The organism is Kitasatospora sp. GAS204B, from assembly GCF_029892155.1.
In the GTDB taxonomy this organism is placed as follows: domain Bacteria; phylum Actinomycetota; class Actinomycetes; order Streptomycetales; family Streptomycetaceae; genus Kitasatospora.
Window position 1 is genome coordinate 1 of the sequence record NZ_JARZAG010000042.1, and the last position, 52,104, is coordinate 52,104.

52 protein-coding genes and 1 riboswitch are annotated in these 52,104 nt (G+C 72.3%); of the genes, 43 read left to right on the forward strand and 9 right to left on the reverse strand.

The annotated features are described in order from the left end of the window. From P3T41_RS34330 to P3T41_RS34350, 5 genes are all read left to right on the forward strand, one after another. Window positions 1-237 (forward strand): DHHA1 domain-containing protein (locus tag P3T41_RS34330; RefSeq protein WP_280694562.1); only part of this gene is annotated, 237 nt, incomplete at its 5' end. Then, on the forward strand, window positions 237-743 hold the full coding sequence (ruvX, locus tag P3T41_RS34335; protein ID WP_280694563.1) for a Holliday junction resolvase RuvX: 507 nt from the start codon (window positions 237-239) through the stop codon (window positions 741-743). The genes P3T41_RS34330 and ruvX, both read left to right, overlap by 1 nt. Before the next feature lie 93 nt (window positions 744-836). Then, the gene (mltG, locus tag P3T41_RS34340; RefSeq protein ID WP_280694564.1) at window positions 837-2,102 is read left to right on the forward strand and encodes an endolytic transglycosylase MltG; all 1,266 of its coding nucleotides are present in this window, start codon (window positions 837-839) and stop codon (window positions 2,100-2,102) included. A gap of 173 nt (window positions 2,103-2,275) precedes the next feature. Beyond that, window positions 2,276-4,195 carry an endolytic transglycosylase MltG gene (gene mltG / locus P3T41_RS34345; protein ID WP_280694565.1) on the forward strand — a complete coding sequence of 640 codons (1,920 nt, stop codon included), beginning with the start codon at window positions 2,276-2,278 and terminating at the stop codon, window positions 4,193-4,195. Window positions 4,196-4,259: 64 nt separating this feature from the next. Continuing rightward, window positions 4,260-5,099, forward strand: coding sequence for a shikimate dehydrogenase (locus P3T41_RS34350; protein WP_280694566.1), 840 nt, complete (start codon window positions 4,260-4,262; stop codon window positions 5,097-5,099). A gap of 49 nt (window positions 5,100-5,148) precedes the next feature. Here the strand turns inward: P3T41_RS34350 and P3T41_RS34355 are convergent, their stop codons facing one another. Continuing rightward, window positions 5,149-5,400 carry a hypothetical protein gene (locus tag P3T41_RS34355; protein ID WP_280694567.1) on the reverse strand — a complete coding sequence of 84 codons (252 nt, stop codon included), beginning with the start codon at window positions 5,398-5,400 and terminating at the stop codon, window positions 5,149-5,151. 19 nt (window positions 5,401-5,419) lie between these two features. After that, a riboswitch (guanidine-III (ykkC-III) riboswitch) is annotated at window positions 5,420-5,484 on the reverse strand. 218 nt (window positions 5,485-5,702) lie between these two features. Between P3T41_RS34355 and aroC the strand changes: the two genes are divergently transcribed. The 6 genes from aroC to P3T41_RS34385 all read left to right on the forward strand — a co-directional run bounded on the left by aroC (window position 5,703) and on the right by P3T41_RS34385 (window position 10,681). After that, complete coding sequence (gene aroC / locus P3T41_RS34360; RefSeq protein WP_280694568.1) at window positions 5,703-6,887, forward strand: chorismate synthase; 1,185 nt, start codon at window positions 5,703-5,705, stop codon at window positions 6,885-6,887. Beyond that, entirely contained in the window at window positions 6,884-7,417 is a 534-nt protein-coding gene (locus P3T41_RS34365) for a shikimate kinase (protein ID WP_280694569.1), read from the forward strand. Before aroC ends, P3T41_RS34365 begins: the two co-directional genes overlap by 4 nt. Then, window positions 7,414-8,505 carry a 3-dehydroquinate synthase gene (aroB, locus tag P3T41_RS34370; protein ID WP_280694570.1) on the forward strand — a complete coding sequence of 364 codons (1,092 nt, stop codon included), beginning with the start codon at window positions 7,414-7,416 and terminating at the stop codon, window positions 8,503-8,505. The genes P3T41_RS34365 and aroB overlap by 4 nt, the downstream gene beginning before the upstream one ends. Further along, window positions 8,502-8,942, forward strand: coding sequence for a type II 3-dehydroquinate dehydratase (aroQ, locus tag P3T41_RS34375; RefSeq protein WP_280694571.1), 441 nt, complete (start codon window positions 8,502-8,504; stop codon window positions 8,940-8,942). Before aroB ends, aroQ begins: the two co-directional genes overlap by 4 nt. 108 nt (window positions 8,943-9,050) lie before the next feature. Next, on the forward strand, window positions 9,051-9,824 hold the full coding sequence (locus tag P3T41_RS34380; protein ID WP_280694609.1) for an AAA family ATPase: 774 nt from the start codon (window positions 9,051-9,053) through the stop codon (window positions 9,822-9,824). Window positions 9,825-9,874: 50 nt separating this feature from the next. Beyond that, on the forward strand, window positions 9,875-10,681 hold the full coding sequence (locus P3T41_RS34385; protein ID WP_280694572.1) for a DNA-formamidopyrimidine glycosylase family protein: 807 nt from the start codon (window positions 9,875-9,877) through the stop codon (window positions 10,679-10,681). A 7-nt stretch (window positions 10,682-10,688) separates the two neighbouring features. Here the strand turns inward: P3T41_RS34385 and P3T41_RS34390 are convergent, their stop codons facing one another. Together P3T41_RS34390 and P3T41_RS34395 are read right to left on the reverse strand one after the other, a co-directional pair. Beyond that, window positions 10,689-11,981, reverse strand: a complete 1,293-nt coding sequence (locus tag P3T41_RS34390) for an MFS transporter (RefSeq protein ID WP_280694610.1) — start codon at window positions 11,979-11,981, stop codon at window positions 10,689-10,691. 132 nt (window positions 11,982-12,113) lie between these two features. After that, the gene (locus P3T41_RS34395; RefSeq protein WP_280694573.1) at window positions 12,114-13,517 is read right to left on the reverse strand and encodes a lipase maturation factor family protein; all 1,404 of its coding nucleotides are present in this window, start codon (window positions 13,515-13,517) and stop codon (window positions 12,114-12,116) included. Window positions 13,518-13,645: 128 nt separating this feature from the next. Here P3T41_RS34395 and P3T41_RS34400 point away from each other — a divergent pair, with 128 nt between their 5' ends. From P3T41_RS34400 to P3T41_RS34415, 4 genes are all read left to right on the forward strand, one after another. After that, complete coding sequence (locus P3T41_RS34400) at window positions 13,646-14,752, forward strand: aminopeptidase P family protein (protein WP_280694574.1); 1,107 nt, start codon at window positions 13,646-13,648, stop codon at window positions 14,750-14,752. A gap of 71 nt (window positions 14,753-14,823) precedes the next feature. After that, window positions 14,824-15,390 (forward strand): elongation factor P, encoded by a 567-nt coding sequence (gene efp / locus P3T41_RS34405; protein ID WP_280694575.1) that lies wholly within the window; start codon window positions 14,824-14,826, stop codon window positions 15,388-15,390. Window positions 15,391-15,392: 2 nt separating this feature from the next. Continuing rightward, window positions 15,393-15,836: a transcription antitermination factor NusB gene (gene nusB / locus P3T41_RS34410; protein WP_280694576.1), complete on the forward strand. Its 444-nt coding sequence runs from the start codon at window positions 15,393-15,395 to the stop codon at window positions 15,834-15,836. Window positions 15,837-15,939: 103 nt separating this feature from the next. After that, window positions 15,940-16,809, forward strand: coding sequence for a thioesterase family protein (locus tag P3T41_RS34415; protein ID WP_280694577.1), 870 nt, complete (start codon window positions 15,940-15,942; stop codon window positions 16,807-16,809). 104 nt (window positions 16,810-16,913) lie between these two features. On the opposite strand, the gene P3T41_RS34420 is transcribed toward P3T41_RS34415, so the two are convergent. Next, window positions 16,914-17,417: a transcriptional regulator gene (locus tag P3T41_RS34420; RefSeq protein ID WP_035840801.1), complete on the reverse strand. Its 504-nt coding sequence runs from the start codon at window positions 17,415-17,417 to the stop codon at window positions 16,914-16,916. 328 nt (window positions 17,418-17,745) lie between these two features. On the opposite strand from P3T41_RS34420, the gene pyrR reads away from it, so the two are divergent. The 16 genes from pyrR to P3T41_RS34500 all read left to right on the forward strand — a co-directional run bounded on the left by pyrR (window position 17,746) and on the right by P3T41_RS34500 (window position 36,130). Beyond that, window positions 17,746-18,354: a bifunctional pyr operon transcriptional regulator/uracil phosphoribosyltransferase PyrR gene (pyrR, locus tag P3T41_RS34425; protein WP_280694578.1), complete on the forward strand. Its 609-nt coding sequence runs from the start codon at window positions 17,746-17,748 to the stop codon at window positions 18,352-18,354. Window positions 18,355-18,361: 7 nt separating this feature from the next. Next, window positions 18,362-19,363, forward strand: a complete 1,002-nt coding sequence (locus P3T41_RS34430) for an aspartate carbamoyltransferase catalytic subunit (RefSeq protein ID WP_280694579.1) — start codon at window positions 18,362-18,364, stop codon at window positions 19,361-19,363. After that, the gene (locus P3T41_RS34435; RefSeq protein WP_280694580.1) at window positions 19,360-20,664 is read left to right on the forward strand and encodes a dihydroorotase; all 1,305 of its coding nucleotides are present in this window, start codon (window positions 19,360-19,362) and stop codon (window positions 20,662-20,664) included. Before P3T41_RS34430 ends, P3T41_RS34435 begins: the two co-directional genes overlap by 4 nt. Before the next feature lie 20 nt (window positions 20,665-20,684). After that, entirely contained in the window at window positions 20,685-21,224 is a 540-nt protein-coding gene (locus P3T41_RS34440; protein WP_280694611.1) for a hypothetical protein, read from the forward strand. Next, the gene (gene carA / locus P3T41_RS34445; RefSeq protein WP_280694581.1) at window positions 21,221-22,384 is read left to right on the forward strand and encodes a glutamine-hydrolyzing carbamoyl-phosphate synthase small subunit; all 1,164 of its coding nucleotides are present in this window, start codon (window positions 21,221-21,223) and stop codon (window positions 22,382-22,384) included. Before P3T41_RS34440 ends, carA begins: the two co-directional genes overlap by 4 nt. A 3-nt stretch (window positions 22,385-22,387) precedes the next feature. Then, window positions 22,388-25,696, forward strand: a complete 3,309-nt coding sequence (gene carB / locus P3T41_RS34450; protein ID WP_280694582.1) for a carbamoyl-phosphate synthase large subunit — start codon at window positions 22,388-22,390, stop codon at window positions 25,694-25,696. Between the two features lie 68 nt (window positions 25,697-25,764). Beyond that, window positions 25,765-26,859 (forward strand): quinone-dependent dihydroorotate dehydrogenase, encoded by a 1,095-nt coding sequence (locus tag P3T41_RS34455; RefSeq protein ID WP_280694583.1) that lies wholly within the window; start codon window positions 25,765-25,767, stop codon window positions 26,857-26,859. Between the two features lie 131 nt (window positions 26,860-26,990). Beyond that, window positions 26,991-27,857: a dihydroorotate dehydrogenase electron transfer subunit gene (locus P3T41_RS34460; RefSeq protein ID WP_280694584.1), complete on the forward strand. Its 867-nt coding sequence runs from the start codon at window positions 26,991-26,993 to the stop codon at window positions 27,855-27,857. Next, a complete protein-coding gene (locus tag P3T41_RS34465) occupies window positions 27,857-28,816 on the forward strand; it encodes a dihydroorotate dehydrogenase (protein ID WP_280694585.1) in 960 nt (319 codons plus the stop codon). The genes P3T41_RS34460 and P3T41_RS34465 overlap by 1 nt, the downstream gene beginning before the upstream one ends. Before the next feature lie 9 nt (window positions 28,817-28,825). Next, window positions 28,826-29,662: an orotidine-5'-phosphate decarboxylase gene (gene pyrF / locus P3T41_RS34470; RefSeq protein WP_280694586.1), complete on the forward strand. Its 837-nt coding sequence runs from the start codon at window positions 28,826-28,828 to the stop codon at window positions 29,660-29,662. A gap of 267 nt (window positions 29,663-29,929) precedes the next feature. Continuing rightward, window positions 29,930-30,256 carry an integration host factor, actinobacterial type gene (mihF, locus tag P3T41_RS34475; RefSeq protein WP_280694587.1) on the forward strand — a complete coding sequence of 109 codons (327 nt, stop codon included), beginning with the start codon at window positions 29,930-29,932 and terminating at the stop codon, window positions 30,254-30,256. Between the two features lie 84 nt (window positions 30,257-30,340). After that, complete coding sequence (gmk, locus tag P3T41_RS34480) at window positions 30,341-30,898, forward strand: guanylate kinase (RefSeq protein ID WP_280694588.1); 558 nt, start codon at window positions 30,341-30,343, stop codon at window positions 30,896-30,898. 33 nt (window positions 30,899-30,931) lie between these two features. Continuing rightward, complete coding sequence (rpoZ, locus tag P3T41_RS34485; protein ID WP_035795751.1) at window positions 30,932-31,198, forward strand: DNA-directed RNA polymerase subunit omega; 267 nt, start codon at window positions 30,932-30,934, stop codon at window positions 31,196-31,198. Window positions 31,199-31,304: 106 nt separating this feature from the next. After that, entirely contained in the window at window positions 31,305-32,537 is a 1,233-nt protein-coding gene (coaBC, locus tag P3T41_RS34490; RefSeq protein WP_280694589.1) for a bifunctional phosphopantothenoylcysteine decarboxylase/phosphopantothenate--cysteine ligase CoaBC, read from the forward strand. A 138-nt stretch (window positions 32,538-32,675) separates the two neighbouring features. Beyond that, window positions 32,676-33,869, forward strand: coding sequence for a methionine adenosyltransferase (gene metK / locus P3T41_RS34495; RefSeq protein WP_280694590.1), 1,194 nt, complete (start codon window positions 32,676-32,678; stop codon window positions 33,867-33,869). A gap of 170 nt (window positions 33,870-34,039) precedes the next feature. Then, window positions 34,040-36,130 (forward strand): primosomal protein N', encoded by a 2,091-nt coding sequence (locus P3T41_RS34500; protein ID WP_280694591.1) that lies wholly within the window; start codon window positions 34,040-34,042, stop codon window positions 36,128-36,130. 109 nt (window positions 36,131-36,239) lie between these two features. On the opposite strand, the gene P3T41_RS34505 is transcribed toward P3T41_RS34500, so the two are convergent. Continuing rightward, entirely contained in the window at window positions 36,240-36,797 is a 558-nt protein-coding gene (locus tag P3T41_RS34505; protein WP_280694592.1) for a hypothetical protein, read from the reverse strand. A 301-nt stretch (window positions 36,798-37,098) separates the two neighbouring features. Between P3T41_RS34505 and def the strand changes: the two genes are divergently transcribed. From def to P3T41_RS34525, 4 genes are all read left to right on the forward strand, one after another. Next, entirely contained in the window at window positions 37,099-37,644 is a 546-nt protein-coding gene (gene def, locus P3T41_RS34510) for a peptide deformylase (protein WP_280694593.1), read from the forward strand. Window positions 37,645-37,712: 68 nt separating this feature from the next. Then, entirely contained in the window at window positions 37,713-38,651 is a 939-nt protein-coding gene (gene fmt / locus P3T41_RS34515) for a methionyl-tRNA formyltransferase (protein WP_280694594.1), read from the forward strand. Between the two features lie 80 nt (window positions 38,652-38,731). Next, window positions 38,732-40,180, forward strand: a complete 1,449-nt coding sequence (locus P3T41_RS34520) for a transcription antitermination factor NusB (RefSeq protein ID WP_280694595.1) — start codon at window positions 38,732-38,734, stop codon at window positions 40,178-40,180. Between the two features lie 66 nt (window positions 40,181-40,246). Continuing rightward, entirely contained in the window at window positions 40,247-40,675 is a 429-nt protein-coding gene (locus tag P3T41_RS34525; RefSeq protein WP_280694596.1) for a GNAT family N-acetyltransferase, read from the forward strand. 182 nt (window positions 40,676-40,857) lie between these two features. Here the strand turns inward: P3T41_RS34525 and P3T41_RS34530 are convergent, their stop codons facing one another. After that, on the reverse strand, window positions 40,858-41,058 hold the full coding sequence (locus P3T41_RS34530; RefSeq protein WP_280694597.1) for a DUF1272 domain-containing protein: 201 nt from the start codon (window positions 41,056-41,058) through the stop codon (window positions 40,858-40,860). A gap of 247 nt (window positions 41,059-41,305) precedes the next feature. Here P3T41_RS34530 and P3T41_RS34535 point away from each other — a divergent pair, with 247 nt between their 5' ends. Continuing rightward, complete coding sequence (locus P3T41_RS34535; protein ID WP_280694598.1) at window positions 41,306-42,523, forward strand: cytochrome P450; 1,218 nt, start codon at window positions 41,306-41,308, stop codon at window positions 42,521-42,523. 134 nt (window positions 42,524-42,657) lie between these two features. Here P3T41_RS34535 and P3T41_RS34540 read toward each other — a convergent pair whose 3' ends face one another. After that, window positions 42,658-43,398: a TetR/AcrR family transcriptional regulator gene (locus P3T41_RS34540; protein ID WP_280694599.1), complete on the reverse strand. Its 741-nt coding sequence runs from the start codon at window positions 43,396-43,398 to the stop codon at window positions 42,658-42,660. A gap of 158 nt (window positions 43,399-43,556) precedes the next feature. On the opposite strand from P3T41_RS34540, the gene P3T41_RS34545 reads away from it, so the two are divergent. From P3T41_RS34545 to P3T41_RS34555, 3 genes are all read left to right on the forward strand, one after another. Next, the gene (locus P3T41_RS34545; RefSeq protein WP_280694600.1) at window positions 43,557-44,597 is read left to right on the forward strand and encodes an ATP-binding cassette domain-containing protein; all 1,041 of its coding nucleotides are present in this window, start codon (window positions 43,557-43,559) and stop codon (window positions 44,595-44,597) included. Next, a complete protein-coding gene (locus tag P3T41_RS34550) occupies window positions 44,597-45,436 on the forward strand; it encodes an ABC transporter permease (RefSeq protein WP_280694601.1) in 840 nt (279 codons plus the stop codon). The genes P3T41_RS34545 and P3T41_RS34550 overlap by 1 nt, the downstream gene beginning before the upstream one ends. A 97-nt stretch (window positions 45,437-45,533) precedes the next feature. Continuing rightward, window positions 45,534-46,505: an aldo/keto reductase gene (locus tag P3T41_RS34555; RefSeq protein ID WP_280694602.1), complete on the forward strand. Its 972-nt coding sequence runs from the start codon at window positions 45,534-45,536 to the stop codon at window positions 46,503-46,505. Between the two features lie 21 nt (window positions 46,506-46,526). On the opposite strand, the gene P3T41_RS34560 is transcribed toward P3T41_RS34555, so the two are convergent. Beyond that, on the reverse strand, window positions 46,527-47,375 hold the full coding sequence (locus tag P3T41_RS34560; RefSeq protein WP_280694603.1) for an SDR family NAD(P)-dependent oxidoreductase: 849 nt from the start codon (window positions 47,373-47,375) through the stop codon (window positions 46,527-46,529). 149 nt (window positions 47,376-47,524) lie between these two features. On the opposite strand from P3T41_RS34560, the gene P3T41_RS34565 reads away from it, so the two are divergent. The 4 genes from P3T41_RS34565 to P3T41_RS34580 all read left to right on the forward strand — a co-directional run bounded on the left by P3T41_RS34565 (window position 47,525) and on the right by P3T41_RS34580 (window position 50,921). Further along, window positions 47,525-48,364 (forward strand): class I SAM-dependent methyltransferase, encoded by an 840-nt coding sequence (locus P3T41_RS34565; protein ID WP_280694604.1) that lies wholly within the window; start codon window positions 47,525-47,527, stop codon window positions 48,362-48,364. Window positions 48,365-48,440: 76 nt separating this feature from the next. Then, window positions 48,441-49,124 (forward strand): ribulose-phosphate 3-epimerase, encoded by a 684-nt coding sequence (gene rpe / locus P3T41_RS34570; protein ID WP_280694605.1) that lies wholly within the window; start codon window positions 48,441-48,443, stop codon window positions 49,122-49,124. Next, entirely contained in the window at window positions 49,112-49,888 is a 777-nt protein-coding gene (locus tag P3T41_RS34575; RefSeq protein WP_280694606.1) for an RDD family protein, read from the forward strand. Before rpe ends, P3T41_RS34575 begins: the two co-directional genes overlap by 13 nt. A gap of 73 nt (window positions 49,889-49,961) precedes the next feature. Further along, window positions 49,962-50,921, forward strand: a complete 960-nt coding sequence (locus P3T41_RS34580) for a pirin family protein (RefSeq protein WP_280694607.1) — start codon at window positions 49,962-49,964, stop codon at window positions 50,919-50,921. Window positions 50,922-51,341: 420 nt separating this feature from the next. Here P3T41_RS34580 and P3T41_RS34585 read toward each other — a convergent pair whose 3' ends face one another. Continuing rightward, window positions 51,342-51,713 carry a hypothetical protein gene (locus P3T41_RS34585; RefSeq protein ID WP_280694608.1) on the reverse strand — a complete coding sequence of 124 codons (372 nt, stop codon included), beginning with the start codon at window positions 51,711-51,713 and terminating at the stop codon, window positions 51,342-51,344. Window positions 51,714-52,104: the final 391 nt, after the last annotated feature.

A 52,104-nucleotide genomic window follows, 5' to 3' on the forward strand; every position in this document is an offset into this window, starting at 1 on the left:
GCCGTGGTCGCGGCCTTCACGGTGGTGAACGACCGTCCGTTGACCGTGATCGCCACCAACGAGGAGGCCCGCGCGCGCGGCGTCAAGGCCGGTGAGCTGGTCCGCACCGCCGCCAAGACGCTCGGCGGTGGCGGTGGCGGCAAGGACGACGTGGCCCAGGGCGGCGGCAGCAACCCGGCCGCCGTCGGCGAGGCCATCGAGGCCGTCCGCGCCCTGGTCGCGGAGCGCACCGCCTGATGGAGCCTCAGCTGCCGCACTCCTCGCAGGCCGAGGAGCCGAAGCCCTGGCGCCGGGGTCGGCGGATCGCCGTCGACGTCGGTGACGCGCGGATCGGGGTCGCCTCCTGCGACCCCGACGGGCTGATCGCCACGCCCGTGGAGACGGTCCCCGCCGGGGGCCGCTCCCAGGCGCGGCTCAAGGCGATCGTCGAGGAGTACGAGGCGATCGAGGTGGTGGTCGGCCTGCCGCGCTCGCTCAGCGGCAAGGAGGGCCCGGCGGCCGAGAAGGTCCGCGGCTACGCGGGCCGGCTCGCCGCGCTGCTCGCCCCGGTGCCGGTCCGGCTGGTGGACGAGCGGATGACCACGGTCACCGCGGCCCAGGGCATGCGTGCCTCCGGCGTGAAGGCCAAGAAGGGCCGGGCGGCGATCGACCAGGCCGCCGCCGTGGTGATCCTGCAGAGCGCCCTGGAGGCCGAACGAGTGAGCGGTCGGGCGCCCGGCGAGAGTGTCGTGCCGGTCGGCTGATCAGCCGGTCCTACCGTGTGATCAGGGGCTCGTCCGGACGCGTCCGGACGAGCCCCCATCGCATGTGGGTAGGCCGACACCAGGGGCGACGCGATGGACCAGGACGCGCTGCCCGGCCTGACGCCGGGCCATCTCGGAGCTCCGGCACAGGAGCCGCCGCCGCAACCGCTGCCGCCGCAGGCCGTGAGCCCGGCGGACCACCACGAGGGTGAGCCGGTCACCGGCGCGTTCGGCTGGACCTTCGACACCGCGGACCAGCCGCCGCCCACCGGGCCCGACCGCACCGGCCTGGCCCTCGGGCTGAGCCTGCTGCTGCTCGGGCTGCTGGCCGGGGGTGCGCTGCTGGTCGCCGGCGCGCTCCTCGATCGGACCGCCCCCACCAGGCCGGCCGACTACGCGGGCGGCGGCACCGGCACCGTGCTGGAGGTCTCCGTCCCGCAGGGCGCCAGCCTCACCCAGATCGGCAGGCTGCTGCAGCAGAACGGCGTGGTGGCCAGCGTGCAGGCGTTCATCTCGACCGCCGGTGACAACGCCGGCCGGATCCAGCCCGGCACCTACGCGCTGCGCCACCGGATGTCCTCCTACGCCGCGTTCGGGGTGCTCGACGACCCGGCCAACGCCAATGCGCTGACCATCCCGGAGGGCTTCCGGGCCGGCCAGGTCTACGCCGCGATCGATCAGCGGCTCAGCTTGCCGGCCGGCACGGCGCAGCAGACCGCCGCGCAGCACCTGAGCGAGCTGAACCTGCCCGACTACGCGGGCGGCAACATCGAGGGCCTGCTCTTCCCCTCCACCTACAGCGTGACCAAGGACACCACCGCGCTCGGCCTGCTCCAGGAGATGATCAAGCGCGGCACCGGCGAGTACATGGCCGAGGGCCTGGACCACCCGGTGGTCGGCGGGCTGACGCCCTATCAGGCGCTGGTGCTGGCCAGCCTGGTGCAGGGGGAGTCGGACAACCCGGACGACATGGCGAAGGTGGCCCGGGTGATCTACAACCGGCTGGCCCGTTCGATGCCACTGCAACTGGACTCCACCATCAACTACGCGCTGGGCCGCAGCACGCTGCACACCTCGGTCACCGACACCCAGCTGGACTCGCCGTTCAACACCTACCGGGCGCCCGGTCTGCCGCCCACCCCGATCGACAACCCCGGGCACGACGCGCTGCACGCGGCCCTGCAGCCCTCGCCCGGGGACTGGATCTACTTCGTCACAGTCCGCCCGGGGGACACCAGGTTCACTGACAGTGAGCAGCAGCACCGCAAGAACGTCGACGAGTTCAACGCCTACCAGGCCAAGCACGGTGGCTCACCCAGTGGTTCTCCCGGCGACTCACTCGGCGTGAGCGGTCGCTGACCACGCCGATCGGGCACGCAGCGCGAGGATGAGGGGCGGGGGGAGTACCGTGCGGTACGGTAACGTCTCCCCCCAGGCGCTGCGCTTAGCACGCCGGTTCGAGATACTGCCGGGACGCCGTCCCGGACGGTCGGTCCGATCAACCGTCCGTCTCCGTCGGCCTAAGGGAATCGATGACTGAACTGGGTCGGGGCTACGGCTCCCAGCCGTGGCACCCCGCCGAGCCCGGCTACGGTGAGCAGCCGCAGCGGGCCGCCTCCCCGGGCGACCAGGAGTACCTCCCGCAGGATCCGTACGGGCAGGGGCACCAGTACCCGGTGCAGGGCCAGGAGCAGTACGGCCAGCAGCAGACGTACGTGCCGATGGATCCGTACGCGCAGCAGCAGTGGCAGCAGCAACAGCCGCAGTTGCCGCAGCAGCAGGGCTACCAGCAGTACCCGCAGCAGGGCGGCTATCCGCAGCAGAACGGGTACGCCCAGCCGCAGGGGTATCCGCAGCAGGGCGGCGGCTACCAGCAGCAGGTCCCGCAGCAGCAGGTTCCCCAGCAGCAGTTCCAGCAGCAGGCTCCGCAGCAGCAGTTCCCGCAGCAACAGGGCGCTCAGCAACAGCAGTTCCCGCAGCAACAGGGCGCTCAGCAACAGCAGGCCGCTCAGCAGCAGTTCGGGCAGCCGCGATTCGTCCAGCAGCAGGCTCCGCAGCAGCAGGCTGGCCAGCAGCAGTTCCCGCAGCAGCAGGTCCGGCAGCAGCAGCCGGCCGGTCCCGGTCCCGACGGTATCGACTGGGAGGCCGCGGCCGCCGCCCTGGACGCGCCCGCCGAGCCGGGCGCCGAGGAGCACTACGCCGAGGACGGCGAGTACGACGAGGCCGAGTACGCCGAAGGCGAGTTCGCCGAGGACGGCGAGTACCCGGAGCACGCCGAGGACGACTACGCCGACGGCGAGGAGCAGCACGACTCCTTCCTCGGCGCGGAGGACACCAGCGACGAGGCCCTGGCCAAGCGCAAGGCGAAGGGCAAGAAGACCGGCCGCCGCAACGGCGGCGCCTGCCTGCTGGTGGCCCTGGTACTGCTCGGCGGCATGGGCGGTGCCGGCTGGTGGGGCTACGGCTTCTACCAGCGCACCTTCGGGCCGCCGGCGGACTTCAAGGGCGCCGGCACCGGCAAGGTGCAGATCCAGATCCCGGACGGAGCCTCGGCCAGCCAGATGGCGCAGGTGCTGAAGGACGCGGACGTGGTGAAGAGCACCGGCGCCTTCAACAACGCCTACACCAAGGCGAACAAGCCGATCCAGCCGGGCTACTACGACATGCAGAAGGAGATGTCCGGCGACTCGGCCGTGGCGCTGATGATCAGCGAGGCCGGTGGCGATTCGCTGATCATCCCCGAGGGCAAGAAGGCCTCGGACATCTACGCGATGATCGACACCAAGCTGAAGCTCGCCCCGGGCAGCACCGCCGCCGCGGAGAAGGCGAACGCGGCCAACCTGGGTCTGCCCGCCTACACGGGCAACAACCCCGAGGGCTTCCTGTGGCCGACCAAGTACTCGGTCGCCCCGGGCATGAAGCCGGAGGACCTGCTGAAGCAGATGGTCAGCAACGCGCTCAGCCAGTACTCCCAGCTCAACCTGGACAGCGCGGCCGCGTCGATCGGCCTGAAGAACGCGTACGACGTGATCACCGAGGCGAGCATCCTGCAGGCCGAGGGCAACAACGTCGCCGACTTCGGCAAGATGGCCCGGGTGATCCAGAACCGCCTGGCCAACCAGCCCGACGTGCACCACACGCTGGGCATGGACACCACGCTGCAGTACGCGGTCGGTTCCAAGACGCTGACCGAGGCGCAGATCAACGACGGCTCGAACAAGTACAACACCTACATCAACCCGGGCCTGCCGCCGACCCCGATCTCCAACCCGGGCGCGGACGCGATCCAGGCGGTGCTCAACCCGACTCCGGGCAACTGGCTGTTCTTCCTCGCGGTCAGCCCGACCGAGACGATCTTCTCCGCCTCGGGGGACGACTTCAAGAAGAACGTCAAGGACTACTGCACCCAGCACGGTCAGACCTACAACGCGTCGCGTCAGACCTGTAATTGACCGGTCGCGCCCGATCGGCCGTGCCTGATCACCGAAACTGCACCTGCCCTGAAGAGGCCCCGTGATGACCAACCGGCCACGCCGTGCCGCCGTGCTCGGCTCGCCGATCGCCCACTCGCTCTCGCCGGTGCTGCACAACGCGGCCTACCGGGCGCTGGGCCTGGACGGCTGGGAGTACGGCCGCTTCGAGGTGGACGAGGCCGGCCTGCCCGGCTTCCTCGCCGACCTGGAACCGGGCGGCTGGGCGGGGTTCTCGCTGACCATGCCGCTGAAGCGGGCGGTGATCCCGCTGCTGGACGAGGTGAGCGCGACGGCGCTGGCGGTGGACGCGGTGAACACCCTGGTGTTCGAGGCGGACGGGCGGCGCACCGGGGACAACACCGATGTGCCGGGCCTGGTCGCGGCGTTGCGCGAGCGCGGCATCGAGCGGGTGCCGGCGGCGGCCGTGCTGGGGGCGGGCGCCACCGCCGCCTCCGCGCTGGCCGCGCTCGGCCGGCTGGGGGCGGGCGAGGTGACCGTGTACGTCCGCGGTCCGCAGCGCGCGCGGGAGATGAGCGAACTCGGCGAGCGGCTCGGGGTGGCGGTGCGCACCGCCGACTGGGAGTACGGCGCCGAGGCGCTGGCCGGCCCGCTGACCATCGCCACCACGCCGGTCGGCGCCACCGATGCCTTCGCGGCGCGGCTGACCGCCACCCCCGGTGCCCTGTTCGACGTGCTCTACCACCCCTGGCCGACGCCGCTGGCGGCCGCCTGCGCCGAGCGCGGGGCGACCGTGCTCGGCGGTCTCGACCTGCTGGTCCACCAGGCGGTGCTGCAGTGCGAGCGGTTCACCGGCGTCACCCCGGGCCCGCTGGCCGCGATGCGGGCGGCGGGCGAGGCGGCGCTGGCGCAGACCCGGGCCTGACCGTCCCGGCCGGTCGACGGTCCGTCAGGACAGCGGGGTTGACGGACCGTCAGTGCGCCGAGCGCGGCGCGCGGCCGCGCAGTACGGCTATCAGCCCGGTCAGTGAGACCACCGCCCAGACGCCTTCGAGCAGCAGGAACCCCCACTGGGCGGTGAGCGCGGCCTGGGTGGCCAGGATCGCCGAGCCGCAGAGGTTGAGCAGCAGGTAGCTGCGGGCCCGGGCGTCCAGCCGGCCCCACTGGGCCAGCGCGAACGGGATCAGGATGAGAATCGAACCGAGGACCTGGACGAGCTGCTCCATGGCGGCACCCTCCTACCGGGTTGCGTCGTCTTGTCGGTCCGGGTACGGCGCGTCTCGTCCGGTGGCCGCGGTGCCGCGGTCGCCTTCCATTGTGCCCCAGCCGGTCAAGGGTTCGAAAGCCTGGGTGGAACAGGCCAGGTCAGCGATGGGACGCGACTGTCCGCTCCCCGGACCGCGGCCCGTTCGCGTTCGCGAACGTGAAAGGATCGGAGCAGGGCTCGACAGGTGCGGGCCCGCAGACCGAACCCTGGCCGGGAGCGCGGTGCGAGTGCCGCGACCGGACCGCTGACGAAGGAGCACCGTTGGGTACGTTGCGCTGGCTCACGGCGGGGGAGTCGCACGGCCCCGCCCTGGTCGCCACCCTGGAGGGCCTGCCCGCCGGCGTGCCCGTGACCACCGCCGCCGTCGCGCAGGCGCTGGCCCGCCGCCGGCTCGGCTACGGGCGCGGCGCCCGGATGAAGTTCGAGCAGGACGAGGTCACCTTCCTCGGCGGGGTGCGGCACGGCGAGACCATGGGCAGCCCGGTGGCGATCATGGTCGGCAACACCGAGTGGCCCAAGTGGGAGCAGGTGATGTCGGCCGACCCGGTCGACCCCGAGATCCTCGCCGGCCTGGCCCGCAACGAGGCGCTCACCCGCCCCCGGCCCGGCCACGCCGACCTGGCCGGCATGCAGAAGTACTCGATCGACGAGGCCCGCCCGATCCTGGAGCGCGCCAGCGCCCGGGAGACCGCCGCCCGGGTCGCGCTCGGCGTGGTGGCCCGCTCCTTCCTGAAGGAGACCTGCGGCATCGAGATCGTCTCGCACGTGGTGGAGCTGGGCGCCGCCAAGGCTCCGGGCGGCGTCCTGCCGCTGCCCGCCGACGAGGCCCGGCTCGACGAGGACCCGGTGCGCTGCCTGGACGCGGACGCCGCCAAGCGGATGGTCGCCGAGATCGACCAGGCCCACAAGGACGGCGACACGCTCGGCGGTGTGGTCGAGGTGCTCGCCTACGGCGTGCCGGTGGGCCTGGGCTCGCACGTGCACTGGGACCGTCGCCTCGACGCGCGACTGGCCGCCGCGCTGATGGGCATCCAGGCGATCAAGGGCGTCGAGGTCGGCGACGGCTTCGAGCTGGCCCGGATCCCCGGCTCGCAGGCGCACGACGAGATCGTGCCGACCCCGGACGGTGTCAGGCGCGCCTCGGGCCGCTCCGGCGGCACCGAGGGCGGGCTGTCCACCGGTGAACTGCTGCGGGTGCGGGCCGCGATGAAGCCGATCGCCACCGTGCCGCGCGCGCTGCGCACCATCGACGTGCGCACCGGCGAGGAGGCCAAGGCGCACCACCAGCGCTCCGACGTCTGCGCGGTGCCGGCCGCCGGCATCGTCGCCGAGGCGATGGTCGCGCTGGTGCTGGCCGACGCGGTGAGCGAGAAGTTCGGCGGCGACCACGTGAGCGAGACCCGGCGCAACGTCCAGGGCTACCTCGACCACCTGATCGTCCGATGAGCGGTCCCAAGGTCGTCCTGGTCGGCCCGCCCGGTGCGGGCAAGAGCACGGTGGGCCGGCTGCTCGCCGAGCGGCTCGGCTGCGCCTTCCGGGACACCGACGCCGACATCGAGCAGCGTGCGGGCAAGCCGATCCCGGAGATCTTCATCGAGGACGGCGAGCCGCACTTCCGCGCGCTGGAGGCCGCGGCGGTCGCCACCGCGCTGGCCGACCACGACGGCGTGCTCGCGCTCGGCGGCGGTGCGGTCATGGCCGACGCCACCCGGGCGCTGCTGGCCGGACGCCCGGTGGTCTACCTGGAGGTGGCGTTGCACGACGCCGTCAAGCGGGTCGGCCTGGACGCCCCGCGCCCGCTGCTCGCGGTCAACCCGCGCCAGCAGTGGCGCGAGCTGATGGAGCGTCGCCGCCCGCTCTACCTGGAGGTGGCCGCCGCCGCGGTCGCCACCGAGGGGCTCACCCCCGAGCAGGTCGCGGACGCGGTACTGACCTCCCTGAATCCGACATCCGGTCTGGAAACGAAGGACGCATGAGCACCGACACCGTCACCATCCACGTCGGCGGCGCGGCCGGCCACGCCCCGTACGACGTGCTGATCGGGCATCAACTGCTGGGCGAGCTCAGCGGGTTGATCGGCAATCAGGCCAAGCGGGTGGCGATCATCCACCCCGAGGCGCTGGAAGCCACCGGCGAGGCGATCCGCGAGGACCTGGCCGGCGAGGGCTACGAGGCGATCGCGCTCCAGGTGCCGAACGCCGAGGACGCCAAGAGCGCCGAGGTGGCCGCCTACTGCTGGTCGGTGCTCGGGCAGACCGGCTTCACCCGCTCCGATGTGATCATCGGTCTGGGCGGTGGCGCGACCACCGACCTGGCCGGTTTCGTCGCCGCGAGCTGGCTGCGCGGCGTGCGCTGGATCGCGATGCCCACCACGCTGCTCGGCATGGTCGACGCGGCGGTCGGCGGCAAGACCGGCATCAACATCGCCGAGGGCAAGAACCTGGTCGGCGCCTTCCACCCGCCGGCCGGCGTGCTGGCCGACCTGGCGACCCTGGAGACCGTGCCCAAGCACGACTACGTCTCCGGCCTGGCCGAGGTGATCAAGTGCGGTTTCATCGCCGATCCGGTCATCCTCGACCTGGTGGAGGCCGACCCGGAGGGTGCCAGGACCCCGGCGGGCCCGCACACCGTGGAGCTGATCCGGCGGGCCATCCAGGTCAAGGCCGACGTGGTCTCCGGCGACCTCAAGGAGTCGGGCCTGCGGGAGATCCTCAACTACGGCCACACCCTGGCCCACGCGATCGAGCGCAACGAGCGGTACAAGTGGCGGCACGGCGCGGCGGTCTCGGTCGGCATGGTCTTCGCCGCCGAACTCGGCCGGCTCGCGGGCCGGTTGGACGACGAGACGGCCGACCGGCACCGCGCCGTGCTGGCCTCGGTCGGCCTGCCGCTGAGCTACCGGGCGGACGCCTGGCCGAAGTTGCTCGACGCCATGAAGGTCGACAAGAAGTCGCGTGGTGACCTGCTGCGCTTCATCGTGCTCGACGGCCTGGCCAAGACCTCGGTGCTGGAGGGCCCGGACCCGTCGTTGCTGGTCGCGGCCTACGCGGAGGTCTCCTCGTGAGCCGCGTCCTGGTGCTGAACGGCCCCAACCTCGGCCGGCTCGGCAGCCGCGAGCCGGACGTCTACGGTGCCACCTCGTACGCGGGCCTGGTCGAGCGCTGCACCACGCTCGGCAAGGAGCTCGGCTTCGAGGTCGAGGTCAAGGAGACCAACTCCGAGCAGCAGATGATCGAGTGGCTGCACTGGGCGGCCGACGAGCAGACGCCCGTGGTGATCAACCCGGGCGCGTTCACCCACTACTCGTACGCGCTGCGCGACGCGGCGGCCCAGCGCACCGCGCCGCTGATCGAGGTGCACATCTCGAACCCGTACGCGCGCGAGGAGTTCCGGCACAACTCGGTGATCGCCGCGATCGCCTCCGGCACCATCGCGGGCTTCGGCCTGGGCTCCTACGAGCTGGCCCTGCGCGCCCTGGCCGAGCAGCTCACCACCCGCTGACCTGGCCGGTGAGAAGGCGCGCAGTAAAGCTGAGCTGGGCTCTCGGCCGGGCCGCCGTGTAATCTCCCCGGCGGGAGGTGTGTCGTGACGCAGCAGTACGCCGGGGGGATGCCCCCGCGCCCGGCAGTGCCGCCACCGGTGCCGGGCGCGGCGCCGGCTCCCGCCCACCCCCTGACGGCAAGTCAGCCACCGCCGCCCGGCACGGTCCCGCTCAGGGCGCCGGTCGGCGCCCCGAGCGCGGCGGTCCCGCCCAGCGCGACCGGGCACTTCGTGATGCCCACCGGCGCCCCGGTCCAGCGGCCGACCGTCGCCGCCCAGCAGCAGACCGGTCCGCTCGCGGTGCTGCTGATCGGACCGGCCGGAGCCGGGAAGACCACGGTCGCCCGGCACTGGGCCGAGCGCCGCCCCACCCCCACCGCGCACATCAGCCTGGACGACGTGCGCGAGTGGGTGCAGTCCGGCTTCGCCAGCCCGCAGTCCGGCTGGAACAACGACTCCGAGGCCCAGTACCGGCTGGCCCGCCGCACCTGCGGCTTCGCCTGCCGCAACTACCTGGCCAACGGGATCTCCTGCATCATCGACGACGCGGTCTTCCCCGACCGTCCGGCGATCGGCCTGGGCGGCTGGAAGCGGCACATCGGCCCCGGGATGATCCCCGTGGTGCTGCTGCCCGGCCTGGACACCGTGCTGGCCCGCAACGCCCGGCGCAGCGGCCGACGGCGGCTCAGCGACGAGGAGGTGGCACTGATCCACGGCCGGATGGCGGGCTGGTACAACTCCGGGCTGCCGATCATCGACAACTCCCAACTCGACGTCACCGCCACCGCCGAGACGCTGGACCGGGTGATCGCCGCCCGGCTGGCCGGCCAGCCCGTCCGCTGAGGCGTCCAGCCCCTGAGAACGCACAGCCCTTGAGAACTGAGAGCCCCCGCATGCCCGAAGGCCACATCCTGCACCGGCTCGCCGCCCAGCACCGGGCTGCCTTCGGCGGCCGCCCGGTCGCCGTCGCCAGCCCGCAGGGCCGGTTCGCCGACGGCGCCGGGCTGGTCGACGGGCAGTTGTTGCGCGGCGCCGAGGCCGACGGCAAGCACCTCTTCCTGGAGTTCGACGAGGCCTGGCTGCACATCCACCTCGGCCTCTACGGCGTGTTCACCTTCGGCCCGGCCCCGGCTCCCGCCCCGGTCGGCCTGATCCGGCTGCGGCTGGCGAACGAGGCGCACTACGCCGACCTGCGCGGCCCGACCACCTGCGAACTGCTCACGCCCGCCGAGAAGGACGCCGTGCACGCGCGGCTGGGCCCCGACCCGCTGCGCGCCGACGCCGACCCGGACCGGGCCTGGCAGCGGATCGCGCGCAGTCGCAGCACCATAGCCGCGCTGCTGATGGACCAGAAGGTGCTGGCCGGGGTGGGCAACGTCTACCGCGCGGAGGTGCTCTTCCGGCACGGCATCGATCCGCACCGGGCAGGGCGCGAGCTCACCTCGGCCCAGTGGCGGCTGATCTGGCACGACCTGGTGGAGCTGATGCGGGCCGGCGCCGAGATCGGCCGGATCGACACCGTCCGCCCCGAGCACACGCCCGAGGCGATGGGCCGCCCGCCCCGGGTGGACGACCACGGCGGCGAGGTCTACGTCTACCGCCGGGCCGGGCAGCCCTGCCTGGTCTGCGGCAGCGAGGTGCGCACCGAGGAGCACGCGGCCCGCAACCTCTTCTGGTGCCCGCGCTGCCAGCGTTCCTGACGGATCGTCAGGCAGGCGCCGTGACCGGCGCGGCCGCCGGCTTGCCGCCCAGCGCCGCCAACCGCCGCAGGCAGGCCCGCCGCTGCACCAGGGAGAGTCCGGCGACCGCCGTGCCGAGGGCCAGCCAGCCGACCGGTCCGGCCGCGAGCACCACGCCGGTCAGCAGCGGCGGCCCGACCGACTTCTGGATGGACTGCGCCATGCCCGCCACCCCCAGGTAGGAGGCCCGGGCCCGGGCGGGCGCCAGCGACACGGCCAGCTCCCAGGAGCTGACCGAGCGCATCAGCTCGGCCATGGTGACCAGCGTCGCCGCGGCCAGCAGCGCCACCGAACCGGTCCAGGCCCCGCTCCCGGTGCCGACCGCCAGGACCACGCAGCAGGTGAGCATCAGCAGACCCAGCAGCGTCACCGCCCGGGCCGCCCGCTGGGCGCCCTCGGCCCGGGCCGACACCCGCAGCTGCAGGACCACCACCAGGACGGTGTTGAGCACCAGGCAGAGCGGGACGAAGGCGTGCGGCGCCGAGGTGTGGTTCACCAGCCAGAGCGGCAGGCCCACGTTGAGCAGCGAGTCGTCCAGGCTCATCGGGATGTCGAGCAGCACGAAGAGCAGGTAGCCGCGGTCGCGCCAGGGGCTCGGCGCGGGCCCGGGCGGCTCCGCCGGCACCTCGGCACCGGGTGGGGCCACCGCGCGCTCGCCGGCGCTCGGCTCCCGGGTGAGCCGGACCAGTGCTGCGGCGACCGCGTACGACAGTGCGTCGGCCAGGATCAGCGCCCGATAGGCGTCCCGGCTGCCCACGGCCAGGCCGATCGCCGCGATCCCCGCACCCAGCGCGATGCCGGCGTTCCCCGCGCTGCGGGACAGCGCCTGGTAGGTGGCCCGCCGTTCGCCCCCCACCCGGGTGGCGAAGAGCATCTCCAGCGTCTTGGCCGCCCGCTCGCCCAGGCAGGTGACGGCGACCACGGGCAGCAGCGCGCCGAAGCCGGTGCACGCCAGCAGCAGGCCCATGGTCCCCAGCCGCACCAGGTGACAGGCGATCAGCAGGCCGCGCACCGGCAGCCGCTCGGCCAGCCGGCCCGCCAGTGGCGACCCGGCGATGCCCGCCACCGCGGCGGCGCCGAGCAGCACCCCCACCTGCTGGGCGGTCAGCCGGCAGACGAAGGTGAAGTACAGCACCGAGGCCGCGCCCCACACCCCGGTCCCGGTCCGGTCCAGGAACTGCGCGAGCAGCATGATCCGGGCGTCCCGCCCACCCGGCGGCCGGCGCAGCTGCGCCACCAGTCCGTTCTCACCCCGCCGCATGGCCAAGCCCCCGCTCCGATCCGCGCCCGGTCACCCCCGAGGCGAGCACGCAGCAGCTTGGCCGACACATATCTTGATGTCAAGATATTTAAGTTCGACAGACCGGTCAGGCGCGGCCCTCGATCGCCCCGGTCACAGCCGTTTCACCGGTGCCAGGTAGACCCGCAGCCGGGTGCGGTGCCACCAGGCCCCGGTGGCCCGCCGCTCCGGCCAGGTGGTGAACCGGTAGCGGTAGAGCACCGCCCGCACCTGGGCGGGCGGCGCGTGCGGGAACGGGTTGTGCCGCAGCAGCCGCAGCGTCGCCCGGTCACCCGCCAGCAGCCGCTCGGCGAACGGCCGCAGCCACGGGCGCGCGTACGCCGGGGAGATCCCGGCGAACCACATCAGCCAGTCCAGCCGCAGGTGGTAGGGCGCGAACTGGCGCGGCCGCCGCCGCACGTCCCCGGGCTTGCCGCGGAACTCGTACTCCCGCCACACCGTGGTCGGCGTCAGCCGCTCCTCGTCGGTGCCCTCGACGACCACCTCGAAGCGGATCCGGTTGATGCTGCCGAACGCGCCGTAGGTGTTCACCAGGTGCAGCTGGTTGAACGAGTAGTTCATCAGCTGACCGCGCGACAGCAGGTTGCGGGCCGGCCGGTAGCTCAGCCAGAGCACCAGCGCGGTCGCGCCCAGCACCAGCACCTCGTACCAGAGCGGTGCCCGCGCGGTGGCCAGGTGTCCGGCACCGGGCAGCCGCAGCGCGCCGAAGGCCAGCGTGATGGTCAGCCAGTTGAGCCAGGCGAAGTTGCCGGAGGCGACCAGCCAGAGCTGGGTGACCACCATCGCGCCCGCCGCCCAGGAGGCGATCGGCTGCGGGGTGAAGAGCAGCACCGGCAGGCCCAGCTGGGCGAGGTGGTTGGCAGCCGCCTCGACCCGGTGCAGCGGCATCGGCAGGTGGTGGAAGTACCAGCTCAGCGGCCCGGGCATGGGTTGGGTCTCGTGGTGGTACCGCAGGCAGGTCAGGTCCCGCCAGCAGCGGTCGCCGCGCAGCTTGATCAGCCCGGCCCCGAACTCGACCCGGAAGAGCAGCCAGCGGAACAGGAAGAGCACCAGGACCGGGGGAGCGACCTTCGCGTTGCCCAGGAACACGGCCAGGAACCCGGCCTCCAGCAGCAGCGACTCCCAGCCGAAGGAGTACCAGGTCTGCCCGACGTTGACGATCGACAGGTAGAGCAGCCAGAGCAGCGCCCAGAGCAGCATCGAGGCCCAGAGCGGCACCAGGTCCGCCAGCCCCGCCGCCACGGCGGCCGCGAGCGAAGCCCCGCCCCAGGCGACGACAGCGAAGCCGCGGTCCGAGTAGCCGAACTGGAAGAGGCTCGGCGCCTCCCAGAAGGTGCGGTGGCGCAGATGGCGCGGCACCGGCAGCATGCCCCGCGAGCCGATCAACGCCCGGAACTGCCGGGCCGCCGCCAGGAAGCCGACCAGGTAGACGACGGCCAGCAGCCGCAGCAGCACCAGCCGGCTGAGCGCGTACCCGGGCGCCGTGAACCACTCCACCCGCCCATCTGACCACCGCCGCGCCCGGCTCGCGGCCCACCGCGCCGCAGCGATGCGCCAAGCCACCGCCACGCCGCCCGGCCCAGCAGAACGGGCGCCCGGGGCCCCGGCTGCCTAGGCTTCCTGACATGTCTGATGCGCACGCGGCCCGCCGGGAACGGCTGAGCCAGTACTGCAGCGCGGGCGGCGCGGACGCGGCGCTGATCACCAAGGCCGCAAACGTCCGCTACCTCACCGGCTGTGCCCCGTGCGGCGCGACCCTGCTGCTCACCCGCGAGCGCGCACTGCTGGTGCTGCCCGCCGAGCTGCCGCCCGACGACACCGGCGAGCACCCCTACGCCGCCGAGCTGCCGCACCTGGTGGCCGGGCCGGACCAGGACACCGCAGAGGCCGCCGCCGAGGCCGCCGCCCGCCTCGGAGTGGCGGACCTCGCGGTGGAGGAGCACGACCTGACGGTCAGCCGGCACCGGGCGATCGCCGAGCGGGTCGGCGGCGCCCGGCTGGCCGACCTGCAGCGCGCGGTGGAGCGGCTGCGGGTGGTCAAGGACGAGCGGGAGATCGCCGAGCTGCGGATCGCCGCCGAGATCGGCGACCAGGCGCTCGGCGAGCTGCTGGAGTCGATCCTGGTCGGCCGCACCGAGCGGCACCTGGCAATGGAGCTGGAGCGCCGGATGATCGACCACGGTGCGGACCGGGCGGGCTACCCGGTCTCGGTCGGCACCGGCAGCCACTCGGGCCGCGGCGCCCACCAGCCGACCGACCGCCGGGTCGAGGAGGGCGACTTCCTGACCGTCTCGCTCGGCGCCCAGTACCGCGGCTACTCGGTCTGCACCACCCGCACCTTCGTGATCGGCGCCGCTCCGGCGGCCTGGCAGGTCGAGCTGCACCGGTTGGTCTTCGAGGCCCAGCGGGCCGGCCGCGAGGCGCTGCTCCCGGGCGTGCCGGGCAGCGCGCCGGACCGGGCGGCCCGCGAGGTGCTACTGGCCGGTGGCCATCAGGAGGACCTGCCCAGACCGTTCGGGCACGGTGTGGGCCTGGAGGTGCGGGAGGCGCCGCAGCTGGGACCCGCCGAGATGGGTAAACTGGACAATCGCGTGCCGGTCACCGTCGGCCCAGGGGTACACCTCCCGGGCCGTGGCGGGGTCCGGATCGAGGACACGCTCGTGGTGCGCCCCCTCGAAGAGGGCGGTCCCGAGCTGCTCACCATCACCACCAAGGAGCTCCTCGCCCTGTGACCACCGGTCCCGGTGGGGGCAGGCGCGCACCCTTGGTTCCTTGACAGCTATATCCAGGAGTAAGTGCGCCCGTGGCTTCCACGAACGATCTCAAGAACGGCATGGTCCTCAAGCTCGACAACGACCAGCTCTGGTCCGTCGTCGAGTTCCAGCACGTCAAGCCGGGCAAGGGCCCCGCCTTCGTGCGCACCAAGCTCAAGCACGTGCTGAGCGGCAAGGTTGTCGACAAGACGTTCAACGCGGGCACCAAGGTCGAGACCGCCAATGTCGACAAGCGCGGCATGCAGTTCTCGTACAAGGACGGCGAGCAGTTCGTGTTCATGGACATGGACACCTACGACCAGCTGATGATCGGCCCCGAGGTCGTCGGCGACGCCGCCAAGTACCTGCTGGAGGGCTTCGAGGCCCTGGTCGCCGTGCACGAGGGCGCTCCGCTCTACATCGAGCTGCCGGCCGCCGTCGAGCTGGTCATCGAGTTCACCGAGCCCGGCCTGCAGGGCGACCGCTCCACCGGCGGCAGCAAGCCCGCCCGCCTGGAGACCGGTGCCGAGATCCAGGTCCCGCTCTTCATCAACCAGGGCGAGAAGATCAAGGTCGACACCCGTGATGGCAGCTACCTCGGCCGGGTGAACAAGTAACCGTGGCGTCCGCACGCACCAAGGCGCGCACGCACGCCTTCCAGATCCTCTTCGAGGCCGACGGCCGGGGCGTCGACCCGCTGTCGGTACTCGCCGGCTGGGTCGCCCGGGCCCGGGAGCCCAAGCCGGACGAGGGTGTGCCGCAGGTCGGCGAGTACACCATGCAGCTGGTCGAGGGCTACGTGAAGCACGCCCGCCGGATCGACGAGCTGATCTCGACCTACGCGGTCGGCTGGACGCTCGACCGGATGCCGGCCGCGGACCGCAACGTCCTGCGGCTCGGCGCCTACGAGCTGATCTGGGAGGACGGCGTCCCGGACGCGGTCGTCCTGGACGAGGCGGTGGAGATCGCCAAGGAGTTCTCCACGGACGACTCGCCGGCCTTCGTGAACGGGCTGCTGGCCCGCTTCATGGAGCTCAAGCCGTCGATCCGCCGGGATCTCTGAACAGCGCGCTCATGCCCTTCGATGGCCGTCGGACCTTCCGGTCCGGCGGCCATTACGCATATCTTGTTACTGATCAGTAGCTAACCCGAAGGGCGCCGCTCCCATGACCAGAGTGACCACTGCGACCACCGCGACCGTGCTCGACAGCGAGTTCGACCGGGCCATCGCCCTCGAACCGGACCCCGACCGCGCCGGGCACCACCTCGGTGAGCTGGGCGCCGGCTGGCAGATCGGCGGCGGGATCAACGGCGGACTACTGCTGGCCGTGGCCGCCAACGCGCTGCGCCGGGAACTGCCCGGGCACCCCGATCCGCTCTCGATCAGCTGCTACTACCTCTCCGCCTCGGTCCCCGGCCCGCTCTCGGTGCGCACCGAGACCGTCCGGCGGGGCCGCACGCTCTCCAACGCGACCGCCTCGCTCCACCAGCGGGACGCGGACGGCACCGAGGTCGAGCGGCTGAGAGTGCTGGCCGCTTACGGCGATCTGGCCGCGCTGGACGGCGAGGTGCGCACCTCGGCCGTCGCGCCCGAGCTGCCGCCGGTCGAGCGGTGCATCGGCATCGAGCACGCCCCGCCCGGGCTGCTCGACCAGGCCGCCCTGCTGGAGCGCTTCGACCTGCGGCTGGACCCCGGCACGGTCGGCTGGGCGGTCGGGCAGCCGGCTCAGCTGGGCCGGATCCAGGGCTGGTTCAAGCTGGCCGACGGGCGCGAGCCGGACCCGCTCTCGCTGCTGCTGGTCGCCGACGCGCTGCCGCCGGTCACCTTCGACCTCGGGATGCCCGGCTGGGCCCCGACCATCGAGCTGACCGTGCACCTGCGCGCCCGGCCGGCCCCGGGCTGGCTGCGGGTCAGCCACGCCACCCGGAACCTGGCCGGCGGCCACTTCGAGGAGGACTGCGAGATCTGGGACTCGACCGGCCGCCTGGTTGCCCAGTCGCGCCAGCTGGCCCGCGCGCCCCGCGCACAGGCCTGACGCCGCGCACGCCCGGGCGCACGCCGGGAGTGCGCAGACGCCGACGGCGCGGTCCCCCGGGACCGCGCCGTGACGTTTCTTCAGTTGCCGAAGGGGCGAGCGGGTCAGCTCGCGTCCTCCTCGCGCACCGCGCGGCGGGCGTCAGAGTTCAGCACGCCCCAGCTGATCAGCTGCTCGGTGAGGATGGACGGCGACTGGTCGTAGATCACGGCCAGCGTGCGCAGGTCGTCCTGGCGGATCGAGAGCACCTTGCCGTTGTAGTCACCGCGCTGCGACTGGATGGTCGCGGCGTAGCGCTGCAGCGGGCCGGCCTTCTCGGAGGGGACCTGGGTCAGTCTCTCCAGGTCCAGCACCAGGCGCGGCGGCGGCTCGGCCGCGCCGCCAGGGGTGCCGCCGGGCAGCAGCTCCTGAACCGGGACGCCGTAGAACTCGGCCAGTTCGGCCAGCCGCTGCACCGTCACAGCACGGTCGCCACGCTCGTAGGAGCCGACGACGACCGCCTTCCAGCGCCCCTGGGACTTCTCCTCGACGCCGTGCAGGGAGAGACCCTGCTGAGTGCGGATAGCTCGGAGTTTGCCTCCGAGCTGCTTCGCGTAGTCGCTGGACATTGTTCTCCCCGGACGAGAAATTCTTGATCATGTCGGTCACGGGGGGAGCGAGGGATGGCCCGGCTTCCCAAGGCGTCCTACCGGTGGGTTCGACGTCTATTCCGTAACTCACTGTGAGGTTACGTAGAGTAAGGTAGCTCCGTCAAGCCGAATGGGGCAGCCGTGCGAATGGTCTGCTACCTGTACGTGAACACGACACAAAGGGTGTCGGGCGGCCCATGATCGCCCTGGTAGCATGGACGCGGCTCGCGCCACGTTCGGGCGGCCAACACTTTCAGACATCCTTTAAGGCCCGTCCAGTGAGGCGGGGAAGGAGGTCCGCTTCGGCATGACCACACAGACTGACGCTCCCCGTCCGCCCCACCAGGTGCTGGACGGCGCGGACATCGCCCGGGTGATCACCCGGATCGCGCACGAGATCGTCGAACGCGCCAAGGGCGCCGACGATGTGGTGCTGCTCGGCATCCACACCCGCGGTGTCCACCTCGCCCGCCGGCTGCACGCCAGGCTGACGCAGATCACCGGCCGCGAGATCCCGCTCGGCACGCTCGACATCACCATGTACCGGGACGACCTGCGGCTCAAGCCCGCCCGCGCCCTGGAGCACACCGAGATCCCGGCCGGCGGGATCGACGGCAAGCTGGTGATCCTGATCGACGACGTGCTCTTCTCCGGCCGCACCATCCGCGCCGCACTCGACGCGCTCGGCGACATCGGCCGGCCCCGCGCGGTGCAACTCGCCGTCCTGGTCGACCGCGGCCACCGCGAGCTGCCGATCCGCGCCGACTACGTGGGCAAGAACCTGCCCACCTCGCTGCGCGAGGCCGTGCAGGTCCGGCTCTCCGACGCCGACGGCATGGACGCCGTGCTGGTCGGCGACCGCGACTACGCCGCCCGCAGCTCGCAGGCTCTGGCCGCCCCCACCCTCCCGGAGTAGAAGCACCGTGATGCGCCACCTCGTCTCCGCCGCCGACCTCAGCCGCGACGACGCGCTGCTGATCCTGGACACCGCCGAGGAGCTGGCCCAGCTCTCCGGACGGGCCGTCAAGAAGCTCCCCACGCTGCGCGGCCGCACCGTCGTGAACCTCTTCTTCGAGGACTCCACCCGCACCAAGACCTCCTTCGAGGTCGCCGAGAAGCGCCTGAGCGCCGACGTGATCAACTTCGCCGCCAAGGGCTCCTCGGTGGCCAAGGGCGAGAGCCTCAAGGACACCGCGCTGACCCTGCAGGCGATGGGCGCCGACGCGGTCGTGATCCGGCACCACGCCTCCGGCGCCCCGGCCCGGCTGGCCCAGTCCGACTGGCTGCACGGCAGCGTGATCAACGCCGGCGACGGCACCCACGAGCACCCGACCCAGGCCCTGCTGGACGCCTTCACCATGCGTCGGCACCTCAACCCGGGGCTGGGCAACGATCTCGCCGGGCGCCGGATCACCATCGTCGGCGACGTGCTGCACAGCCGGGTGGCCCGCTCCAACGTGCTGCTGCTGCAGACCCTGGGCGCCCACGTGACCTTCGTGGCCCCGCCCACGCTGCTGCCGATCGGCATCAAGAACTGGCCCTGCGAGGTCTCCTACGACCTGGACGCCGCGCTCGCCAAGACCGACGCGCTGATGATGCTGCGGGTCCAGCGCGAGCGGATGAACGCCGCGTTCTTCCCCACCGAGCGCGAGTACTCGCGCCGCTACGGCCTGCACGCGGGCCGCCTGGCCAAACTGCCCGAGCACGCCATCGTGATGCACCCGGGTCCGATGGTGCGCGGCATGGAGATCACCGCCGAGGTGGCCGACTCGCCGCGCTGCACCGTGGTCGAGCAGGTCGCCAACGGCGTGTCGATCCGGATGGCCGTGCTGTACCTCCTGCTCGGCGGCGCCGTCTTCACCGACAGCCCCGCCGAGGCAGCCCGCACCGAAACACGTACCGAGACGAACGAGGCCGCCCAGTGACCAGCTACCTGATCCGCAACGCCCAGCTCCTCGGCGGCCCCGCGCAGGACATCCACATCGCCGACGGCGTGATCCGCGAGATCGGCACCGGCCTGGCGATCGAGGCCGACGTCGACATCGACGCGCACGGCCTGATCGCGCTGCCCGGCCTGGTCGACCTGCACACCCACCTGCGCGAGCCGGGCCGGGAGGACGCCGAGACGGTGCTGACCGGCACCCAGGCCGCCGCCAAGGGCGGCTACACCGCCGTGCACGCGATGGCCAACACCTTCCCGGTCGCCGACACCGCGGGCGTGGTCGAGCAGGTCTGGCGGCTCGGCCAGGCCTCCGGCTACTGCGACGTGCAGCCGGTCGGCGCCGTCACGGTGGGCCTGGAGGGCAAGAAGCTCGCCGAGCTGGGCGCCATGCACGACTCCGCCGCCGGAGTGCGGGTCTTCTCCGACGACGGCAAGTGCGTGGACGACGCGGTGATCATGCGCCGCGCGCTGGAGTACGTGAAGGCCTTCGACGGCGTCGTCGCCCAGCACGCGCAGGAGCCCCGGCTCACCGAGGGCGCCCAGATGAACGAGGGCCAGGTCTCCGGCGAGCTCGGTCTCGGCGGCTGGCCGGCCGTCGCCGAGGAGGCGATCATCGCCCGTGACGTGCTGCTCGCCGCGCACGTCGGCTCCCGGCTGCACGTCTGCCACGTCTCCACGGCCGGCTCGGTGGAGCTGATCCGCTGGGCCAAGGCCAAGGGCTGGGACGTCACCGCCGAGGTGACCCCGCACCACCTGCTGCTCACCGACGAGCTGGTCCGCAGCTACGACCCGGTCTACAAGGTGAACCCGCCGCTGCGCACCGCCGAGGACGTGCACGCGCTGCGCGAGGCGCTGGCCGACGGCACCATCGACGCGGTGGCCACCGACCACGCCCCGCACCCGGCGGAGGACAAGGACTGCGAGTGGGCGGCCGCCGCGATGGGCATGGTCGGCCTGGAGACCGCGCTCTCGGTGGTCCAGCAGGCGATGGTCGAGACCGGCCTGCTGAACTGGGAGGGCGTGGCGGACCGGATGTCGCACCGCCCCGCGCGGATCGGCCGGCTCAGCGGGCACGGACGCCCCGTCTCGGTCGGTGAGCCGGCCAACCTGGTGCTCTTCGATCCCGCGTACCGTGGCACCGTGAATCCGGACAGCTTCGCCACCCGCAGTCGCAACACTCCCTACCGCGGGCTGGACCTGCCCGGTCGGGTGCACGCCACGTTCCTGCGCGGGGCGGCCACCGTGCTGGCCGGCGAGCTGGTCGAGCCGGGCGAGCTGGCGTGAACGGCACCGAGCTGGCCGTCATGCACAAGGCGCAGGTGCACAACTGGCCCGACTACATCGGCTGGTCGGTCGGCCTGCTGATCGTGGTCGCGGTCGTCTACTGGCTGATGCGCCAGGGCTGGAACTGGCGCCGCACCCTGCAGTCCGATCTTCCGGAGCTGCCCGCCGTGCCGAGCGAGATCGGCACACCCATCCTGGAGAGCAGCGGCCGCTACCACGGCAGCACGACCGCCGGGAACTGGCTCGACCGGGTGGTGGCCCACGGCCTGGGCAGCCGGAGCCTGGCGGAGCTGACGCTGACCGAGCGCGGGCTGCTGGCCCGCCGCCCGGGGGCCGAGGACCTCTGGCTGCCCGTCGAGGACCTGACGGGTGCTCGGACCGACTCCGGCATCGCCGGCAAGGTCGTGCCGTCCGGGCTGCTGGTGGTCGGCTGGCAGCTCGCCGGCACCGCGCTGGACTCCGGATTCCGGCTGGACCGCCCGGACGAGCACGCGGCCTGGGTCACGGCCGTGGCTCAACTCGCAACACGTACGACGAAGACGGAAGGCGTAACACCATGACCGCACCTGCCCCCACCACGCCGCGCCCCTGGCGGGAGCGTGTGCCTGCCGTGCTGGTCCTGGAGGACGGTCGAACCTTCCGCGGCCAGGCCTACGGCGCGACCGGCGAGACCTTCGGCGAGGCGGTCTTCAACACCGGCATGTCCGGCTACCAGGAGACCCTGACCGACCCGTCCTACCACCGCCAGGTGGTGGTCATGACGGCTCCGCAGATCGGCAACACCGGCTGGAACGACGAGGACGACGAGTCCAAGCAGATCTGGGTGGCCGGCTACGTGGTCCGCGACCCCGCCCGGGTGCCCTCCAACTGGCGTTCGCGCCGCTCGCTGGACGCCGAGCTGGCGACCCAGGGCGTGGTCGGGATCAGCGGCATCGACACCCGCGCGCTCACCCGCCACCTGCGCGAGCGCGGGGCGATGCGGGTCGGCATCTTCTCCGGCGAGCGGTTGGCCGAGCCGGCCGAGCTGCTGGCCCGGGTGCTTCAGGCCCCGGAGATGAAGGGCGCCGACCTGTGCGCCGAGGTCGCCACCACCGAGCCCTACGTGGTGCCGGCGATCGGTGCGAAGCGTTTCACCGTCGCGGCCCTGGACCTCGGGATCAAGGCGATGACCCCGCAGCGGATGGCCGAGCGCGGCATCGAGGTGCACGTGCTGCCGGCCAACTCGACCGTCGAGGACCTCTACGCGGTCGACCCGGACGGCGTCTTCTTCTCCAACGGCCCGGGCGACCCGGCCACCGCCGACCACCAGGTGGCGGTGCTGCGCGAGGTGCTGAGCCGCAAGACCCCGTTCTTCGGGATCTGCTTCGGCAACCAGATCCTCGGCCGGGCGCTGGGCTTCGGCACCTACAAGCTCAAGTACGGCCACCGCGGCATCAACCAGCCGGTGCAGGACCGCACCACCGGCAAGGTCGAGGTCACCGCGCACAACCACGGCTTCGCCGTGGAGGCACCGCTGGACCAGGTGAGCCAGACCCCGTTCGGGCGCGCCGAGGTCTCCCACGTCTGCCTGAACGACGACGTGGTCGAGGGCCTGCAGTGCCTGGACACGCCCGCCTTCAGCGTGCAGTACCACCCCGAGGCGGCGGCCGGTCCGCACGACGCCGCCTACCTGTTCGATCGGTTCGTAGAGCTGATGACCCGCACCACCGCAGGGAGCTGACCCGTGCCCAAGCGCACTGACATCAAGTCCGTTCTGGTCATCGGTTCCGGCCCGATCGTGATCGGCCAGGCGGCCGAGTTCGACTACTCCGGCACCCAGGCCTGCCGCGTGCTGCGGGCCGAGGGCCTGCGGGTCGTGCTGGTGAACTCCAACCCGGCGACGATCATGACCGACCCGGAGATCGCCGACGCCACCTACGTCGAGCCGATCACCCCCGAGTTCGTCGAGAAGATCATCGCCAAGGAGCGCCCCGACGTGCTCCTGCCCACCCTGGGCGGCCAGACCGCGCTGAACACCGCGATCTCGCTGCACCAGGCGGGCACCCTGGAGAAGTACGGCGTGGAGCTGATCGGCGCCAACGTCGAGGCGATCAACAAGGGCGAGGACCGCCAGCTGTTCAAGGAGGTCGTCGAGGCCGTCAACGCCAAGATCGGCCACGGCGAGTCGGCCCGCTCGGTGATCTGCCACTCGATGGACGACGTGATCGCGGGCGTCGAGACGCTCGGCGGCTACCCGGTCGTGGTCCGCCCCTCCTTCACCATGGGCGGCGCCGGCTCCGGCTTCGCGCACGACGAGGAGGACCTGCGCCGGATCGCCGGCCAGGGCCTGACCCTGTCGCCGACCACCGAGGTGCTCCTGGAGGAGTCCATCCTCGGCTGGAAGGAGTACGAGCTCGAGCTGATGCGCGACAAGAACGACAACGTCGTGGTCGTCTGCTCGATCGAGAACTTCGACCCGATGGGCGTGCACACCGGCGACTCGATCACCGTCGCGCCGGCCATGACGCTGACCGACCGCGAGTACCAGATCCTGCGCGACATCGGCATCGCGGTGATCCGCGAGGTCGGCGTCGACACCGGTGGCTGCAACATCCAGTTCGCGGTCAACCCGGAGGACGGCCGGGTCATCGTGATCGAGATGAACCCCCGGGTCTCCCGCTCCTCGGCGCTCGCCTCCAAGGCCACCGGCTTCCCGATCGCCAAGATCGCCGCCAAGCTGGCCGTCGGCTACACCCTGGACGAGATCCCCAACGACATCACCGAGCAGACGCCGGCCTCCTTCGAGCCGACCCTGGACTACGTGGTGGTCAAGGTCCCGCGGTTCGCCTTCGAGAAGTTCCCGTCGGCCGACGCCACGCTGACCACCACCATGAAGTCGGTCGGCGAGGCCATGGCGATGGGCCGCAACTTCCCCGAGGCGCTGAACAAGGCGCTGCGCTCGCTGGAGAAGAAGGGCTCCCAGTTCAGCTGGATCGGCGAACCGGGCGAGAAGGACGAGCTGCTGACGAAGGCTCAGGTCCCGACCGACGGTCGGATCAACACCGTGATGCAGGCGATCCGGGCCGGCGCCACCCAGGAGGAGGTGTTCGAGGCCACCAAGATCGACCCGTGGTTCGTCGACCAGCTCTTCCTGCTGAACGAGATCGCCGCGGAGCTGGCCCAGACCGCCGAGCTCGACCCCGAGCTGCTGCGCCACGCCAAGCGGCACGGCTTCTCCGACCAGCAGATCGGCGAGATCCGCGGCCTCAAGCCGGACGTGGTCCGCGAGGTGCGGCACGCGCTCGGCATCCGCCCGGTCTTCAAGACGGTCGACACCTGCGCCGCCGAATTCGCCGCCAGGACCCCGTACTTCTACTCCTCCTACGACGAGGAGAACGAGGTCGCCCCGCGCACCAAGCCCGCGGTGATCATCCTCGGCTCGGGTCCGAACCGGATCGGCCAGGGCATCGAGTTCGACTACTCCTGCGTGCACGCCTCCTTCGCGCTCGCCGAGGCCGGCTACGAGACCGTCATGGTCAACTGCAACCCGGAGACCGTCTCCACCGACTACGACACCTCCGACCGGCTCTACTTCGAGCCGCTCACCCTGGAGGACGTGCTGGAGATCGTGCACGCCGAGTCGCAGGCGGGGCCGCTGGCCGGCGTCATCGTGCAGCTCGGCGGCCAGACCCCGCTCGGCCTGGCGCAGGCGCTCAAGGACAACGGCGTGCCGATCGTCGGCACCCAGCCCGAGGCGATCGACCTCGCCGAGGAGCGCGGCGCGTTCGGCCGGGTGCTGCGGGACGCCGGCCTGCCGGCCCCCAAGCACGGCACCGCCTTCTCCTTCGAGGAGGCCAAGGCGATCGCCGACGAGATCGGCTACCCGGTGCTGGCCCGCCCGTCCTACGTGCTCGGCGGGCGCGGCATGGAGATCGTCTACGACGAGCCCAGCCTCGCCTCCTACCTGGAGCGGCACGCCGGGCTGATCTCCGAGCACCCGGTGCTGATCGACCGCTTCCTGGACGACGCGGTGGAGATCGACGTCGACGCGCTCTACGACGGCACCGAGCTCTACCTCGGCGGCGTGATGGAGCACATCGAGGAGGCCGGCATCCACTCGGGCGACTCGGCCTGCGCGCTGCCGCCGATCACCCTGGGCGGCTACGACATCAAGCGGCTGCGGACCTCCACCGAGGCGATCGCCCGCGGCGTCGGGGTGCGCGGTCTGATCAACATCCAGTTCGCGCTGGCCGGGGACATCCTCTACGTCCTGGAGGCCAACCCGCGCGCCTCCCGGACCGTCCCGTTCACCTCCAAGGCGACCGCCGTGCCGCTGGCCAAGGCGGCGGCCCGGATCTCGCTCGGCGCCACCATCGCCGAGCTGCGCGCCGAGGGCATGCTGCCGGCCGAGGGCGACGGCGGCACGCTGCCGGCCGACTGCCCGATCTCGGTCAAGGAGGCCGTGATGCCGTGGAGCCGCTTCCGCGACATCCACGGGCGCGGCGTGGACACCGTGCTCGGCCCGGAGATGCGCTCGACCGGTGAGGTCATGGGCATCGACACGGTCTTCGGCACCTCCTACGCCAAGGCCCAGGCCGGCGCCTACGGCGCGCTGCCGACCAAGGGCAAGGTCTTCGTCTCGGTGGCCAACCGGGACAAGCGCAACCTGGTCTTCCCGGCCCGGGCGCTGGTCGAGCTGGGCTTCGAGGTGCTCGCCACGGCCGGCACCGCCGAGGTGCTGCAGCGCGGCGGCATCCCGTCCACGCTGGTGCGCAAGCACAGCGAGGGCCAGGGCCCGAACGGCGAGCGGACCATCGTGCAGCTGATCCACGACGGCGAGGTCGACCTGATCATCAACACGCCGTACGGCACCGGCGGCCGCCTGGACGGCTACGAGATCCGCACCGCCGCGGTCTCCCGGGGCGTGCCCTGCCTGACCACTGTGCAGGCGATGGGCGCGGCCGTGCAGGGCATCGACGCGATGACCCGGGGCGACGTCGGGGTGATGTCGCTGCAGGAGCACGCGGCGCTGATCAACTCCAGCCGCAAGTAGCAGGATCCTGTGTGGGAGGCACCCAGTCTGGGTGCCTCCCACACCCATGTGAGGAAGGCGCCGCGCGCGTGTACAAGCAGCTTTTCAACCTGGTCTTCCGCAAGATGGACCCCGAGAAGGCCCACCACCTGGCCTTCTTCTGGATCCGGCTGGCCGCCTCGGTGCCGGGCCTGCGCCAGCTGGTCGCCCTGGTGCTCGCGCCGCGCGACGCGGCGCTGCGCACCACCGCGCTCGGCCTGGACCTGCCGGGTCCGTTCGGGCTCGGCGCCGGCTTCGACAAGAACGCGATCGGGATCGACGGCCTGGCGATGCTCGGCTTCGACTACGTGGAGATCGGCACGGTCACCGGTGAGCCGCAGCCCGGCAACCCGGCGCCGCGGCTCTTCCGGCTGGTCGAGGACCGCGCGCTGATCAACCGGATGGGCTTCAACAACCAGGGCTCGGCCCGGATCGCGGCCCGCCTCGCGCAGCGCCAGCGCGGCTCGATGTCGCCGGTGGTCGGGGTGAACATCGGCAAGACCAAGGTGGTGGAGGAGGCCGACGCGGTCGCCGACTACGTCAAGAGCACCGAGCGGCTGGCCAAGCACGCGGACTACCTGGTGGTCAACGTCTCCTCGCCGAACACCCCGGGGCTGCGCAACCTCCAGGCCGTCTCGCACCTGGGCCCGCTGCTGAGCGCCGTGCGCGCGGCCGCCGACCAGGCCACCGCGCACCACGTGCCGCTGCTGGTGAAGATCGCGCCCGACCTGGCCGACGAGGACGTGGACGCGGTCGCCGATCTGGCGCTGGAGCTCGGCCTGGACGGCATCATCGCCACCAACACCACGATCGGCCGCGAGGGCCTGCTGGCGCCGGCCGCCCGGATCGAGCAGATCGGCATGGGCGGGCTCTCCGGGGCGCCGCTGAAGGACCGCTCGCTGGAGGTGCTCAAGCGGCTGCGCAAGCGGACCGAGGGGCGCCTGGTGCTGGTCTCGGTCGGCGGGATCGAGACCGCCGAGGACGCCTGGCAGCGGATCGTGGCCGGCGCCGACCTGGTCCAGGGGTACACCGGGTTCATCTACGAGGGCCCGTTCTGGATGCGCCGGGTGCACCAGGGGCTGGGCCGGCGGCTGCGGCAGGCGGGCTTCAAGAGCATTGCCGAGGCGGTGGGTTCGGGCGCCTGAGGGCCGTACCCGAATTGACATGATCATCTGATGATCTGTCATAAATCGGGGCAATGTGACATTCGCCGGACGGGTTTGGGAGAGTTCCGGGAGCCAGCGAACCGACAGGACCGGTCGAAAGGGGCCCAAGGATGGCCAACCCCCTGCAGCTGCGGGCCGAGGTGCTCGCCAACCACCCCGAAGGGGCCTGCCACCGCTTGGTGCTGCACGCCCCCGGTGTGCCGCAGCGGGTGCGGCCCGGGCACTTCGCCACCCTGGCGGTGGGCGACGAGAGCTCGGCGCTGCCACTGCGCCGGGCCTTCTCGATCCACCGGGCCGACCCGGCGGCCGGCACCGTCGAGCTGGTGATCGCCGCTCGCGGGGCCGGCAGCCGGCAGCTGGCCGCTGCCCGGGTGGGCGAGCGGCTCGACCTGATCGCCCCGCTCGGCACCCCCTTCCCGCTGCCGGACGGCCCGGTCAGCGCGCTGCTGGTGGCCGGTGGCCACCGCGGCGCGCCGCTCTTCGCGCTCGGCGCCGAGATCCAGCGGCGCGGCGGGCAGGTCGGCTTCCTGCTGGCCGCTGCCACCGCCGAGCGGCTGTACGGGGTCGAGCAGGCCCGGGCGCTCACCCAGGACGTGCTGGTGCTCACCGAGGACGGCTCGCTCGGCCTGACCGGCCGGGCGACCGACCCGCTGGCCGAGGCGATCCGGGCGATCGGGGCCGGCGTGGTCTACGCCTGCGGGCCGATGGGGATGCTGCGGCAGGTCACCGAGATCGCCGCCGAGCAAGGGGTGCGCACCCACGTCGCGGTCGAGGCGGCGATGGCCTGCGGCACCGGGATCTGCATGACCTGCGTGCTGCCGGTGGTCGGCGAGGACGGCCGCAGCCGTTTCGTGCGGGCCTGCACCGACGGGCCGGTGTTCGAGGGCGCCAGGGTGCGCTGGGCGGACATCGGGACGGTGCCCGCCGACCTGGAAGGCGCCGCGGCGATGCGCGGTGCGACGGGGGGAGAGGCCTGATGGACCCGCAGGACGTCGACCTCAGCGCCCCGCTCGGCGCGCTCACCCTGCCCAACCCGCTCAGCACCGCCTCCGGCTGCGCGGGCTACGGGCGCGAGCTGGCCAGATTCGTCCCGCTGGACGAGTTGGGCACCGTCACGACCAAGACGATCATGCCCTACCCCCGGTCCGGCGAGGCCACCCCGCGGATGGCCGAGACGCCCGCCGGGATGCTCAACTCGATCGGGCTGCAGGGCTCGGGCATCGAGCACTTCGTCCGGCACGAGCTGCCCTGGCTGGCCGAGCGCGGCGCCCGGGTGCTGGTCTCGATCGCCGGTCAGCGCCTGGAGGAGTTCACCGAGACGGCCGAGCGGCTGAACGGACAGCCGGGCCTGGTCGGCCTGGAACTCAACATCTCCTGCCCCAACCTGGCCGACCGCGGCCTGGTCTTCGGCCGCAATCCCGCCACCTCGTACGACGTGGTGCGCGCCGTGCGCAAGGTCGCCGACCCCGAACTGCCCATCTACGCCAAGCTCTCGCCCGACGTCACCTCGATCACCGAGATCGCCGCCGCCTGCGGGCACGCCGGGGCCGACGGCCTGTCGATGATCAACACCGCCCTGGGCCTGGCCGTCGACCTGGACACCATGCGCCCCGCGCTGGCGGCCGGCGCCGGCGGGCTCTCCGGGCCCGCGCTGCGCCCGATCGCGGTGCGCTGCGTCTACGAGGTGCACGCCGCGATGCTCGCCGGGCGGATCCCGCAGGTGCCGATCCTCGGCATGGGCGGCATCCGCAGCGGCCGGGACGCGCTGGAGTTCACCCTGGCCGGGGCCAGCGGGGTGGCGGTGGGGACCGCCCTCTTCCAGGACCCGGCCGCGCCGCGGCGGATCCTCGCCGAGCTGCGCACCGAGCTGGCCGCCCGCGGCTTCGCCAAGTACACCGACGCGGTGGGGTTCGCCCACCGCCCCGACCCGTCCTGAAAGGACGTCATGACTCTCGCCCCCTTCGGCGCCCGGCTGCGCCAGGCCATGGACGACCGCGGCCAGCTCTGCGTCGGCATCGACCCGCACGCCGCCCTGCTCTCCGCCTGGGGTCTGGGCGACGACCTGGCCGGCCTGGAGGCCTTCAGCCGCACCGTGGTCGAGGCGCTCGCCGACCGGGTCGCCGTGCTCAAGCCGCAGGCCGCCTTCTTCGAGCGGTTCGGCAGCAAGGGCGTCGCCGTGCTGGAGCGCACCGTCGCCGAGGCCCGGGCGGCCGGCGCGCTGGTGCTGATGGACGCCAAGCGCGGCGACATCGGCTCGACCATGGCCGCCTACGCCGAGGCCTTCCTGCGGCCCGACAGCCCGCTCTTCTCCGACGCCCTCACGGTCAGCCCCTACCTCGGCTTCGGTTCGCTGCGCCCGGCGCTCGACCTGGCCCGCGAGCAGGGCTGCGGCATCTTCGCACTCGCCCTCACCTCCAACCCGGAGGGCTTCGAGGTGCAGCGCGCCGTGGCCGCGGACGGGGTGAGCGTGGCGCAGCGGGTGCTGCGCCACCTGGCGGCCGAGAACGCCGACGCCCGGCCGCTCGGCTCGTTCGGCGCGGTGGTCGGCGCGACGCTGGCCGACGCGGGCGTGGACCTGGCGATCAACGGCCCGCTGCTGGCCCCCGGAATCGGCGCCCAGGGCGCGACCATGGCCGACCTGCCGCGGGTCTTCGGGGCGGCCGTACCCGACGTGGTACCGAGCGTCAGCCGCGATGTGCTCAAGCACGGACCCTCGGTCACGGCGCTGCGGGAGGCCGCACAGCGCTTCGTCGACGATGTGAGGGCTGTCACACTCGCTTGACGAACAGGGCCCAAACCGGGCCGATTTCTCCCGAAAAGTCCTGGCCTACCTGTGCTGACCAGGACTTTTCGGCTTCTTTTCCTGACGTGGGCGCGCAATCCGGGTAGTGTCCGGCGGTAGGTACCCACGGCGGTGAGTTTCTCGTTGCTCTCGCAGGTCAGAGCGGCTAGGTTCCACTGCGGTCGCAGCCTCAACAGGCTGTGGCAGGCGCCTGGTTCGACCAATGTCCTAGCACTTCAATTCCTTCCAGACCCTGAGGTGAACGGCGTGGCTCTTCCGCCCCTTACCCCTGAACAGCGCGCGGCCGCGCTGGCCAAGGCCGCCGAGGCTCGCCGGGAGCGCGCCGAGGTGAAGAACCGGCTCAAGCACTCGGGCGCCTCCCTGCACGAGGTGATCAAGGCCGGCAAGGCCGACAACGAGGTCATCGGCAAGATGAAGGTCTCCGCGCTGCTGGAGAGCCTCCCGGGCGTCGGCAAGGTCCGCGCCAAGCAGATCATGGAGCGGCTCGGCATCAGCGAGAGCCGTCGGGTTCGCGGCCTCGGCACGAACCAGATCGCCTCCCTGGAGCGGGAGTTCGGCGGCACGCCGTCCTGATCGGGGGCCGACCGGTTCGCCGGTCGTTCGGCCGACCGCCTCCCGGTGGTCTCCGGTTCGTCCAGAATCCGGGATAATCGGGGCATGAGTGAACGTCCGCGGCTGACCGTGCTCTCCGGCCCTTCGGGGGTCGGCAAGAGCACGGTCGTCGCTCATCTGAGGCAGCAGCATCCCGAGGTCTGGCTCTCGGTGTCGGCGACCACCCGGCACCCGCGGCCCGGCGAGAAGGACGGGGTCCACTACCACTTCGTCGACAGCGACGAGTTCGACAAGCTAGTCGCCAACGGCGAACTGCTGGAGTGGGCCGTCTTCGCCGGCAACAAGTACGGCACCCCGCGCGCGGCGGTCGAGGAGAAGCTGGAACGCGGCGTACCCGTGGTGCTGGAGATCGACCTGCAGGGTGCGCGCCAGGTGCGGGAGTCGATGCCGCAGGCGCAGCTGGTCTTCCTGGCCCCGCCGAGCTGGGAGGAGCTGGTGCGCCGGCTCACCGGGCGCGGCACCGAACCGCAGGAGGTCATCGACGAGCGGCTGGCCGCCGCGAAGGTCGAGCTGGCGGCGGAGCCGGAGTTCGACACCACGCTGGTGAACAACTCGGTCGAGCAGGTGACGGCCGAGCTGCTAGCCTTGCTCGGTGTAGCCTGACCTTTTCTTTTCCATCTTTCGGAAGGTTTTCGCGTGTCCTCTTCTATGACCGCGCCCGAGGGCATCATCAACCCGCCGATCGACGAGCTGCTTGAGGCCACGGACTCGAAGTACAGCCTGGTGATCTACGCGGCCAAGCGCGCGCGTCAGATCAACGCGTACTACTCGCAGCTGGGCGAGGGTCTGCTGGAATACGTCGGCCCGCTGGTCGACACCCACGTGCACGAGAAGCCGCTGTCGATCGCGCTGCGCGAGATCAACGCCGGCATGCTGACCGCCGAGGCCGTCGACGTCGCCTGACGGCAGCGTCTGATGCGCACAGGCTGATGTGCCTTCAAGGGGCCCACCGGATCCGTCCGGTGGGCCCCTTGGCATGTCCGGGGGCTGGTGGCTCTAAGGTGAGCTGGTGAGTGAGACGAGCCCCTCGCGGCAGCCCCAGGTGGTCCTCGGTGTCAGCGGCGGGATCGCCGCCTACAAGGCGTGCGAGCTGCTGCGCCGGTTCAGCGAGTCCGGGCACCAGGTCACCGTGGTGCCGACCGCGGCGGCGCTGCACTTCGTCGGCGAGGCCACCTGGGCCGCGCTCTCCGGCCGGCCGGCCGCCACCGAGACCTGGGACCGGGTGCACGAGGTCCCGCACGTGCGGATCGGGCAGCGGGCCGACCTGGTGGTGGTCGCGCCCGCCACCGCCGACCTCCTCGCCAAGGCCGCCCACGGCCTGGCCGACGACCTGCTCACCAACACCCTGCTGACCGCCCGCTGCCCGGTGGTCTTCGCACCCGCGATGCACACCGAGATGTGGGAGCACGCCGCGACCCAGGAGAACGTCGCCAGCCTGCGCCGGCGCGGCGCGATCGTGCTGGAACCGGCGGTCGGCCGGCTGACCGGGGTGGACACCGGCAAGGGCCGGCTGCCCGATCCGGACGCGATCTTCGCCGCCTGCCGCCGGGTGCTGTCCGGCCGCGCGGGGCAGGCCGACCTGGCCGGCCGTCACGTGGTCGTCTCGGCCGGTGGCACCCGTGAGCCGCTGGACCCGGTGCGCTACCTGGGCAACCGCTCCTCCGGCAAGCAGGGCTACGCACTCGCCGTGACCGCCGCCGCGCGCGGCGCCCGGGTCACCCTGCTGGCCGCCAACGTGGAGCTGCCGGACCCGGCCGGGGTGGCTGTGGTCAACGTCACCACCGCCCTCGAGCTGCGCGAAGCCGCCGTGAAGGCGGCGGCCGAGGCGGACGTGGTGGTGATGGCCGCCGCGGTCGCCGACTTCCGGCCGGCCGAGTACGCCGCGGTGAAGATCAAGAAGAAGGACGGTGCGGAGCCCGCGCCGGTCGCCCTGGTGCGCAATCCGGACATCCTCGCCGAGCTGTCCGGCAGCCGGGCGCGCCCCGGACAGCTGGTGGTCGGCTTCGCCGCCGAGACCGACCAGGTGCTGGCCAACGGTCGGGCCAAGCTGGCCCGCAAGGGTTGCGACCTGCTGGTGGTGAACGAGGTGGGCGAGGGCCGGGCCTTCGGTACGGACACCAACGAGGCCGTGGTGCTGGGCGCCGACGGTTCCGAGACGCCGATCGCGCCCGGGCCCAAGGAGGACGTCGCGGACGCGATCTGGGATCTGGTGGCCGCGCGGCTCGGGGTGCCCAGCCACTGAGACAACGCGTCCATAAACGTGCTGGGGAGTGTTGATCGGCGATAGCCGACCGTTACACTCCAGGAATCAAGTCTTTCCGGATGCCCCGGCCCGGCCGGGAGCGTTCAGTCAGCAGCCGCTGCAACCCCAGGGAGCGCTGTGTCTCGCCGCCTGTTCACCTCGGAGTCCGTCACCGAGGGACACCCCGACAAGATCGCTGACCAGATCAGCGACACCATCCTCGACGCCCTCCTCAAGGACGACCCGACCTCCCGGGTCGCCGTGGAGACGCTGATCACCACCGGCCAGGTGCACGTCGCCGGTGAGGTCACCACCAAGGCGTACGCGCCGATCGCGCAGCTGGTCCGGGAGAAGATCCTGGAGATCGGGTACGACAGCTCGAAGAAGGGCTTCGACGGCGCCTCCTGCGGCGTCTCGGTCTCGATCGGGTCGCAGTCCCCGGACATCGCGCAGGGTGTGGACAGCGCTCACGAACACCGCGTCGAGGGCGACGAGGACGAGCTGGACCGTCAGGGCGCCGGCGACCAGGGTCTGATGTTCGGCTACGCGTGCGACGACACGCCCGAGCTGATGCCGCTGCCGATCACCCTGGCGCACCGCCTGTCGCGCCGGCTGACCGAGGTGCGCAAGAACGGGACCATCCCGTACCTGCGCCCGGACGGCAAGACCCAGGTCACCATCGAGTACGACGGCGACAAGGCCGTGCGCCTGGACACCGTGGTGGTCTCCACCCAGCACGCCAGCGACATCGACCTGGACTCGCTGCTGGCGCCCGACATCCGCGAGTTCGTGGTGGAGCCGGTGCTGGCCGGGCTGACCATCGACACCTCGGACTTCCGCCTGCTGGTGAACCCGACCGGCCGCTTCGAGATCGGCGGCCCGATGGGCGACGCCGGCCTGACCGGCCGCAAGATCATCATCGACACCTACGGCGGCATGGCCCGCCACGGTGGCGGCGCCTTCTCCGGCAAGGACCCGTCCAAGGTCGACCGCTCGGCCGCCTACGCGATGCGCTGGGTCGCCAAGAACATCGTCGCCGCGGGCCTGGCCACCCGCGCCGAGGTGCAGGTCGCGTACGCGATCGGCAAGGCGGAGCCGGTGGGCCTGTTCGTGGAGACCTTCGGCACCGAGACCGTCCCGGTGCTGAAGATCCAGGAGGCCGTCACCCAGGTCTTCGACCTGCGCCCGGCTGCGATCATCCGCGACCTGGACCTGCTGCGCCCGATCTACTCCCAGACCGCCGCCTACGGCCACTTCGGCCGTGAGCTGCCGGACTTCACCTGGGAGCGCACCGACCGCGCCGAGCAGCTGAAGGCGGCCGCTCAGGCCTGAGGCCGCGCCTGTTCGACAGACCGCAGCGGCGGTGACCTCCCGGCAGGGGGGCACCGCCGCTGCGGTCTGTCCGTGTCCGGACAGACCCTGGGTGCGGTGGTCCGGGGCTGTCGGTGCGGCGTGGTACGACTGGAGCGATCAAGCTCGGCAGGAAGGGGGTGGAGAGGCAGATGAGCGGCGACGACACCCCGCCCGGCGGGCCGCCCGAGCAGCTGGCGCTGATCCGCGAGACGGTCCGCCGGGCCAAGCCGCGCACCTGGCGCGGGGCGCACCTGGCCGAGGAGCTGCCGGTGGCCCGCGTCGTGGTCGACAAGGGCCTGCTCCATCTCGACCAGTTCTTCGACTACGCCGTGCCCGTCGCGATGGCGGACCAGGCTCAGCCGGGCGTCCGGGTCCGAGTCCGGTTCGGGGCCCGGGTGGGCGCCGGCGGCCGCCGGGAGGGCGGCGAGCTGCACGACGGGTTCATCGTCGCCCGCCTCGCCGGCACCGACTACGCCGGGCCGCTGGCCCCGCTGGCCCAGGTGCTCTCGCCCGAGCGGGTGCTGACCCCGCACCTGCTGAAGCTCAGCCGGACCGTCGCCGACCGCTACGCCGGCACGCTGGCCGACGTGCTGCAGCTCGCCGTGCCGCCCCGGCACGCCAAGGCCGAGGCCGAGGCCGAGCCCTCGCCCGCCCCGCTGCCGCCGCCCGCCGCCCCGGCCGCCGGCGGCTGGCAGCGCTACCCGCAGGGCCCCGAGTACCTGACCGCGGTCACGGCCGGGCACGCCCCGCGCGCGGTCTGGACGGCACTGCCGGGGCCCGACTGGCCGCGCGAGATCGCCACCGCCGTCGTCGCCGCGCTGGCCGGCGGTCGTGGCGCGCTGGTGGTGCTGCCCGACGGACGGGCCGTCGCCCGGGTCGACGCCGCCTTGACCGAGCTGCTCGGCGGCCCCGAGCGGCACGCCGTGCTGACCGCCGACCTCGGCCCGAAGGAGCGCTACCGCAACTGGCTGGCCGTCAGCCGGGGTTCGGTGCGCGCCGTGATCGGCACCCGCGCCACGGTCTTCGCACCGGTGCACGACCTCGGCCTGCTGATCGTCTGGTCGGACGGCGACAGCAGCCACAGCGACCCGCGCACCCCGCACCCGCACGTGCGCGAGGTCGCGCTGCTGCGCGCCGCCGAGGAGGGCGCCGCCGTGCTGCTCGGCGGGCTCGCGATGACGGTGGAGGGCGCGCAACTGCTGCGCACCGGCTGGGCGCGCCCGCTGGCCGCCGACCGGGCGACGGTCCGCGAGACCGCGCCCCGGGTGCGCACCGTCGAGGAGGGCGACCAGGCCAGGGACGCCGCGGCGCAGGCCGCCCGGCTGCCGACGGTGGCCTGGCAGGCGGCCCGGGAGGCGCTGCGCAGCGGTCCGGTGCTGGTCCAGGTGCCGCGCCGCGGCTACGTTCCCCGGCTGGCCTGCGGGCGTTGCCGCACCCCGGCCCGCTGCAGGCACTGCGCCGGGCCGCTGGAGGCGCTCGGCGCGGAGCAGGCGCTCCGGTGCGCCTGGTGCGGGATCGTCGCCGAGGACTGGCACTGCGAGGAGTGCGGCTCGTTCCGGCTGCGCGCGCAGGTGGTCGGGGCGAGGCGGACGGCCGAGGAGCTGGGCAAGGCGTTTCCCGGGATCCCGGTGCGCACCTCGGGCCGGGACGCGGTGCTGGCGAGCGTGCCGGGGGAGCCGGCTCTGGTGATCTCCACGCCCGGGGCCGAACCGGTGGCCGACGGCGGCGGGTACGCGGCCGCGCTGCTGCTGGACGGCTGGGCGCTGCTCGGCCGCCCCGACCTGCGCTCGGGTGAGGAGGCGCTGCGGCTCTGGCTGGCGGCCGCCGCGCTGGTCCGCCCGGCGGGGGAGGGCGGGCTGGTGGTGATCGTGGCCGAGCCCACCGCGCGGCCGGTGCAGGCACTGGTCCGCTGGGATCCGGCCGGGCACGCCGATCTGGAGCTGGCGGAGCGGGCCCAGCTCGGCTTCCCGCCGGTCTCCCGGATGGCGGCGGTCACCGGGACCCCGAGCGCGGTGGCCGATCTGCTGGCGGTGACCCGGCTGCCGGAGGGGGCGGATGTGCTCGGCCCGGTGCCGCTGCCGCCGCTGCGCGGTCAGGAGCAGGAGCGCGCGCTGTTGCGGGTGCGCCCCGGTCAGGGCGGTGCGCTGGCAGGGGCGTTGAAGGCGGCGCAGATCGCGCGGGTGGCGCTGCGCGGGGCGGAGCCGGTGAAGGTGCGGATCGATCCGCTGGACATCGGCTGAGGTGGTGTCGGCCGCCCCACCGGGCGGCCTTGGCGCCTGGCCGGGGCCCGCAGGGGGCCGGCCAGGCGCGCGCCGCGCGGGTGGTGCGTACGGGTCGTCGGCGGCGAGGTCAGCCGCGCAGCGGGACCCCGGAGCGGTCGAGGCCGCCTTGGCGGGCGGCCGGCACCGAGCGGGCCAGCGCCGCCGAGGCCGGTTCCGGAGCGGGCGCCGGCTCCTCGACGAGGCGATCGTCGCGCGAGGTGGTGGGGGCGGGCAGCGAGGTGCCGAGCGCCGGCCCGGCAGCGGCCGTGCCGCCCGCCGCCCCGAGCAGCTCGGTGGCCGAGCGGCGCATCCCGTAACGGCGGTGCACCGCCTGCTTGGTCACCCCGAGGGCGGAGCCCACCGAGTCCCAGGAGAAGCCGAGCGCCCGGTCGAACTCCACCGCCGCCGCGACCAGCGTCTCCACGCTCTCGCGCAGCTCCTGGGCCAGGCGAACGGTCGGCGCGGGCGCCCGGCCGTACACCACGAAGCCGCCGGAGCTGCTGGGGCGGCGCGGTCGGTAGACGTTGCCCAGCTGGGCGGTCAGCGTCCGCAGGGCGTCGACCTGGCGGCGGACCCGTTCGATGTCCCGCACCAGCAGGTGCAGGCTCGCCCGTGCCCGGGTGTCGTGGTTGATCTGCTCGGCCATCGTGCTCAGGCCACCTTCCGTGCAAGTGATGGGGCCTCGCGCCGGCCCGGTGAAACTCACGGTCAATCTGCCTTGACCAACGCCGAAGCAGGGTCCGGGGTCACGCGTCCGACAGGTCCGGTTCCGGGCGTCAGTGTTGAGCGTGTGCTCGGGCCGTGCTCGGGTTGCCGCTCGGCAGGTGCCCGGGCGGCGGGATCCGGCCTGCGGCGGGCGAGCCGGGCGGGGCCCGGGCGGTGGGACGCCACCGCATAGACTGACGTGCTGCCCGCGTGACCACCTGACCCGAGAAGGAGCCGCCGCCGTGGCGATCCAGCCGATCCGGATCTTCGGTGACCCGGTGCTGCGTGCCAAGGCGCAGCCCGTGACCACCTTCGACAAGGAACTGCGCACGCTGGTCAAGGACCTCACCGAGACCATGCTCGACGCGCCGGGCGCGGGCCTGGCCGCGCCCCAACTCGGCATCTCGCTGCGGGTCTTCACCTACCACGTGGACGGGGTGACGGGTCATCTGATCAACCCCGACCTGTCGCTGACCGAGGAGGAGCAGGAGGGCCCCGAGGGCTGCCTGTCGCTGCCCGGGCTGCGCTTCGACACCAAGCGCGCGTACGGCGTGGTGGCTCGCGGCTTCAACGAGTACGGAGACCCGGTCACCGTCGAGGGCACCGAGCTGCTGGCCCGCTGCATCCAGCACGAGACCGACCACCTGGACGGGATCATCTTCATCGACCGCCTCGATCGCGAGCTGCGCAGGGAGGCGATGCGGGCGATCCGCGAGGCCGACTGGGGCGGCGGGCCGGCGCCGCAGGTGCGGATATCGCCGCACAGCACCTTCGGCCCGGTTCGCTGATCGACCCTCAACTCACCCACAAACCAACTCACCCACAACCAACTCGCCCGCAATGAAAGGCACCTGCTTTGCGTCTCGTCTTCGCCGGAACCTCCGAGGTGGCCGTCCCCGCGCTGGAGGCGCTGCTCGCCTCCGAGCGGCACGAGGTGGTCGCGGTGGTCACCCGTCCCGACGCCCCCGCCGGGCGTGGGCGCAAGCTGGTCGCCAGCCCGGTCGGGCAACGGGCGGCGGAGGCCGGCATCGAGGTGCTCAAGCCCGCCAAGCCGAGCGAGCCGGAGTTCCTGGCGCGGCTGGCCGAGTTGGCCCCCGACTGCTGCCCCGTGGTCGCCTACGGCGCGCTGCTGCGCGAGCCGGCCCTGGAGATCCCCGCGCACGGCTGGGTCAACCTGCACTTCTCGCTGCTGCCGGCCTGGCGCGGCGCGGCGCCCGTCCAGCACGCGGTGCTGGCCGGCGACGAGGTGACCGGCGCCTCGACCTTCCGGATCGAGCGCGGCCTGGACTCCGGACCGGTCTTCGGCGTGATCACCGAGGAGATCCGGCCCACCGACACCAGCGGCGAACTGCTCGACCGGCTGGCCCGATCCGGTGCCGGCCTGCTGGCCGCGACCATGGACGGCATCGAGGACGGCAGCCTGCTCGCCGTTCCGCAGCCGGCCGACGGCATCACGCTGGCCCCGAAGATCAACGTCGAGGACGCCCGGATCGAGTGGAACCACCCCGCGCTGCGGATCGACCGCCTGGTGCGCGGCTGCGCGCCCGCGCCGGGCGCTTGGACGATGTTCCGGGGCGAGCGGCTGAAGCTCTCCGGGCCGGTGAAGCTGCTCACCGACAGCGCGGAGCTGGCTCCCGGCGAACTCGCGGTGAGCAAGAACGCGGTGCGGGCGGGCACCGGCAGCCACGACATCGAGCTCGGCGAGGTCCAGCCGCAGGGCAAGAAGCCGATGCGGGCGGCGGACTGGGCGCGCGGGGTGCGGATCGAGAGCGGCGAGCAGCTGGGCGCGGCCTGAGCCCCAGACCTGGGCTTGAGGTCTGAGCCTCAGCTTTAGCGTTACCGTTTCTGATAACTCCGCAGCACCTTGAGGTCCCCATGAGCACCCCCGCCACCCCGTCGAAGCCCGCCAAGCGCGGCGCGCCCCGCCCGCACCGCCGTCCGAAGAAGGACCCGGCGCGCAGCGTCGCCTTCCGTGCGCTGCGTGCCGTCGACGAGCGCGACGCCTACGCCAACCTGATCCTGCCCTCGCTGCTGCGCGAGGCCGAGCAGAAGGGCATGGACCGCCGCGACGCCGCGCTCGCCACCGAGCTGGTCTACGGCACGCTGCGCCTCCAGGGCACCTACGACGCGATCATCGCCGCCTGCATCGACCGCCCGCTGCGCGAGGTGGACCCGCCGGTGCTGGACGTCCTGTCGCTCGGCGCCCACCAGCTGCTCGCCACCCGGATCCCGACCCACGCCGCCGTCTCCGCGACCGTCGAGCTGGCCAGGGCCGAGGTCGGCGACGGCCGGGCCAAGTTCGTCAACGCGGTGCTGCGCCGGATCAGCGCCCAGGACCTGGAGGCCTGGATCGCCCAGGTCGCCCCGCCGTACGAGGCGGACGCCGAGGACCACCTCGCCGTGGTCCACTCGCACCCGCGCTGGGTGGTCGCCGCGCTCTGGGACTCGCTCGGCCGCTGGCAGCCGCAGGCCGCCGGGCGCTCGGCCGTCGAGGAACTGCTGCGGGCCGACAACGAGCGTCCCGAGGTCACCCTGGTGGCCCGCCCGGGCCGGATCGCGGCCGACGAGCTGGCCGCCGACCTGCCGGAGAGCACGCCCGGCCGCTGGTCCCCGTACGCGGTGCGGCTGGCCGAGGGCGGCGACCCCGGCTCGCTGCCGGCGATCCAGCAGAACCTGGCCGGCGTCCAGGACGAGGGCAGCCAGCTGGTCGCGCTGGCGCTGGCCGCGGCGCCCGTCGAGGGCAGCGACCGGCTCTGGCTGGACGGCTGCGCCGGCCCCGGTGGCAAGGCCGCGCTGCTCGGCGCGCTGGCCGCCGAGCGGGGCGCCGCGCTGGTGGCCAGCGAGCGCCAGCCGCACCGAGCCCGACTGGTGGCCAGGGCGCTGGACGGCAACCCCGGTCCGTACACCGTGATCACCGCCGACGGCACCAGGCCCGCCTGGCGGCCGGGCAGCTTCGACCGGGTACTGGTCGACGTGCCGTGCTCGGGCCTCGGCGCGCTGCGCCGCCGTCCCGAGTCGCGCTGGCGGCGCCGCCCGGAGGACGTGGCCGGCTTCGGCCAGCTCCAGCGCGACCTGCTGCGCTCGGCGCTGACCTCGGTCCGGGTCGGCGGCGTGGTCGGCTACGCGACCTGCTCGCCGCACCTGGCCGAGACCCGCGCGGTGGTCGACGACGTGCTGCGCGGCCGCGCGGACGTCGAATGGGTGGACGCCCGGCCGCTGCTGCCCGGCGTCCCGGCACTCGGCGAGGGCCCGGACGTCCAGCTCTGGCCCCACCTGCACGGGACGGACGCGATGTACCTGGCGCTGCTGCGGCGCACCGCGTGAGGGCTGCGACACGAGGGCTGCGACACGAGGGCTGTGACATGAGGGCTGTGACATGAGGGCTGTGACATGAGGATCGGGCCTGAGACGGCTTTCGACCCGGACGAGGTGCTCCCGCTCTACCAGGCGGTGGGGTGGGAGGGGTACACCCGCGACGTCGACAGGCTCGTCCGGGGCCTGGCGAACTCGCACCTGGTGATCACCGCCCGGGACGAGGCGGGCACGCTGCTCGGGCTTGCCCGGACGATCTCGGACGACGAGCACGTCTGCTACGTGCAGGACCTGCTGGTGGATCCGCGCTGCCGGCGGCAGGGGATCGGGCGGGCGCTGATGGCACATCTGACGGATCGTTACCGGCACTGCCGGTTCTTCCTGCTCTCGACGGACCACGAGTCGACCCCCGAGGGACCGCGCAACCACGCGTTCTACCGCGGGTTGGGGTTCATGTCGTTCGAGGAGAAGCGGATGTCGGGCTTCGGGCTGCCGCGCGTGCGGTGACCGGCTGCTACCCCGCTCGGAGGGCGATGGCCAGGGCCGGGACGTCGGCGCCGGGGAGCCGGTTGACCAGGACGGTGATCATGCGGTCAGCCTGAATGATCGTTTCAGAATGCCGTTCGGAGCCGCCGGAGGCAGATCATCGAGCGCAAGACCCGCAGCTCAACTCATTCTGAACTGATCACTTAGGCGACTTCGCCGACCGAGGCCGGAATACCGCGAGGGCGGGCGACGAGTTCACCATCGCGGTTGGGGCAAATGTCCCGCATCGCGTCACCTTGCGGCGCGCGGAATGTGCGCTTATGCAAGCAGATATGGGCGATCGAGGCGTGCGAAAGGACTGCGGTCCGGTTTTCTTCGCGGCGATCGCGTATCTCCAGGGCCATGTCACTTCTGTCGATGTCGGAGTTCCGTTGGTCCGACGGCCATCGGGCAAAGTTGAATGCCCATTGTCAATGCGGCGCTCTTCGACAGGAAGCATCGACCGGGACGAAATCGCCCAAGTCAGGCTGCTGCACGAAGTTCGTATCCGTACACGTGTCGATCCCCTTGACGGTACTGTCTTTCAACCGTGAATCTGTCAATCAGCCACGTGGACAAGTGAGTTCAGTCAGTCCTGAAAGGACCACAGTGATGAGCAGTCCAGAGGCGATCGAGCGCCTTGCCGCCGATTTCATTCACCGGCCCTACGAGCTCTACGCCAGGCTGCGCGCCGAGGGCCCGGTCAAGGAGATCGTGATGCCGCACGGCGTCAAGGTCTGGATCGTCACGCGCTACGACGACGTGCGGATGTTACTGGCCGACGATCGGGTCAGCAAGGACGGAAGACGGGTCAACCAGCTCTACGCGAGACACTCGGGGGCCGACGAGTCGTCGACCAGCTTCAACGACGACCTGACGGCCCACATGCTCAACTCGGACCCGCCCAAGCACACCAGGCTGCGCAAGCTGGTGGCCCGAGAGTTCACCACCCGCCGAGTGGAGCAGATCCGGTCGCGGATCGTCGCGATGGTGGACGAGCTGCTGGACCGGATGGAAGAGCGGGACGAGGTCGACCTGGTGGCCGACTACGCGGTCCCGATCCCCATCACCGTGATCGCGGAGCTGCTGGGGATCCCGGCTGACGACCGGGCGCTGTTCCTGGGCTGGGCCACCACGCTGGTCGGGGCCGACCACGCGCCCGAGGAGGTGGAGGCCGCCTCCACCGCGGTCATCGACTACGCAAAGCAACTGATGGAGCGCAAGCGCGCACAGCCCCAGGACGACCTGCTCAGCGGCCTGGTGCACGCCACCGATGACGGCGAGTCGATGTCCGAGGCGGAACTGGTCGCGATGTTCTTCCTGCTGGTGGTCGCCGGCCAGGAGGCGTCGACGCACATGATCGGCAACTCCATCCTGGCGCTGCTGCGCAACCCGGAGCAGTTGGCCAAGCTGACCGGCGCCCCGGAGCTGTACGGGTCGGCCTTTGACGAGTTGATGCGCTACGACAGCCCGGTCAGCATTGCCAGCTTCCGGTTCACCAAGGAGCCGATCCCGCTGAGCGACGGCGTGACCATCCCGGCCGAGGAGATCCTGGTCCTCTCGCTGGGTTCGGCCGGCCGGGACCCGCACAAGTTCGAGCAGCCCGAGGTCCTGGACGTCACCCGCAAGCACACCGGTGTGCTGAGCTTCGGCCACGGCGTGCACTACTGCGTCGGGGCGCCGCTGGCCCGGATGGAGGTCGAGATCGCGCTGCGCCGGCTCTTCGAGCGTTACCCGGAGCTGCGACTGGCTCGGCAGCCGCAGGAACTCCGTTACCGGAACAGCACGTTGATGCGCGGCCTGACGGCTCTCCCGGTCGCCACCAAGTAGCGACGCACACGACGGGGCGGCCCGGGACATCTCGTCCCGGGCCGCCCCGTCGTGTCAGCGGATCACGAACGCAGGTCGAGGGTACGGCACTTGACGCTGGACTGGTGCCCCGCTTCCACGGCGGGCGGCGGCGGTCAGGGCTCCACCAGTACCGTCAGCAGCTTGTCCAGGAAGCGCTCGAAGGACGCCTGTGGGTCCAGTGGCGCGTTGCCGGAGGCCAGCGCGCCGGCGATGTTCGGGTAGTCGCCGGTCAGCACGACGCCGGTCAGGTAGGTCACCAGGTCGCGCTGCCACTGCTGGACGTCCTGCCCGGAGGCCACGGTGGCACGTTCCCAGTCGACGAACTGGCAGGTGAAGCCGGTCAGCATGGCCAGCGCCTCCATCTTCTGGCCGCCGCTCAACTCGGTGTCGGCCAGCGCGCCGAGGAAGAACTCGGTGTAGCGCAGGCTGTTCGGGCCGAACGAGGCCCGGGTGCGGATGATCGTGACGGCCCACGGGTGGCGGCGCAGGATCGCCAGTTGCTGACCGGCCAGCAGCCGCAGGTCGGCGCGCCAGTCGCCGGACGGCTGGTCGGGCAGCTCGTACTCGGCGCAGACCGCGTCGAGCATCAGGTCGAGCAACTGCTCCTTCTTCGGCACGTAGTTGTAGAGCGACATGGTCCCGGCGCCCAGCTCGCCGGCGATCCGGCGCATCGTCACCGCGTCCAGCCCGTCGGCGTCGGCGATCTCCATCGCGGCGCGCGCGATCGAGGCGCGGCTGTGCGCGGGGCGCGGCCCGCGTCCGGTGCGCTCGGGGCGCAGCCAGATGAGCTCCGGCGATTCGGCACCGGGCTCGGGGGTGGCGTCGGGGGTGGGGCTGGACTTGCGGGACGGCACGGACGGATCACCTCTCGGGTCCCCATCCTAGAGGGGCCGCCAGTAGGGAGCGGTTCGACTGCCGGCCGGGCAGCCTTCTATTCCGTACCACGTACGTAGTACGCTGTTGCGCAGCACGCTTCTACGTACAACGTACCTAGATTCCGGAGGGAATCGTCATGTCCCGAGAACACCTCGCCGTCCGCGCCCAGGGTCTGACCAAGCGTTACGGCAAGACCCACGCGCTGGCCGGACTCGACCTGGCAGTTCCCGCCGGCACCGTCTACGGGCTGCTCGGCCCGAACGGCGCGGGCAAGACCACCGCCGTGCGGATCCTCGCCACGCTCGCCGCGCCCGACCAGGGCAGCGCCACGGTGGCCGGCTACGACGTGGTCACCGAGGCCGAGCAGGTGCGGCGCAGCATCGGCCTGGCCGGGCAGCACGCCGCCGTCGACGAGGGGATCACCGGTCGGGAGAACCTGCAGCTGGTCGGCCGCTTCCACCACCTCGGCGCCCGCGAGGCCCGCCGCCGCAGCGCCGAGCTGCTGGAGCGGTTCGGGCTCGCGCAGGTGGCCGACCGCCTGGTGCGCACCTACTCCGGCGGGCAGCGCCGTCGCCTCGACCTGATCGCCTGCCTGGTCACCAGCCCGCCGGTGCTCTTCCTCGACGAGCCGACCACCGGCCTCGACCCGCGCAGTCGCGGCGAGATCTGGGACGCGGTGCGGGAGTTGACCGGCACCGGTACCACGGTGCTGCTCACCACCCAGTACCTGGACGAGGCGGACCGGCTGGCCGACCAGGTCCTGGTGATCGGCCAGGGTCGGGCGATCGCCGACGGCCCACCCGACCGGCTCAAGGCCTCGATCGGCGCCCGGGTGGAGGTGGCGGTCGGCAACGTGGCTGAACTGCCCGCCGCCGCACGGGTGCTGGCCGCGCTGACCGGCGGAGAGCCGCAGACCGACGCCGACCGGCTGCTGGTCTCGGTGGTCTCGCTGCCCGGGTGCGAGGTCTCGCTGCCGCGCCTGGTACGGGCGTTGGACGAGGACGGGGTGGCCGCGCGGGACGTCGCGTTGCGGACTCCGACGTTGGACGACGTCTTCCTCGCGCTGACCGGCGACGCGGGTCCTGGTGCGGGTATCAGCGATGCGGGTATCAGCGATGCGGGTGTCGGCGACGCGGCTGTCGGCGATGCGGGTGTCGCGGCGGAGGTGGCGGCCTGATGTCCGTCGCGACTCCTGGCACCGTACGCCGGCCGGCTCTCGGGAGCCGGCGCCGCAGCCGCACCGATCCGCTCGCCGACGCGCTCACCTCGACCCGCCGGGTCCTGCTGCACTACCGCCACTCGCCCGGCCTGATGGCCGCCTCACTGGTGGTGCCGGTGGTGATGGTGGTGGTCTTCGGCTACGTCTTCGGCAGTGCGATGCGGGTGCCCGGCGGCAACTACCGCGAGTTCCTGATGCCGGGCCTGTTCGCGATGGTCAGCGTCAACGGGGTGATGCCGACCATGGTCGGCGCGGCCCGGGACCTGGACCGCGGCGCCGCCGACCGGATCCGCTCGATGCCGGTCTCGCGCTTCGGCGTGCTGCTCGGCACCGCGCTGGCCGACCTGCTGGTCAGCACCGTGGTGCTGGCGCTGCTCGCGGTGGTCGGCCTGCTGGTGGGCTGGCAGGCCCACCGCGGGTTCGGCGACGCGCTGGCTGGGTTCGGGCTGCTGCTGCTCTTCCGCTTCGTGATGACCTGGCTCGGCACCTGCCTGGGCCTGGCCGCGGGCCGGGAGGAGGTGGCCGGCCAACTGGCCATCCTGACCTTCCCGATCGGCATGGTGACAAACACCTTCGTCCCGACCGGCGGCCTGCCCGGCTGGCTGCGGGTGATCGCCGAGTGGAACCCGATCAGCTCGGTGGTGGCCGGGGCCCGGCAGCTGTTCGGCAACCCCGCCGGCAGCGGCCAGGGTTGGCCGCTGCACCACCCGGTGGCCGCGACGCTGCTCTGGTCGGCCCTGCTGATCGCGGTCTGCGGGCCGCTCGCGGTGCGCAGCTACCAGCAGCACGGTCGGTGACGCGCACGGCTCAGCGGACCTCTCAGTTGATGGTCCATCAGGTCGGTCTTCAGTGAAGTGCTGGACAGCGGGGAGCGGTGCGGCGGAGGGTGGGGTCATGGAGTACACCCACCTCGGCCGCACCGGCCTTCGCGTCTCACGTCTCTGCCTGGGCACGATGAACTTCGGCCCGCACACCGAGGAGCCCGACGCCCATCAGATCATGGACGTCGCGCACGAGCAGGGCATCAACTTCTTCGACACCGCCAACACCTACGGGCGGCAGGTGAGCCTCGGGCGCACCGAGGAGATCATCGGCAACTGGTTCGCCCAGGGCGGCGGGCGTCGGGAGAAGACGGTGCTCGCCACCAAGCTCTACGGGGACATGGGGGACTGGCCCAACGAGGGCAGGCTCTCCGCGCTCAACATCCGGCGGGCGGTGGAGGCCAGCCTGAAGCGCCTGGGCACCGACTACATCGATCTCTACCAGATGCACCACATCGACCGGGCCACGCCGTGGGAGGAGATCTGGCAGGCGATGGAGGTGCTGGTCGCCCAGGGAAAGATCATCTACGTCGGCTCCAGCAACTTCGCCGGCTGGCACATCGCCCGGGCCCAGGAGGCCGCCAGGGCCCGCAACTTCCTCGGCCTGACCAGCGAGCAGTCGTTCTACAACCTGCTGGAGCGCACCGTCGAGCTGGAGGTGCTGCCCGCGGCCGAGGCCTACGGCCTGGGCGTGATCCCCTGGTCGCCGTTGAACGGCGGCCTGCTCGGCGGCGTGCTGCGCAAGGAGCGGGAGGGGGTGCGACGCGTCAGTGGCCGGGCGGCGAGCGTGCTGGCCGACAAGCGCGAGCAGATCCAGGCGTTCGAGGACTTCGCCGCCGAACTCGGCCAGGAGCCGGGCGACATCGCGCTCGCCTGGCTGCTCACCAGGCCGGCCGTGACCGCTCCGATCGTCGGGCCGCGCACCCTGGAGCAGTTGCACGCGGCCGTGCGCGCGCTGGGTGTGACGCTCGATCAGAAGGCCCTGGCGCGGCTGGACGAGATCTTCCCCGGGTTCGGGCCCGCGCCGGAGGCGTACGCCTGGTGATCAGCGGCTCGTTCGGCTCGCTCAGCTCGCCCGGCCGAGTGCCTCGGTGACCAACTCCTCGGACAGGGCGCGGAGTCGGGCGCGCGCCTCGGGGTCGTAGGCCTGGGCGTCGGCGCGGGCCTCCTGGGTGCCGTTGTAGTACCGGCCGCTGTTGGCACCGGCGGCACCGGTGACCAGCCGCAGCGTCGCTTCCAGGCCCTGCTCCACCGTGCTCCAGGGGGTCACGCCGGCCTCCTGGACCATGGTGGTGGCCATCAGGCTGGCCGGGTGCAGGGCGTTCACGGTGACCGGCCGGTTGTCGGCGGCCAGCCGGTCGGCCAGGTCGTAGGTGGCGGTGATCTGGGCCAGCTTGCTGCGCCGATAGGCCACCGCCCCGTCGTACGCCTTGCTCAGCTGCGGGTCGGCGAAGTCGATCGGCTCCTGGCCGGCCGAGGCCACGTTGACGATCCGGGCCGCGCCGCCGGGCGACTCGGCGAGCCGGGGAAGCAGCCGCTCGGTCAGCCGGTAGCCGGCCAGGTAGTTGACGGCGAAGCGCAGTTCGATGCCGTCGGCGGACTCCTGGCGGCCCGTTCCCGGGGCGCCGAAGCCGATGCCGGCGTTGTTGACCAGGACGTCGAGCCGGTCGAAGCCGGCCAGGACGGTGTCCGCGAGCCGGTCCACCTGGTGCAGGTCGGCCAGGTCGGCGAGTCGGACCTCGGCCGCCCCGCCCGCAGCCCGCACCTGCCGCTGAACCTCGGCGGCCCGTTCGGCCGAACGCCCGTGCAGGATCAGCAGCGTGTCCGGTGCGGCCAGCCGCAGGGCGAGGGCCCGGCCCAGGCCGTCGGTGGCACCGGTGATCATGATGGTGGTCAGGGATGAAGTGGGTGACATAGTGTCAGCTCCGTAGTCCGTAACGGAAGTGTCGCGACGGTTCAGAGGTAAACCTAGCGAGTCCGGCGGGAGTTCGTATCGGAACTCGTGTCGGAACTCGCGGTCGGCCGAGGGGATCGACGCGGGGATGACGAGGGGACGACGGGGCGATGGGGACGATGGACGGGACGGGCGCCGCGTACCAGGATCCGCGGCTCGCATCGGTCTACGAGCGCGGCAACGAGATGCCGGCCGCCTCGCTGCGAGCCTGGGCGGAGCTGATCGCCGGGTACGCGCCGGGCGGCCGCGCCGTCCTGGAAGTCGGGGCCGGGACCGGGATGTTCTGCGCCGCGCTGGCCGAGGTCCTGCCGGCCGCCGAGGTGACCGGGGTGGAGCCGTCCGCGCCGATGCTGGCCGAGGCCGAGCGGCACAACGCCCACCCGCGGGTGCGTTACCTCGCGGGACCGGCCGAGGCGCTGCCGGTGCCGGACGCGGGCTTCGACCTGGCGCTGCTCTCCCGGGTGGTCCACCACCTGCCGGACCGGCCGGTCGCCGCCCGCGAGCTGGCCCGGGTGCTGCGCCCCGGCGCACGGCTGGTGATCCGCACCACCGTGCGGGAGCGGCTGGACGCGCCGGTGTACCGCTACTGGCCGCGGCTGCTGGAGACCGATGCCGAGCGTTTCCCGAGCGAGCGCCAGATCGTCGAGGACTTCACCCCGGCCGGGTTCGCCGTGCACCGGGTGCACTCCTTCAGCCGGCCGGTGGCGTCCGACCTGCGGGAGTGGCGGGAGCGGATCGGCGGGCGGGCGCAGTCGAAGTTCCTCGCGCTGAGCGAGGCGGAGTTCGCTGCGGGCCTGGCCCGGCTGGACGCGGAACTCGCGGGTGGCGGCGGTGCTGGCGCTACTGGGGCCGCTAGGGACGGTGGGGCCACTGGGGACGGTGGGGCGACGGCGCCGGTGCTGGAGCGGTACGACGTGATCGTCCTGGAGCGGACCCCGGTCGGGGCCTGAGTCCGGCCTTCGGGAGATGATGGGCCCAGGCGGCCCCGGTGGTGGTCGGTTCGACGAGTGGTGAAGGTTTCCGGAAATGGCCCAGATCAACCCCAGCATCCTGTCCGCGGACTTCGCCCGCCTGGCCCAGGAGGCCGAGGCGGTGCGCGGCGCCGACTGGCTGCATGTCGATGTGATGGACAACCACTTCGTGCCCAACCTCACGCTCGGCGTCCCGGTGGTGGAGTCGCTCGCGCGGGCGACCAGCACGCCGCTGGACTGCCACCTGATGATCGAGCAGCCGGACCGCTGGGCGCCGCAGTACGTGGAGGCCGGTGCCGGCTCGGTCACCTTCCACGTCGAGGCGGCCGCCGCGCCGGTCCGGCTCGCGCGGGAGATCCGGGCCATGGGCGCCCGTGCCTCGATGGCGCTGAAGCCCGCCACCCCGATCGAGCCCTACGAGGACCTGCTGCCCGAGCTGGACATGCTGTTGATCATGACCGTCGAGCCCGGCTTCGGCGGCCAGGCCTTCCTGGACATCATGCTGCCCAAGATCCGCCGCACCCGGGAGCTGATCGCCAAGCACGGCTTGGAACTCTGGCTCCAGGTGGACGGCGGCGTCTCCGCCAGCACCATCGAGCGCTGTGCCGAGGCCGGCGCGGACGTGTTCGTCGCCGGTTCGGCGGTCTACGGGGCCGCGGACCCGGCCGAGGCGGTCCGCTCGCTGCGGGCCCAGGCCGAGGCGGCCACGGCGGGTGCGGGGTGGGCATGCGCACACTGAACTTCCCCGAGCAGGGCCCCACGGCCGGTTTTCCGCAGCCCGGCCCCGTCGCGGGCGTTGCGGCGGTCGCCCCGCGCACCGGGGTGTTCCGGCGAGGGTTCGCCTGGCTGGTCGACTTCACCGTGGTCCTCGGACTGGCCATGCTGCTCGGCGTGCTGACCTTCCATCGGATCGGCGCGATGCTGATCAGCGTCCCCGGGCTGGCCGGGCAGAGCGTGTGGCAGTTGATCAAATCGCGCGGCAACTACGTCGGGGCCGGCGAGGGACTGGGGCTGTCGCTCTGGCACTCGGCGATCTCCGATGTGCAGCAGGGCTTCGTCGCCCTGGTGCTGCTCACCTTCCTCTACCAGTTCGCGACGCTGGCCCTGGCCGGCCGGACGCTGGGCAAGGCGCTGTTCGGCCTTCGGGTGCACGGCGCCGCGCCGCACGGGCTGCGGCGCGGCCTGCACCGTCGCCCCGCCGCGATCCGCGGCGCGGTGACGACGGTGGCGGACATCGGCTGCTTCGCGGCGGCCTGCTGCGCGCTGGCCGCCGGCGCGTTCGTGCTCGCGGCGGTGCTCTGGGCCGTCGCGGTGCTGGTCTTCTGGGTCAACGCGCTCCCCGCGCTGGCCGGGGAGCGCCGCTCGGTGGCCGACCGCCTGTCCGGCACCCGGGTCGGCGCCGTGGCCGTCCTGCAGCCCGCCGCGGCGTTCGCGCAGCAGGGCCTGCGGCAGCTGGCCGACTCGGACCTCGGGCGCAACCTGCGGAGTCGGACCGGCGACTGAGGATGCGTCAGCTCGCGGGTGGGCCGGCTCGCGCGTCGGCCCACCACGGGGGAGCTGCCGCTACGGTGGGCTGATGAGCAACCTTGATCGCAAGCCCGTCGCCACCCTGTGCGGTGGCGATGCGAGCACCGGCCCGGTTCGCGACCTGCTGACCGGCCGCAACGTGCGGCTCGGCGAGAGCACCGAGGTCCGCCGGCTGCTGCCCAACCTCGGGCGGCGGATGGTCGGCGCCTGGTGCTTCGTCGACCACTACGGCCCTGACGACATCGCCGACGAGCCCGGCATGCAGGTCCCGCCGCACCCGCACCTGGGCCTGCAGACCGTCAGCTGGCTGCACGAGGGCGAAGTCCTGCACCGCGACAGCCTCGGCAACCTGCAGACCGTGCGACCGCGCGAGCTGGGCCTGATGACCTCCGGCCGCGCCATCTCGCACTCCGAGGAATCCCCGCGCCCGCACGCCCGCCTCCTGCACGGCGCCCAACTCTGGGTCGCCCTCCCCGACACCCACCGCCACACCACCCCGACCTTCGAACACCACGACCAACTCCCCGAGATCACCGCACCCGGCCTGCACGGCACCGTGATCCTCGGCTCGCTCGACGGCACAACCTCCCCGGGCACCACGTACACCCCACTGGTCGGCGTCGATCTGACGCTGCGTCAGGGAAGTTCCACCAAGCTGCCCTTGGAGCCCCACTTCGAGTACGCCGCGCTGGCGATGACCGGCAGCGTCGACGTGGACGGGGTCGCCCTGGAGCCCGGCGCGATCCTCTACCTCGGCTGCGGCCGTCGCGAACTGCCCATGCTGGCTCGCACCGACAGCTCGTTGCTGCTGCTGGGCGGGGAGCCGTTCGAGGAGGAGATCCTGATGTGGTGGAACTTCATCGGCCGGACCGAAGAGGACATCAGGCAGGCGCGCGAGGACTGGATGACCGGTGCGCGGTTCGGTGAGGTGCACGGCTACGACGGCGACCGGCTGGCTGCTCCCGAGCTGCCCCAACTGCCCCTGAAGCCACGGGGAAGGATGCGCTGACCTGGGACCATGTACCAGAGAAAGGTTGCGCGGAGTTGCTGTGGCTCGCGGTCCGGGGCGTCTGCGATCCACCGCTCCGGGAGGACGCTCGAACCTCCGAGTGGCGGCTCCGGTGGTCGGCCACGAGCCTCAGGTGTGGCCATCCGTGGCCGGGTTCAGTCAGACAAGCGTTCCGAGGCATCGGCCAGCCGTAGTGGGTGCCGTTGGTGCCGCATGCCGTCCTTGACAACCGCTGCATCGTCGCGATCCTCCACGAGCACTACCCGCGCCTCGGCTACGACCTGTGCGACATCTTCGGGAGCAGGCCTGCAGGTTCGACGCATCCGCGTGCGCGTTGTTCCTGTGTACGGACAGGGCTGCGCCCCGCCGCGAACGGGGTGTCTGTCGGGCGGGGCGCAGCGGAGCCGGTGCTGGTGTTGGTCAGTTCGGGTAGATCGGGTTGGTGCCGTAGGTCCAGTTGCCGGCGGAGCTGGCGAAGACCTGCACCGGGTCGTTGCCCACGTTCATGGCAATCAGGTCACAGCGGCCGGGGCTGAGCATCGGAGTGGTGACCCTCACCGTGTTGCCGTTGGCGTCGTCCGTGAGCCACAGGTAGAAGTCGTTCGCGGAGCTCTGGCCGTTGCAGATTTCGCCGAGGGCCGAGCCGCTGTAGTTGCTGCCGCTGATACAGGTGCCGTGCTGGCAGTACTGGTCGGTGGCGGCGTTGGCGGTGCCGGTGGCGGCGGCGATGCCGCCGATGGCGAGCGCGGTGGCCGCGAGGCTCTGAGCGGCGCGCTTGGCGATGGTACGCATGAGGTAGTCCCCCGTCTTAGGCATGCGGGGGCGGCCCTGCTGCCTTCCCCCGACGGCAGCTAGGAGCGTAGTCGTGGGACGACGGCGCCGGGGGACCCTTTCTGGTCAGATTCCGGTGTGGCCAAGGGGGCAGGGCATGCCCCAAGAGGTGCTGACTGGCTTTGTTCACGAGAGCGGGTTCTCGTGAACAAAGCCAGTGAGCGCTGTGCATCGTGAAGTTGGCTGGTCACGGGGGCTGGCGTGACTCAGTTCCGGGGCGCTCGGGCTGGTGGCGGACGTCAGTCTGCCGGGTGGATTGAAGTTCCCCCGTTGATCTGGACAGCTTGATACTGGGACGGTTGGGTCCCGGAGGAAGCAGTCCAGGTAGTGAGTGGCAAGAGCAACATGAGCA

Excerpts from the sequence above, each read along its gene's own strand:
- P3T41_RS34550 (WP_280694601.1), top strand. The coding sequence starts at position 44,597 with ATGTCCGTCGCGACTCCTGGCACCGTACGCCGGCCGGCTCTCGGGAGC.
- carA (WP_280694581.1), top strand. The coding sequence starts at position 21,221 with ATGACCGCACCTGCCCCCACCACGCCGCGCCCCTGGCGGGAGCGTGTG.
- pyrF (WP_280694586.1), top strand. The coding sequence starts at position 28,826 with ATGACTCTCGCCCCCTTCGGCGCCCGGCTGCGCCAGGCCATGGACGAC.
- gmk (WP_280694588.1), top strand. The coding sequence starts at position 30,341 with ATGAGTGAACGTCCGCGGCTGACCGTGCTCTCCGGCCCTTCGGGGGTC.
- P3T41_RS34525 (WP_280694596.1), top strand. The coding sequence starts at position 40,247 with ATGAGGATCGGGCCTGAGACGGCTTTCGACCCGGACGAGGTGCTCCCG.
- P3T41_RS34530 (WP_280694597.1), bottom strand. The coding sequence starts at position 41,058 with ATGGCCCTGGAGATACGCGATCGCCGCGAAGAAAACCGGACCGCAGTC.
- P3T41_RS34355 (WP_280694567.1), bottom strand. The coding sequence starts at position 5,400 with ATGGAGCAGCTCGTCCAGGTCCTCGGTTCGATTCTCATCCTGATCCCG.
- mltG (WP_280694565.1), top strand. The coding sequence starts at position 2,276 with ATGACTGAACTGGGTCGGGGCTACGGCTCCCAGCCGTGGCACCCCGCC.
- P3T41_RS34365 (WP_280694569.1), top strand. The coding sequence starts at position 6,884 with ATGAGCGGTCCCAAGGTCGTCCTGGTCGGCCCGCCCGGTGCGGGCAAG.
- P3T41_RS34350 (WP_280694566.1), top strand. The coding sequence starts at position 4,260 with ATGACCAACCGGCCACGCCGTGCCGCCGTGCTCGGCTCGCCGATCGCC.
- P3T41_RS34465 (WP_280694585.1), top strand. The coding sequence starts at position 27,857 with ATGGACCCGCAGGACGTCGACCTCAGCGCCCCGCTCGGCGCGCTCACC.
- P3T41_RS34415 (WP_280694577.1), top strand. The coding sequence starts at position 15,940 with ATGACCAGAGTGACCACTGCGACCACCGCGACCGTGCTCGACAGCGAG.
- mltG (WP_280694564.1), top strand. The coding sequence starts at position 837 with ATGGACCAGGACGCGCTGCCCGGCCTGACGCCGGGCCATCTCGGAGCT.
- P3T41_RS34420 (WP_035840801.1), bottom strand. The coding sequence starts at position 17,417 with ATGTCCAGCGACTACGCGAAGCAGCTCGGAGGCAAACTCCGAGCTATC.
- P3T41_RS34505 (WP_280694592.1), bottom strand. The coding sequence starts at position 36,797 with ATGGCCGAGCAGATCAACCACGACACCCGGGCACGGGCGAGCCTGCAC.
- P3T41_RS34535 (WP_280694598.1), top strand. The coding sequence starts at position 41,306 with ATGAGCAGTCCAGAGGCGATCGAGCGCCTTGCCGCCGATTTCATTCAC.
- P3T41_RS34390 (WP_280694610.1), bottom strand. The coding sequence starts at position 11,981 with ATGCGGCGGGGTGAGAACGGACTGGTGGCGCAGCTGCGCCGGCCGCCG.
- P3T41_RS34500 (WP_280694591.1), top strand. The coding sequence starts at position 34,040 with ATGAGCGGCGACGACACCCCGCCCGGCGGGCCGCCCGAGCAGCTGGCG.
- P3T41_RS34565 (WP_280694604.1), top strand. The coding sequence starts at position 47,525 with ATGGGGACGATGGACGGGACGGGCGCCGCGTACCAGGATCCGCGGCTC.
- P3T41_RS34520 (WP_280694595.1), top strand. The coding sequence starts at position 38,732 with ATGAGCACCCCCGCCACCCCGTCGAAGCCCGCCAAGCGCGGCGCGCCC.
- P3T41_RS34575 (WP_280694606.1), top strand. The coding sequence starts at position 49,112 with ATGCGCACACTGAACTTCCCCGAGCAGGGCCCCACGGCCGGTTTTCCG.
- P3T41_RS34460 (WP_280694584.1), top strand. The coding sequence starts at position 26,991 with ATGGCCAACCCCCTGCAGCTGCGGGCCGAGGTGCTCGCCAACCACCCC.
- pyrR (WP_280694578.1), top strand. The coding sequence starts at position 17,746 with ATGACCACACAGACTGACGCTCCCCGTCCGCCCCACCAGGTGCTGGAC.
- aroB (WP_280694570.1), top strand. The coding sequence starts at position 7,414 with ATGAGCACCGACACCGTCACCATCCACGTCGGCGGCGCGGCCGGCCAC.
- P3T41_RS34555 (WP_280694602.1), top strand. The coding sequence starts at position 45,534 with ATGGAGTACACCCACCTCGGCCGCACCGGCCTTCGCGTCTCACGTCTC.
- P3T41_RS34545 (WP_280694600.1), top strand. The coding sequence starts at position 43,557 with ATGTCCCGAGAACACCTCGCCGTCCGCGCCCAGGGTCTGACCAAGCGT.
- P3T41_RS34560 (WP_280694603.1), bottom strand. The coding sequence starts at position 47,375 with ATGTCACCCACTTCATCCCTGACCACCATCATGATCACCGGTGCCACC.
- P3T41_RS34440 (WP_280694611.1), top strand. The coding sequence starts at position 20,685 with ATGCACAAGGCGCAGGTGCACAACTGGCCCGACTACATCGGCTGGTCG.
- P3T41_RS34400 (WP_280694574.1), top strand. The coding sequence starts at position 13,646 with ATGTCTGATGCGCACGCGGCCCGCCGGGAACGGCTGAGCCAGTACTGC.
- P3T41_RS34585 (WP_280694608.1), bottom strand. The coding sequence starts at position 51,713 with ATGCGTACCATCGCCAAGCGCGCCGCTCAGAGCCTCGCGGCCACCGCG.
- P3T41_RS34385 (WP_280694572.1), top strand. The coding sequence starts at position 9,875 with ATGCCCGAAGGCCACATCCTGCACCGGCTCGCCGCCCAGCACCGGGCT.
- rpe (WP_280694605.1), top strand. The coding sequence starts at position 48,441 with ATGGCCCAGATCAACCCCAGCATCCTGTCCGCGGACTTCGCCCGCCTG.
- P3T41_RS34380 (WP_280694609.1), top strand. The coding sequence starts at position 9,051 with ATGCCCCCGCGCCCGGCAGTGCCGCCACCGGTGCCGGGCGCGGCGCCG.
- ruvX (WP_280694563.1), top strand. The coding sequence starts at position 237 with ATGGAGCCTCAGCTGCCGCACTCCTCGCAGGCCGAGGAGCCGAAGCCC.
- P3T41_RS34580 (WP_280694607.1), top strand. The coding sequence starts at position 49,962 with ATGAGCAACCTTGATCGCAAGCCCGTCGCCACCCTGTGCGGTGGCGAT.